The 57,671-nt window shown below is 39.0% G+C and carries 50 protein-coding genes and 2 tRNA genes (2 of these 52 cut by a window edge); 5 read left to right on the plus strand and 47 right to left on the minus strand.

The genetic code is table 11. The features are described 5' to 3' along the window. The 12 genes from MS2017_RS10250 to polA all read right to left on the minus strand — a co-directional run. Positions 1–2,429: the 5' portion of a UvrD-helicase domain-containing protein gene (locus MS2017_RS10250; protein ID WP_122952119.1), read on the minus strand. 700 nt of this gene lie to the left of the window's left edge; the window shows 2,429 of its 3,129 coding nt (coding positions 1–2,429); it begins with the start codon at positions 2,427–2,429; its stop codon lies beyond the left edge, outside the window. Then, the gene (locus MS2017_RS10255; RefSeq protein WP_122952120.1) at positions 2,426–3,016 is read right to left on the minus strand and encodes an RloB family protein; all 591 of its coding nucleotides are present in this window, start codon (positions 3,014–3,016) and stop codon (positions 2,426–2,428) included. Before MS2017_RS10255 ends, MS2017_RS10250 begins: the two co-directional genes overlap by 4 nt. Before the next feature lies 1 nt (position 3,017). Further along, positions 3,018–4,262, minus strand: coding sequence for an AAA family ATPase (locus MS2017_RS10260; protein ID WP_122952121.1), 1,245 nt, complete (start codon positions 4,260–4,262; stop codon positions 3,018–3,020). A gap of 225 nt (positions 4,263–4,487) precedes the next feature. Further along, entirely contained in the window at positions 4,488–5,102 is a 615-nt protein-coding gene (locus MS2017_RS10270; protein ID WP_241156934.1) for a DUF4276 family protein, read from the minus strand. Between the two features lie 5 nt (positions 5,103–5,107). Continuing rightward, complete coding sequence (locus MS2017_RS10275) at positions 5,108–6,199, minus strand: AAA family ATPase (protein ID WP_122952124.1); 1,092 nt, start codon at positions 6,197–6,199, stop codon at positions 5,108–5,110. Between the two features lie 3 nt (positions 6,200–6,202). Further along, positions 6,203–7,900 carry an arginine--tRNA ligase gene (gene argS, locus MS2017_RS10280; RefSeq protein ID WP_122952125.1) on the minus strand — a complete coding sequence of 566 codons (1,698 nt, stop codon included), beginning with the start codon at positions 7,898–7,900 and terminating at the stop codon, positions 6,203–6,205. Beyond that, the gene (locus tag MS2017_RS10285) at positions 7,897–9,162 is read right to left on the minus strand and encodes an McrC family protein (RefSeq protein ID WP_122952126.1); all 1,266 of its coding nucleotides are present in this window, start codon (positions 9,160–9,162) and stop codon (positions 7,897–7,899) included. Before MS2017_RS10285 ends, argS begins: the two co-directional genes overlap by 4 nt. A gap of 2 nt (positions 9,163–9,164) precedes the next feature. Beyond that, the gene (locus tag MS2017_RS11570) at positions 9,165–9,314 is read right to left on the minus strand and encodes a hypothetical protein (RefSeq protein WP_164707709.1); all 150 of its coding nucleotides are present in this window, start codon (positions 9,312–9,314) and stop codon (positions 9,165–9,167) included. After that, on the minus strand, positions 9,307–10,881 hold the full coding sequence (locus tag MS2017_RS10290) for an McrB family protein (protein WP_122952127.1): 1,575 nt from the start codon (positions 10,879–10,881) through the stop codon (positions 9,307–9,309). The genes MS2017_RS11570 and MS2017_RS10290 overlap by 8 nt, the downstream gene beginning before the upstream one ends. A 186-nt stretch (positions 10,882–11,067) precedes the next feature. Further along, positions 11,068–15,129, minus strand: a complete 4,062-nt coding sequence (locus MS2017_RS10295) for a beta strand repeat-containing protein (RefSeq protein WP_241156935.1) — start codon at positions 15,127–15,129, stop codon at positions 11,068–11,070. 412 nt (positions 15,130–15,541) lie between these two features. Beyond that, on the minus strand, positions 15,542–15,727 hold the full coding sequence (locus tag MS2017_RS10300) for a hypothetical protein (RefSeq protein WP_122952128.1): 186 nt from the start codon (positions 15,725–15,727) through the stop codon (positions 15,542–15,544). Between the two features lie 64 nt (positions 15,728–15,791). Next, entirely contained in the window at positions 15,792–18,533 is a 2,742-nt protein-coding gene (polA, locus tag MS2017_RS10305) for a DNA polymerase I (protein ID WP_122952266.1), read from the minus strand. A 150-nt stretch (positions 18,534–18,683) separates the two neighbouring features. Between polA and MS2017_RS10310 the strand changes: the two genes are divergently transcribed. Beyond that, complete coding sequence (locus MS2017_RS10310; protein ID WP_071563955.1) at positions 18,684–19,403, plus strand: ATP-binding cassette domain-containing protein; 720 nt, start codon at positions 18,684–18,686, stop codon at positions 19,401–19,403. A gap of 46 nt (positions 19,404–19,449) precedes the next feature. Beyond that, positions 19,450–20,265, plus strand: coding sequence for a 2,3,4,5-tetrahydropyridine-2,6-dicarboxylate N-succinyltransferase (gene dapD, locus MS2017_RS10315; RefSeq protein WP_071563954.1), 816 nt, complete (start codon positions 19,450–19,452; stop codon positions 20,263–20,265). A gap of 118 nt (positions 20,266–20,383) precedes the next feature. Here dapD and MS2017_RS10320 read toward each other — a convergent pair whose 3' ends face one another. From MS2017_RS10320 to MS2017_RS10435, 25 genes are all read right to left on the minus strand, one after another. Beyond that, positions 20,384–21,160 carry a lipase family protein gene (locus tag MS2017_RS10320; RefSeq protein WP_071563953.1) on the minus strand — a complete coding sequence of 259 codons (777 nt, stop codon included), beginning with the start codon at positions 21,158–21,160 and terminating at the stop codon, positions 20,384–20,386. Between the two features lie 37 nt (positions 21,161–21,197). Beyond that, complete coding sequence (locus tag MS2017_RS10325) at positions 21,198–22,424, minus strand: metallophosphoesterase (RefSeq protein ID WP_122952129.1); 1,227 nt, start codon at positions 22,422–22,424, stop codon at positions 21,198–21,200. A gap of 66 nt (positions 22,425–22,490) precedes the next feature. Continuing rightward, entirely contained in the window at positions 22,491–23,333 is an 843-nt protein-coding gene (ubiA, locus tag MS2017_RS10330) for a 4-hydroxybenzoate octaprenyltransferase (RefSeq protein ID WP_122952130.1), read from the minus strand. After that, positions 23,330–24,235 (minus strand): RluA family pseudouridine synthase, encoded by a 906-nt coding sequence (locus tag MS2017_RS10335; protein ID WP_122952131.1) that lies wholly within the window; start codon positions 24,233–24,235, stop codon positions 23,330–23,332. The genes ubiA and MS2017_RS10335 overlap by 4 nt, the downstream gene beginning before the upstream one ends. After that, positions 24,232–25,002: a TatD family hydrolase gene (locus tag MS2017_RS10340; RefSeq protein WP_071563949.1), complete on the minus strand. Its 771-nt coding sequence runs from the start codon at positions 25,000–25,002 to the stop codon at positions 24,232–24,234. Before MS2017_RS10340 ends, MS2017_RS10335 begins: the two co-directional genes overlap by 4 nt. Positions 25,003–25,004: 2 nt before the next feature. Then, complete coding sequence (locus tag MS2017_RS10345; RefSeq protein ID WP_122952132.1) at positions 25,005–26,963, minus strand: BbrUII/HgiDII family restriction enzyme; 1,959 nt, start codon at positions 26,961–26,963, stop codon at positions 25,005–25,007. Further along, positions 26,953–27,990: a DNA cytosine methyltransferase gene (locus tag MS2017_RS10350; RefSeq protein ID WP_122952133.1), complete on the minus strand. Its 1,038-nt coding sequence runs from the start codon at positions 27,988–27,990 to the stop codon at positions 26,953–26,955. Before MS2017_RS10350 ends, MS2017_RS10345 begins: the two co-directional genes overlap by 11 nt. Beyond that, entirely contained in the window at positions 27,987–28,778 is a 792-nt protein-coding gene (locus MS2017_RS10355) for an AsmA family protein (RefSeq protein WP_122952134.1), read from the minus strand. Before MS2017_RS10355 ends, MS2017_RS10350 begins: the two co-directional genes overlap by 4 nt. 69 nt (positions 28,779–28,847) lie before the next feature. Then, positions 28,848–29,462, minus strand: coding sequence for a 16S rRNA (guanine(527)-N(7))-methyltransferase RsmG (gene rsmG, locus MS2017_RS10360; protein WP_071563945.1), 615 nt, complete (start codon positions 29,460–29,462; stop codon positions 28,848–28,850). Beyond that, on the minus strand, positions 29,459–31,315 hold the full coding sequence (gene mnmG / locus MS2017_RS10365; protein ID WP_241156936.1) for a tRNA uridine-5-carboxymethylaminomethyl(34) synthesis enzyme MnmG: 1,857 nt from the start codon (positions 31,313–31,315) through the stop codon (positions 29,459–29,461). Before mnmG ends, rsmG begins: the two co-directional genes overlap by 4 nt. After that, positions 31,312–31,596: a PIN domain-containing protein gene (locus MS2017_RS10370; protein WP_257468797.1), complete on the minus strand. Its 285-nt coding sequence runs from the start codon at positions 31,594–31,596 to the stop codon at positions 31,312–31,314. The genes mnmG and MS2017_RS10370 overlap by 4 nt, the downstream gene beginning before the upstream one ends. A gap of 580 nt (positions 31,597–32,176) precedes the next feature. Further along, positions 32,177–32,530: a hypothetical protein gene (locus MS2017_RS10375; protein WP_122952137.1), complete on the minus strand. Its 354-nt coding sequence runs from the start codon at positions 32,528–32,530 to the stop codon at positions 32,177–32,179. Positions 32,531–32,539: 9 nt separating this feature from the next. Further along, positions 32,540–32,986, minus strand: a complete 447-nt coding sequence (locus tag MS2017_RS10380; protein WP_122952138.1) for a Panacea domain-containing protein — start codon at positions 32,984–32,986, stop codon at positions 32,540–32,542. A gap of 70 nt (positions 32,987–33,056) precedes the next feature. After that, positions 33,057–34,118: a class II fructose-bisphosphate aldolase gene (gene fba / locus MS2017_RS10385; protein ID WP_122952139.1), complete on the minus strand. Its 1,062-nt coding sequence runs from the start codon at positions 34,116–34,118 to the stop codon at positions 33,057–33,059. 92 nt (positions 34,119–34,210) lie between these two features. Beyond that, positions 34,211–35,659 carry a pyruvate kinase gene (pyk, locus tag MS2017_RS10390; protein WP_122952140.1) on the minus strand — a complete coding sequence of 483 codons (1,449 nt, stop codon included), beginning with the start codon at positions 35,657–35,659 and terminating at the stop codon, positions 34,211–34,213. Between the two features lie 3 nt (positions 35,660–35,662). Beyond that, complete coding sequence (locus MS2017_RS10395) at positions 35,663–36,823, minus strand: phosphoglycerate kinase (protein ID WP_071564146.1); 1,161 nt, start codon at positions 36,821–36,823, stop codon at positions 35,663–35,665. Further along, complete coding sequence (locus MS2017_RS10400; protein ID WP_084032320.1) at positions 36,820–37,629, minus strand: HNH endonuclease signature motif containing protein; 810 nt, start codon at positions 37,627–37,629, stop codon at positions 36,820–36,822. The genes MS2017_RS10395 and MS2017_RS10400 overlap by 4 nt, the downstream gene beginning before the upstream one ends. 5 nt (positions 37,630–37,634) lie before the next feature. Beyond that, positions 37,635–38,630 (minus strand): type I glyceraldehyde-3-phosphate dehydrogenase, encoded by a 996-nt coding sequence (gap, locus tag MS2017_RS10405; RefSeq protein ID WP_071564144.1) that lies wholly within the window; start codon positions 38,628–38,630, stop codon positions 37,635–37,637. A 27-nt stretch (positions 38,631–38,657) separates the two neighbouring features. Further along, positions 38,658–40,643, minus strand: coding sequence for a transketolase (gene tkt, locus MS2017_RS10410; RefSeq protein ID WP_122952141.1), 1,986 nt, complete (start codon positions 40,641–40,643; stop codon positions 38,658–38,660). Between the two features lie 222 nt (positions 40,644–40,865). Continuing rightward, positions 40,866–41,021 carry a hypothetical protein gene (locus MS2017_RS11575; protein WP_158009292.1) on the minus strand — a complete coding sequence of 52 codons (156 nt, stop codon included), beginning with the start codon at positions 41,019–41,021 and terminating at the stop codon, positions 40,866–40,868. A 76-nt stretch (positions 41,022–41,097) separates the two neighbouring features. Next, positions 41,098–41,643: an Lcl C-terminal domain-containing protein gene (locus tag MS2017_RS10415; protein WP_122952142.1), complete on the minus strand. Its 546-nt coding sequence runs from the start codon at positions 41,641–41,643 to the stop codon at positions 41,098–41,100. Positions 41,644–41,758: 115 nt separating this feature from the next. Further along, positions 41,759–42,079, minus strand: coding sequence for a hypothetical protein (locus MS2017_RS10420; RefSeq protein ID WP_122952143.1), 321 nt, complete (start codon positions 42,077–42,079; stop codon positions 41,759–41,761). A 37-nt stretch (positions 42,080–42,116) separates the two neighbouring features. Further along, positions 42,117–45,239, minus strand: coding sequence for an Lcl domain-containing protein (locus MS2017_RS10425; RefSeq protein ID WP_122952144.1), 3,123 nt, complete (start codon positions 45,237–45,239; stop codon positions 42,117–42,119). An 816-nt stretch (positions 45,240–46,055) separates the two neighbouring features. Continuing rightward, positions 46,056–46,131 (minus strand) — tRNA-Thr (locus tag MS2017_RS10430). Positions 46,132–46,213: 82 nt separating this feature from the next. Further along, positions 46,214–46,290 (minus strand) — tRNA-Met (locus MS2017_RS10435). 77 nt (positions 46,291–46,367) lie between these two features. Between MS2017_RS10435 and coaE the strand changes: the two genes are divergently transcribed. Then, complete coding sequence (gene coaE, locus MS2017_RS10440; RefSeq protein WP_084032322.1) at positions 46,368–46,970, plus strand: dephospho-CoA kinase; 603 nt, start codon at positions 46,368–46,370, stop codon at positions 46,968–46,970. 4 nt (positions 46,971–46,974) lie between these two features. Here coaE and MS2017_RS10445 read toward each other — a convergent pair whose 3' ends face one another. Both MS2017_RS10445 and rsmI read right to left on the minus strand, forming a co-directional pair. After that, complete coding sequence (locus MS2017_RS10445) at positions 46,975–47,292, minus strand: (2Fe-2S) ferredoxin domain-containing protein (RefSeq protein ID WP_071564136.1); 318 nt, start codon at positions 47,290–47,292, stop codon at positions 46,975–46,977. Further along, a complete protein-coding gene (gene rsmI, locus MS2017_RS10450; RefSeq protein ID WP_122952145.1) occupies positions 47,289–48,113 on the minus strand; it encodes a 16S rRNA (cytidine(1402)-2'-O)-methyltransferase in 825 nt (274 codons plus the stop codon). The genes MS2017_RS10445 and rsmI overlap by 4 nt, the downstream gene beginning before the upstream one ends. A 5-nt stretch (positions 48,114–48,118) precedes the next feature. On the opposite strand from rsmI, the gene MS2017_RS10455 reads away from it, so the two are divergent. Next, a complete protein-coding gene (locus MS2017_RS10455; RefSeq protein ID WP_071564134.1) occupies positions 48,119–48,493 on the plus strand; it encodes a YraN family protein in 375 nt (124 codons plus the stop codon). A 3-nt stretch (positions 48,494–48,496) separates the two neighbouring features. Further along, positions 48,497–49,189, plus strand: a complete 693-nt coding sequence (locus MS2017_RS10460) for a BON domain-containing protein (RefSeq protein ID WP_122952146.1) — start codon at positions 48,497–48,499, stop codon at positions 49,187–49,189. On the opposite strand, the gene rnhB is transcribed toward MS2017_RS10460, so the two are convergent. From rnhB to nusA, 8 genes are all read right to left on the minus strand, one after another. Then, a complete protein-coding gene (gene rnhB, locus MS2017_RS10465; RefSeq protein WP_122952147.1) occupies positions 49,160–49,714 on the minus strand; it encodes a ribonuclease HII in 555 nt (184 codons plus the stop codon). The two genes, MS2017_RS10460 and rnhB, sit on opposite strands and share 30 nt — an antisense overlap. Continuing rightward, positions 49,711–51,024: a Fic family protein gene (locus MS2017_RS10470; protein WP_122952148.1), complete on the minus strand. Its 1,314-nt coding sequence runs from the start codon at positions 51,022–51,024 to the stop codon at positions 49,711–49,713. Before MS2017_RS10470 ends, rnhB begins: the two co-directional genes overlap by 4 nt. Positions 51,025–51,182: 158 nt before the next feature. Beyond that, on the minus strand, positions 51,183–52,454 hold the full coding sequence (gene purD, locus MS2017_RS10475) for a phosphoribosylamine--glycine ligase (protein WP_122952149.1): 1,272 nt from the start codon (positions 52,452–52,454) through the stop codon (positions 51,183–51,185). A gap of 96 nt (positions 52,455–52,550) precedes the next feature. After that, complete coding sequence (locus MS2017_RS10480) at positions 52,551–53,177, minus strand: hypothetical protein (protein WP_122952150.1); 627 nt, start codon at positions 53,175–53,177, stop codon at positions 52,551–52,553. After that, positions 53,174–54,085: a tRNA pseudouridine(55) synthase TruB gene (truB, locus tag MS2017_RS10485; protein WP_122952151.1), complete on the minus strand. Its 912-nt coding sequence runs from the start codon at positions 54,083–54,085 to the stop codon at positions 53,174–53,176. The genes MS2017_RS10480 and truB overlap by 4 nt, the downstream gene beginning before the upstream one ends. 9 nt (positions 54,086–54,094) lie before the next feature. Continuing rightward, positions 54,095–54,475 (minus strand): 30S ribosome-binding factor RbfA, encoded by a 381-nt coding sequence (rbfA, locus tag MS2017_RS10490; RefSeq protein ID WP_241156937.1) that lies wholly within the window; start codon positions 54,473–54,475, stop codon positions 54,095–54,097. Further along, positions 54,444–56,975, minus strand: a complete 2,532-nt coding sequence (infB, locus tag MS2017_RS10495; RefSeq protein ID WP_122952152.1) for a translation initiation factor IF-2 — start codon at positions 56,973–56,975, stop codon at positions 54,444–54,446. The genes rbfA and infB overlap by 32 nt, the downstream gene beginning before the upstream one ends. Positions 56,976–57,020: 45 nt before the next feature. Further along, on the minus strand, positions 57,021–57,671 hold the 3' portion of the coding sequence (gene nusA, locus MS2017_RS10500; RefSeq protein WP_122952153.1) for a transcription termination factor NusA. It continues 825 nt past the right edge of the window; 651 of the gene's 1,476 nt are visible here — the last part of the coding sequence; the start codon falls outside the window, past its right edge; the stop codon is at positions 57,021–57,023.

Genomic DNA, 57,671 nt, shown 5'->3' on the forward strand with positions numbered 1-57,671 from the left:
AAATGTAAATTTGTTTTGGCACGCGTCATTGCTACATACAATAAACGCATCGTTTCAAATTTATTTTGTTGCGATTCGATAAATTTCAAATATTCATAAGTGTCACTTTCACGCATATCAAGGGCGGATTTAATCGGTGCTAACAACAAAGATTGCTGAGGAAATTCACGCAATTGAATAATCGGCGCACTGTCACTCCTAGGCTTTTTACCTAAACTGGGAATAATAACAGTATCAAACTCCAGCCCTTTTGATGCATGAATGGTCATTAACTTGACCTGTGCTTTATCGCTGGGCGCATATAGGCTTTCCATTGCACTGGTAATGGCGGATATGTTAAGATTGTTGTGCTGTTCACAATGATGAATAATTTGCAAAAATTCATCTTTAATCGCCAATTCGGTATTTGATAATGTGGCATTTTCTAACCCCAATTGGTTGATGGTATGGGTTAGTAATTCAACAAAATTAAAGCGCCCTTGATTATTGACGGCATCTTGTAAACAATGATGCAAATGTTTGGCGCGTTTTTGCCCATCTTGACTCAGTTTCTCCAGCATACTGGTATCAACAAGTTGTTGATAAATAACACAAGAATCATCAGCGGATAACACCAACAAATCATTCAAAACAAGCCCACACCAAGGCGCACGCAAAATACTTAACCACGCCAATTTATCGCCCAAATGCAACAATGCTTTGGTAAGTGAAAGCAAATCACGGGTTAATAAATGGTTCTGCAATTTGGTAATCTCAACCGACTCAAAAATAATATTGTCGTCTTTAAGTTGTTGAGAAATATATTCTAAATGTGTCCGAGTGCGCACCAAAACTGCAATTGTGCCAGACGCATCTTCTTCTAAAGAGGTTTTGACAATCTTACTCACTGTTTGCGCCTCCAATCCAAATTGGTCGTGAGCAAAAGGATGAAACACAATGGCTTGCGCCTGTTCATCGTCTGAGTTTGAGTGCGAATGTGAATAAGAAATTGCCCCTTGATACACATCATTATGCACTGGGAAAATGGCTTGGAAAAAGTGATTATTACCTTCAACAATGCTTTTTGAAGAACGAAAATTGGTGCTTAATATCAGCGATTTTGGCGCAATATCAGCAATCCCTTGATCTTGTACCTGTAAAAATAAACCCACCTGCGATTCTCTAAATCGGTAAATTGACTGCATCGGGTCACCCACTAAAAACAAGGTCTTGCCATCCCCTTCTTGCCATTCATTAATCAGTTTTTCAATGGTGTTAAACTGCGATGCCGAGGTGTCTTGAAACTCATCAATCAACAAATGCTGAACTTTGTAATCCAAAAATAAAGCAATATCACTCACGCCCACAGTCTCATCCAATGCCTGATTAGCATTCAATGCCACTTCGATAAAATCGTGCGCTTGTTCACATTCAAAATGCAAGTTTAATTGTGCCACACAAAGTTTTAACACCTTGGCAATCGTTGCCAAAATATCAGATTGTTCTTGCGAAAAAACCACATCAGGCAAAGTATGTAATTGCTTCAATTCCAGTCTTAACGCCTCATTAAACAATTCTGCTGGTAATTTCTTTTCCAGAGCCTTGCGCCAACCGCCTGTTTTGGTCAAACAAAATTCAGCAATCAATTTCCATTTTTCCAAATCCGCACAATCTGCATCAGGCAACGCCGTAACCGTATTAAAATGTAAGTTATTGCTAGACAACATAAGCGCAAAAAAATCCTCACGCAAATGCAATTCTGCCAAGTTACGCAACCCCTCAAGGCTTTTAATGACAATCGTTTTAGCCGTATTCTGCAACACCTCAGGATCAATCACACCGTCCCTATACAAACGCGTAAGCCACTGGTCTCGCTTAGACAACATTTGCACCACCAAACTTTCAAATCTCACAACATTATTGTCCAAATGCAACAACAAACTGGCAATTGCCTGCCCATATTCCTCATCATCAATCATCAACAATGTCTGCCCAGCCGCCTCTTTATAAGCATTCTCACGCACCCATTGATCTGCCATAATTTGGCGTGGAACCAACTGGTCTGGCAAGGGAAAACGATTGGTAATCAAACTATAAAGCCCATCAATCGTTGAAATTTTCAAACGCTTTGGATTTTGCAACAACTGCCAATCTAAATCCTCTGAACGCTGCATAACACGAAGTGCCAAATCATAAGTTATCTGCTTATGCGCCGCCTCTGGCCGTGGGTCAAAACTGGATTTCAATGCCAACAAAACCCGCTGCGTCATTTCTGCAACCGCCTTATTTGTAAAAGTCATTGCAATAATATTCTCAGGCACCTCACAACTCGTTAATAACTTCAAATATCGTTGCGTCAATAACTCCGTCTTCCCCGAACCCGCAGGTGCTTGAATGATAAAAGACTGGCTAATGTCTAAGGCTTGTTGGCGTTGGGTTAAATCGTTCATTTTATCTGTTTTAAGTAGTCTATTAATTCATCCACATTGGTATGCGGATTATGCTTTGCATTTTGACATGCGATTGATACTTTATCTTGTAAGTTGTTAAAAATATTTTCCGACTTGTCATAATTGGGAAAATGTTGTTTAAACTTTTTATCTTTTTTAAGATCGTCAAAATTACTAAATGGTTTATCGGTTTTTACAAAATGCAGTAGCAACCAAAACTCAAAACAAGGCTCTGAAAAAGCATAATAATAAGTATTCTTGGGTGTTGCTTGGTCAATATGGCTTTTTGTTTGTTGATATTTTGCATGCCCATCTTTGTCGAAAACACAATACACCCTGTCAAAGGGGTTTCCTTGTTTTTTAGACGCTCTATAAAGTTCTTTTGCTCTGTTAAATAAACTATCAGGCGTTGTTTGTTTAATGTCTAATATTTCAATATTAACCGTGCTTAATTTTAAATATCCAATCAATTCCTTAAAGTAATTAACTTCAGTTTTACCCTCACAAACAATCAAAACTCTATCATAATCTTCTTTTGTTGGGGGCTCCCTAAAGTTAAAACCAGTCTTGATTCTGCATTTTGCCATATTATTGTTTTAAATAGGGTACGGCACCATAACGACCAGAAAGATAAGCGCTTTCCAAATTGTCCACGCCCTTTCTAACCTTAAAATCAGCAAGTGAAAAAACTTTCGTTGCATTATTTTCCTTTTCACAAAACCACACTTGATCTTTTCTAAAGGTATCTTGATTAAGTAATGATGTCTCATGGGTAACAAAAATAAGTTGTGCAGCGTTTTTATTAATCTCTGGATTGTGAAACATGCTCACTAAATACGCCACCAACTTTGGGTGCAAACTGTTATGCAACTCGTCCATTACTAGACAATAACCATTTTCCAATACATCTAACCATGGCCCCACAAGCCTAAATAGTTTTTGTGTGCCATTTGATTCTTGATCTTCAAAATCAAAAGACACCATGCTGCCATCATTGGAAATATGTTGCGTCTCCACCTTAAAATTCTTAAATTTTGACGCATCCAAATTCTTTTCTTTTAAAATTTTCTTAAATTCATCAGGGATTGTTTCTTCATCTACTTTTTCCTCAAACACAGAGAAACCCTCAATATTAATATCAGCTGCCTGCATGAATTCTAAAATTCCTCGCTTATTTCCTTGACTTTCATTTGCCTTGAGGCAAGTAAAGTTAAAATTCAAGGGCTCTTTATACATATCTTTTAACTTGTTGATAGCAGAAAAAACAATTGACAATAATTCGCTATTGAATTGCACAGCAGTTGACAAAAACAAAGAGTTGTCTTTGGTGCTGTCTTGCCAAATTTTCTTCTTGCCTTTAAGTCCACTCATTACCCCCCATTGAGTGGTAGATTTCCTGTCAATTAAATTTTGTGGACTGCCTTTTGGATATTGATACAACCATTCATCAATAATCTTTTCTTGAGTAGCAGAAAAACCATACACATAACGGATTCCGCCATCAATCAAATCTAGTTCAAACTCTGTAGGTTGTCCAACACTTTCTTTGGAAAGTAAAAAAGGCTCAATATTTTTAACGCCTTGATTCGGCTGGTAACCAAAGGAATCATCAATAATATTCAACATAGCCCCCAAAGCCCATACCAAGTTAGATTTACCGCTAGCATTGGCACCATAAATCACAGCACTATTAAGCACTTCAAGGGTTTTACCTGTAGATAACTCAACCGTTGTAAAGTTGTTTTCCAGTTCGTTCTTTTTGGTTTTTAACAAGCTAAGCGTTTGCTTTTCTTTGATTGAGCGAAAGTTAGTAATGCTAAATTCAAGCAACATAATTGATAAAAATATAAAACAAAGTTTATATTTTGACAGTTTTTGTCAAAAAGTCAAGTTTATTTATATTTTATTAGGCACAAACACACTTAATAATCCCAAACCGTTTGCCAATATTTGGGCAATTATAAGCACTATGTTTGCAATTTCTATATTTGAATTAGAATATAACTGTGAAAATTACTGACTAAATCACGCAAACAATAGATAGCATCTAATTCGTAATCAAGGGCGTTTTTTGATAGCGTTGGATGAAATCGTTCCAAGGCTTTCTAGTTGCGTCAACCAAGCATCAAAACCTTGGCATTTTTTTCGTATTTCTGTTAGCCCAATTTTTTTAAGAATATTCGGTGCATGTGTTGTTTTAATATATGTACAATGCTCTCCAATTCTTTTAGAAGGTGCAGTTTCTTTTGAATTATTAATTGTTTCTATGTTGCCAAACTCATTTAGAATACTATCAATCCAATTTTTATATGTATTTAACCCATCTGCCATTTTTTCACTATCACTAAACAATAATGCCTCAAATTCATACATTTGGATATAGGGGATAATCTTATCTCTTTGTGTTTCTTTGATCTTGTTTTTAATCTTATCCTCTAAACTTTCTTTAGTTTCGTTACCCCCTAACCCTTTCTTCTTAAAACCATAAAAATCATAAAAAGTCGTTATGTGATCATACTTATAGATCAAATCATTAAGTTTTGTTTCAATCCTATCAAGCCCAATCTTGCCCTTCATATTCTGCACAAAAACAAAAATACCAAGGTCTGCCAAATGTGGGACAATAACTTCTTTTATAAATTTATATTCTGAATGACCTTCTACTGAAATCAACAACCTTACCATTTTGGCTCACCGCCCAACAAGCCTTCACTCCAAGCCTCCCCAACTTGATAAGTTTCAATCCAGTCTTTAAAATATTTTTCTTCCAACCTTTTAAGTTTGGACTCACCATTTTCATAATTCACTACAATAAAATCATCAGGTTCAAAATAATTGGCCAATTCAACAGATTGGGTAGAAATGATGACTTGCGCCCCATCATTGGCAATGGCTTGAATAATTTCTGACAACACCGCAATTGCTGTTGGGTGTAACCCAATTTCTGGCTCATCCAGCACAATGGTACTAGGGCGTAATCCTTTAGGTTGTAAAAATAGGGTTGCCATACAAATAAAACGGGCTGTGCCATCGGATAAGGTTTGGGCTGAAAACCCTAAATTGCTCAAATCATTTTTATGTTGCCAACGCAGCAAAACATTTTCATCTTGAATATTGAAATCAAAATCTTGAAAATAGGGGGCAACGGTTTGCACTGCCTGGACTATGTTTTTATAGTCTTGTGAAAAATTGTTTTTTAAAGAATATAAAAAAGGTGCTAGATTAGAGGCAAAACTGTCTAAAAATTTATTTTCCCCTATGTTTTGGAAGGATTTGAATTTGGCTGTAGAAGAGGTATCGTGAAAATGATATAACTTACATTGTTTTAAATATTCTCTTGAATATTCAACAATTGGCTGTCGATTATTTTTAATGTCACTCTCTAAAGCATTCTGACTTATCACCCTATATGGTTGAGTATATTTTTCGCTACCATTCCAATAACCCTCGTCATGCCAAATAAATAAAGTATCTTTTTCGTTGTCTTTTATCAAAGAAATACGGTATCCATTATCTCTTAACTCTAAATCAATTGTTATCTCATCAGTTATTTGATTACCAAAATGTAAAAATCTCTCAGAGCCGCCATTTTGTTTAATATAAGTTTGCAGTCTTTGGGTGTTAATGTTTTCAAGCAGCCTAAAAATAGAAATAAAATTACTCTTGCCTGCGCCATTCGCACCAATCAAAACATTAATCGGCTTCATCTCTAAATCCAATTCTTTAATAGACTTAAAGCCTGTAATTTTAATGTTTGATAAATTGCCCATAACTCACATTTTATCAGGCGCAGACACACCCAATAACCCTAAACCGTTTGCCAACACTTGTTTGGTGGCTTGGATAAGTTGTAAACGGCTGGCTTGTAAATTTTTATCTTCAATAAGAAAATCGCAATTGTTGTAATAACTGTGGAAATCGCTGGCGAGATCACGCAGATAGTAGGCAACAACATGCGGTTCGTAATTAAGGGCGGCATTTTTAATGGTGTCGGCGTAACGACTGAGTTGTTTGATGAGGGTTTGTTCGTATTTATCGTTTAGTAAGGCTAAATCTGCTTGGCCGCTGTCTTGGGCTTTGTCCATTACGGAGCAAATGCGGGCGTGGGCATATTGGACATAAAACACGGGGTTTTCGTTGCTTTTGGATTTGGCTAAATTTAGGTCAAAGTCCATACTTTGTTCTGATTTGCGCAAAATATAGAAAAAACGCGCTGCATCGTTGCCCACTTCCTCACACAATTCTTTCAAGGTAACAAACGAACCACTGCGTGTGGACATCGGTATTTTGACGCCGTCTCGATACAGGTGAGCGAATTGTACCAGCAAAATTTCCAGTTTATCAGGGTTGTGATTCAGGGCTTTAATGGATGCTTTTACCCGAGCGATATAGCCGTGATGGTCAGCGCCCCAGATGTTGATAATTTTGTCATAACCTCGTTCAAACTTCTCAAGATGATAGGCAATATCAGAGGCAAAATAAGTGTGCATACCGTTATCACGCACCACAACACGGTCTAAATCATCGCCAAAATCGGTGGTTTTAAACCAAAGTGCGCCTGCTTTTTCGTAAATCTGCCCTGAGTCTTGTAATTTTTTCACCGTTTTTTCACTCAAGCCACTGTCCACTAAAGATTGCTCACAAAACCATTGCTGATATTCGACGCCAAACTCCGCCAAATCGGTTTTAATGCCACTTAAAATATCATTAATTGCCAAATCAAAGATTTTTTTATAATCACCACCCAATTGCGATTTACAATTAGCAATCAAACCATCAATGTGTTTTTCTTTGTCCCCACCCTCTTTTTCATCCTGACAAACGCCAGCAAAAATATCCTTTTTTTCAACACCCCTAATTTTTTTAGCAATATCAAAAATATAATCCCCCTGATAGCCATTATCTGGAAATTTATCCGTCTCTACATAACGCAAATAAACCGAAGTCGCCAAAATATCCATCTGCCGACCCGCATCATTCACATAATATTCATTATCAACCGCAAACCCTATCGCCCGCAACAGATTGGCAACACTCGCTCCATACGCCGCCCCCCGACCATGCCCCACATGCAATGGACCTGTCGGATTAGCAGACACAAACTCCAGCAACACCCGCTGTCCCTCGCCCACATTTGACAAACCATAATCTGCCCCCTGCTCAATAATACGATTAACAACCGACGCATTAGACCCCTGCGACATAAAGAAATTAATAAACCCCGGCCCCGCAATTTCAATTTTATCCACTGCCGAAGTATCCGGAAAATTCGCCTTAATCTGCTCTGCCAACACGCGTGGCGTACATTGCGCCTGTTTCGACAACACCATGGCAATATTAGAAGCAAAATCCCCTTGCGTCTTGTCTTTAGAATGATCAAGCCGCACAGCCTCAGGCACACTTTCCAGCACGCCTTTATCCACCAATACGGTTAACGCTTGCTTTAACAGGGTTTGCAGTTCTTGTTTCATAATACTTTCTCTAAACTAAAGTCTGTTATTTTATCATCATCAATCGGAAAAGGCACCACACCTAATTGTAAAGTTTTATCAAATTTAAACCCAAAAGGTTGGCTAAATTTACGCCATTGTGGATAAATTAAGAATACTTTTGACACGCCATATTTTTTACCATAAGCAAACAATTGATACACATCACTTTGGCTAATGCCTTTTTTCTTATCTAGATTGCCATTTTTATAAACCTGATTTTCGTCAATCAGTTTCCATTTTGTATCAAGAATATATGCCAGATCGCCATTTTCAACAATGGCTATATCGGGTTTCAAATTAAATGCTTTTGGCGTTTCTGATAAAGATTTGCTTGATATTTGCACTTTTAAACTGTATTTTTTACGCAATATCTTAACCACATACCTTTCAAACAACACCTCCATCGGCAATAAAAACGAAATCCCAGCGTTGTTGTCTTTCAGCGTAAAAGGACTTTGCTGATTCAAAATCAACTTCAACCACGGCAAAACACTTTGATAATAATTCAGCGCCCGACTGTTTGACCATTTGAAAAAATCATCTTGATAATTTGCCGATAACGGCACTTCGTCAAAAAAGGTTAAAAACCGTTTGACTAATTTTTGATTTTGATTGTCGTTACTCCATTTTAAAACCTGCATTAATGCCGAATGAATAAGGCGATTTTCTGCCCTATCAGGCGAAAAAACATCATATTCAATAGAAAATAAATGTTGCTTGTGTGGCGGTTCGTTAAGTTGCTTATGCGTTTGCAATTGCCCTTTTAAAAACTTTTCTTGTGCCTGAATTCTAGAATAATCCTGACGCACCCCTTGTTTAACAATCCCATCCACACAATCCAAAAACCAACCGATTAAGACCTCTGACAAAGGCTGGTTCTTAATTTGTAAATCCGCTTCTGTGCTTTTTATAAAGGGTAAATTATGCACAACCTTTAACATTTTTGTTAAAGTTTTACGGCTTTTTTCCGCATCTGCATCCTCACTTGTTTTAGGTAAAATTTCAATTTGAGTGCCATCTGGCGTGGTGATAACGCCGACAAAATTTTGAACCTTTAAAACTTTTGAATTTTTAAACTTTAAAAACCTATCTTCTTTATTGTCCGAATCAGCAAATTTTTCTAAATTTTCCCAAGCGTCTTTATTGAGATAAATTCTATCAATATTTTCACACTTATTCACATCACCCAAATGAATTTCACCCCATTCACGAATAACCAGCAGTTTTTTGTCACTGCTCATCTTTATTGACATTCAGGCAAATTTTGCGCTTCAATTCTAACCACTTTTTTGGTTTCTTCGTCCCAAACCACTGCGTAATGCCCCAAGGCTTTTTTTAATGCCAAAACTTTATTAACGCCTGCAATAATAGTAAATTTTGGGCTGTCATTCATCTTTATTTTTATAAATTTGCTGAAAATCTTCCGCTGTTAATTCGTCAATATTGGCTTTTTTATAACTGTCTTTTTGAATATTTTCATCGTCAAAAAACAACGACTCGTCAACTTCTATTTTTTGATAAAACTTACCCTCTTTATCATTCAAAACTTTTCTAATATTCTCAAAATCATCATAAAAATATTCCTCTAAAAGTGGCAAAATTTTATTTTTAAAAACATTTCTTAACCCACGCAAATCATCAATACCCATCAAAAATGAATGCCCAATTAAATGCTCTCGGTCGTATAAAATCTCAATCCTTTGATTGATAAAATCTAAGATTTCACCAACCTTAATACCATCAAAATCACCTTTAACCAAACCAACATCAGGTGCCATTTCAATAAAATCAAACCGTCTTCTAAGCGCCGTATCCATCATCGTCAAACTCCTATCCGCCGTGTTCATCGTGCCAATAATATACAAATTATTTGGCACCGAAAAATCTTCTTTTGAATACGGTAATTTAACCGATATAACTTCACTTTCCCCTGCTCGCTTGCTCGGCTCAATCAAAGTTATCAACTCGCCAAAAATCCGTGAGATATTACCACGGTTGATTTCATCAATAATTAAAACATGGGGTTTTAATACAGATTCTTCCAAAGAATTTTTGTCTATTTTTTCAAAAATATACTTTGCAATCTTTGGTTGATAAGAATAATGTCCATGGGTCTCATGAAAATCTTGTCTTTTCAAATATTCCAATATTGAATTTCTTGATAAAGTATATTCTTTATCTTTAGAATTTTTTATTTTTATCTTGTCATCAATATTTACTATTTCAAACCCTTGCCCTGTAATTGTTATAAATTGTTGACCGACTGTCAAATAATCATTAAATTCCATATCATCTAACTTAAGCTTTATTTTTTGTTGCCCCTTTGAATTTTCACAAATTTCTTTAAAAATGCCGCTTTCAATTTCGTAAGACAAATCCCCATCATCAGTTTTTGCTTTCAGTCCTTCTACAAAATCCTCATAGCTGAAACTTTGATGAAAGGTTACAAATTCAACTTGTGAGCCAAATTTCTCTTTTAACTTGCCAATACTATTAATGTCAGAATTACGATTTTCGCCTAACAAAATATCAAGTGCCTTATTGACGGTTGAATAAGTTTTTCCTGTGCCAGGTGGTCCGTATAAAATTTGGTTTAGTGGAGAGGCACACATTTTCACACCAAGCGTGGAAATAATTTGATTGTCTTCGTAAGTAGATTCTTGCTTGATTTTGTTAATGGTGATATTGCCTCTGTTAGCGAAGAATTCAGAATATCTAGCAATGGCGCACCTCCATGTTCCATTCCCATTATTTCCAACATTTGCATAGTCCCCATTTAGGCTATATTTTTGAGATATTCCATTAATTTTGTCTTGCTCTTGGATTTCATAAACATTGATCTCTTCGCCAATCCTTTGAGAATAATCTTGTGATATGCCGTTAATGGCACTTCTATATGAATTAGCAGTATTAGGCCGCTTACCTATACTAATAAGATAATCGTAAAATTCTTGTTTCAATTCCTACCCCTATTCTATTTTGTGGTGCAACTATTATAAAGAAATATCTCTCTATTATGTTTGATATTGCCCACACTCCCACACTATTACCTATGTAGATTATCTAAACAGTATAAGAACAAGAATACTTTTTTCGTTTCAAGAAAAACAAAACGATAATCAAGAGCGATTAAAAGGCACTCTTCATTAAAACACTGTTAAGTCTTGTGCTATCCATAATTCTGCAGTGGGGGCGTTGATGTTGCTATAAATATCATAAGTGATATTACCCTCTGTTTGCATAGAATCCTTGACAAAGGCATAGACCATAACTTCTATATCGACTTTATCACCTGAATTGCCAACAACTTTGAGAGTGTTGGTTTCACTGGAAATATCCAGTAAGTCATTGAGATTAAGTTTCAAGATATTATCACCTGAGCCTGTCAAATCAATGATTTCAATGTCTTGAATGCGACCATTGTCTATTTGACTCAGGTCTAGGTTAAGGTTGCTGCCTGCTAATTTTAGTGTATCACTACCGCCACCGCCATCAACACGAGCGAGTAAATGACTACCAAGTATACTGCTGTAGAGTTTATCAAGGTTGTTACTATTAATAATAATGGTGTCATCACCTGCGCCTGCATTAAAGACATCGGTGCCACCGCCACCTATTAAGATGTTGTCGCCTAAGCCAGCAACAAACAACTCATCAGTAAAAGTGCCTATATATTCGCGCTTGTCTCCTTGGAAATCAATTGCATGGGCAACGGCACCTTCGTCCTTACTAATATCTGCTAAATTAACAGCCTTTGTATCGGTTTTTCCAAATACCACATAAGATTTACCTGCGTCGATTCCAGAAGTAACGCCTTCAATTACAGTGCCAACAATCAAATCATCCAAGCCGTCACCATTGACATCGCCTGCTGAGGAGACTGAGAAGCCACTTTTATTATTAGTACTCTCACTATTAATAACAAAGCCACCTGTACCGAAGTCTGAGGCTATAGCTGATAAATTAACGGCAGCTCCGTTGGTCTTGCCAAATACCACATAAGATTTACCCGTACCAGAGCCACCATCAGGATTATAGGCACCAACAATCAAATCATCCAAGCCGTCGCCATTGACATCGCCTGCTGAGGAGACTGAGAAGCCACTTTTATCATTAGCATTCTCACCATTGATAACAAAGCCACCCACGCCAGAGGCTATGGTAGATAAATTAACAGCAGCTGTGTTATCCTTCTTGCCAAATACCACATAAGATTTACCTGCGTTGGAGCCAGAAGCGGAATCTGCCTTATGAGCACCAACAATCAAATCATCCAAGCCGTCGCCATTGACATCGCCTGCTGAGGAGACTGAGTTACCGCTATAATCTTGAGCATTCTCGCCATTGATAACAAAGCCACCCATGCCAGAGACTATGGCAGATAAATTAACAGCAGTTGTGTTATCCATCTTGCCAAACACCACATAAGATTTACCTGTTAAGAGGGGACCAGCAGTAAGCCTTGCACCTTTAGCACCAATAATCAAATCATCCAAGCCGTCGCCATTGACATCGCCTGCTGAGGAGACTGAGGAGCCACTTAGATCAAAAGTATTCTCGCCATTGATAACAAAACCGCCCGTGCCAGAGGCTATGGCAGATAAATTAACAGCAGTTGTGCTACCCTTCTTGCCAAATACCACATAAGACTTACCTGCGTAGGCGGAAGTAACAGTAGATGCATTATCAGCACCAACAATCAAATCATCCAAGCCGTCGCCATTGACATCGCCTGCTGAGGAGACTGAGGAGCCACTTAGATCAAAAGTATTCTCGCCATTGATAACAAAGCCGCCCATACCAGAGGCTATAACTGATAAATTAACGACCGCTCCGTTGGCCTTGCCAAATACCACATAAGATTTACCTGCATTGGAGGCAATAGCACCTGCACTTGGAGAGCCAACAATCAAATCATCCAAGCCGTCGCCATTGACATCGCCTGCTGAGGAGACTGAGAAGCCATCTTTATCCACAGCAGCCTCACCATTCATAACAAAGCCACCCGCACTCGTACCTAAAGCTATAGCCAATAAACTAACAGTGGTTTTGTCAGTTCTTCCGAATACGACATAAGATTTACCTGCTGCGCCTTCAACCTCATCAACAACAATCAAATCATCCAAGCCGTCACCATTGACATCGCCTGCTGAGGAGACTGACCAACCATTCCAAGTGCCAACACTCTGACCAATACTCTGGCCATCAATAACAAAGCCTTGTGTAGCAGGAGGTCTCACCGATACAGTAACGGCTTGCTCTGTTGCGTTGCCTGCAATATCAGTGGCAATAATGGTAAATGTGTCATCATTATGCACTGTCGTTTGTATTGTTTTGTAAGTGACTATTCCAGTATCATCAGTAATTGAAAATTTACTGGTGTTTGCATTTTTTATACTATAAGTGATACGATCTGCATCGCCAACGCTTGCTTGGGCGTTATAAACAGTGGTCGTAATAGGGGCGTTAACAAAGATATCGACTGTAGTAGATTGTTGGGCAAATATTGGACTTGTAGTGTCCACAACAATAGGCGAAATAATTTTAACGATGTCTGAAGCATTACCAGCTATATCAGTTTGTTTAATCTGAATGGCATTAGCACCATAAGTGCCTTCAACCAGCGTAAAACTACTGCCTTCGCCATTGGTAAAGTTTGTGCCACCATCAACAGAATACTGCCAAGTTATACCTGACTCTAAATCACCAACAGTAATCACGCCATCTTTGGTAATATCATCATCCAATGAACCGGTATTTACAAAGGTAAGCTTTGGTGTTACTGGAGAGGTAGCATCCACAACAATAGGCGCAATATTAGAGGCGATTGAGACATTGCCAACTACATCAGTTTGCCTAACCTGAATGTCCTTCCTGACATAAGTGCCTTCAGCCAGAGTAAAACTACTGCCTTCGCCATTAGTAAAGCTAGTACCATGATTAATAGAATACTGCCAAGTTATACCTGACTGTAAATTACCAACAGTAATCACGCCATTTTTGGTAATACCATCACCCAATAAACCAGTATCTGTAAAGTCAAATGTTGGCATTGTTGGCGCAATTTTGTCAATCGTTACCGCCCTTACTATTTCTTGACCTGTAACATTGCCATCATTGCCAGATAATTTAACAGTAACAATGTAATTACCGTTTTCAAGTTGCGAAGTCCAAGTGTCGTTATTGACTAAAGTCCAAGTGTTGTCGTCATTAATACTCGGAAGAAGATTGGCGTCAAGCGTATAAGTAGTATCAGTACCCTCTCGTTTAAAGGTAATACTGGTAATAACAATACTGTTAATATTTATGCCAGTAACTGTACCACCCAAAGTAGCCATTGCCAATTCTTCAATATTGATACTATCATTACCACCAATATTATCCCAAGCAACTGTGGTGGATAAAACAAAATCTTTCACCGATATAGTAACGAGTTGCTTTGTTTCATTACCTGCAGTATCAGTAGCAATAATGGTAACTTTGTCGTCATCATGTATTGTTGTTTGTTTTTGCTTATATTTTAGTTCACCCCTCTCGCTAATCGTAAATTTGTCTTTTTGATTTCCATCTTCTAAAGCGTAAGTAACTATATTATTGTCTGTTGCTACTGCCTTATATATTACTTCTGATGCATCGGTGTTTGTTCTAACACCAACAGTAGTTGAACTGATAAATGAAGGGGCTGTGGTGTCCACAACAATAGGAGAAGTGTTTGTAATTTCTGAGACTTTGCCAGTTGCATCAGTTAGTTTAATCTTAATAGCATTGGCGGCATGAGTGCCTTCAACTAGCGTAAAACTATTACCTATACCATTGGTATAATAAGCGCCACCATCAATAGAATACTGCCAAGTTTCGCCTTCCTTCACGCCACTAACAGTAATCACAACACTGCTGGTAAAGCCACCTGTATCTGCAAAGGTAAATGTTAGCGGTGTATCATCGTCATTATTATCACTACCACTACTACTAACAACAGCCACAATGGCTGCAACCACAACCGCCGATACAATTCCTATATTCGAAGTAACGACATTAAAAAAACTTTGATTGCCACTTGTACGGACTGCACCAGATTCTGTAGAAACAATAGATTGTTCGCCATAAAAATACACCACTTGGGTGCCGTCTTCTAAAGTAAAGAAGGCATCAGCAACAATGTGATAAAGCCCACCGTCTTCGGTGGGCAGAGAAACCAAGCAAGACAAATCAGTCTTGCAAATAGTAAAATAGTTATCAAAGACAATAACGCCTTCTTTTAATGCTACTTCTAAATCATCATCAACCCTTTTGGCAATTAGGCTTGTCTTTTTAGGGTTGAAATCTTTGGGGTTTAATTGATAAGCGATACCGACTTGAGTCTGAATGTGTTGAATGTCTTTGGTAATAACAATGACTTCTTCATTAAGTTTATTGGAGGCTTTTTGTGCTTTATTTTGTAGCGTTACAACTTGTTTCTGTGTTAATGTTTGGATATTTTTCTCCCTGTTCCATTTCTTGCAACTCCATTATACCTTGATATAAGCGAGATGCTTATCCTTATTAACGCCTCACCTCTAGTAGCAAAAACCAGCCTTTGGCAAGAACGAGGCAAAGCTATTGCCCAAAAATTAGAAAAACTTAATAACACAACTCTGTCAAAGGTCTCATATTGTGCCAAGTGCGAATGAATAATATAGGGCTTATAATCGCCTCGGTATTAGCAGTAAAAATACCTGTGCTACTTATTGATAACATGGGTATTAAGGTGGTGTCAATTAACACGATTAACTTTTGTGCTTTCTTGTCGTATAAATCAACACTCATTTTGTGGTTTTTAAAGGTTGGCCATTTAAATCAATAAGCAGGCTGATGGTGGGAGGGTTGGTGTTTAGTGGGCTTCTTGCCAAGAGTTGCCGATGCCGATATCAACTTTAAGGGGGATGGTGAGGGGGTGGGTGACTTCCATTAGGTTTTGGATTTTGTGGGAAAATTCGGTGGCTTTGTTGGCGTTGACTTCGAATACCAGTTCGTCGTGGACTTGCATAATCATTTTGATATCAGGGTTGTTGGTGCCGATCCAGATGTGGATATCAAGCATAGCTTTTTTAATAATATCGGCTGAGGATCCTTGCATTGGGGCGTTGATGGCGGTACGGAGGGCGTGCTGTTGGAGCATTTTATTTTTGGCGTTGATTTGGGGGAGGTATAGGCGTCTGCCGAGGATTGTTTCGACATAGCCTTGGGTTTTGGCGATTTCTTTGGTGGTTTCCATGTATTTTGCGACGGCGGGGTAGTTGGCAAAATAGGCGTCAATATATTGTTTGGCTTCGGTGCGGGAGACTTCGATTTGCTTGGCAAGACCGAAGGCACTCATACCGTAGATTAGGCCGAAATTAATGGCTTTGGCTTTGCGGCGATGGTCGCTGGTAACTTGTTCGATGGGGATATTGAACATCATTGATGCGGTGGTGCGGTGGACATCCATATCGTTGTTAAATGCATCTAGGAGGTGTGCATCTTGGGAAATATGCGCCATAATGCGTAACTCAATTTGTGAGTAATCAGCGGCGATAATCACATTGCCTGTTTGGGCAATAAAGGCACCACGGATGCGGGCGCCTTGTTCGGTGCGGATGGGGATGTTTTGCAAATTTGGATTGGCGGAGGACAATCGACCTGTGGCGGTAACGGCTTGATGGTAGGAGGTGTGTAGGCGTTTGGTGGTTAAATCTAGTTGTTTGGGCAATGCTTCAAGGTAGGTGGAATTAAGTTTTGCCAGTGTGCGGTAGCTTAGAATCAAATCTACCAAGGGGTGATCTAAGAGTTTGAGGGCTTCTTCGTTGGTTGAGGGGGCGCCTTTAGGGGTTTTTTTCTTGGGTTCTAGCCCAAGACCTTCTGCGCTGAATAAAATTTGCTGAATTTGCTTGGGTGATTCTAGGTTAAAAGCATCGCCTGCGAGTTCAAATGCTTGGGTTTGAATGGCTGTCATTTGCTTGGCAACATCAATTTGCTGGGTGTTAAGTGCTTGGGAATCTAGGGCGACGCCGTTGCGCTCCATTGTTACCAGAACGGGGATGAGGGGCAATTCTACTTGTAGATAAAGTTTGTATAAATCTGGGTATTTCACCAATTCGTGTGCCAATGTTTCGTTAAGTTTGTGCGTTACAATCACATCTTCACAGGCGTAAGGGGCGGCAATGTCAATGTTTACTTGATTAAATGGGAGTTGTTTTTTGCCTTTGCCAGCCACATCGGCAAAATGGATGGTTTCGTGTTGTAGATAAAACACGCTCAAATCATCCATATTGTGCCGAGTGGCAACTGAGTTTAGGCAATAAGATTTCAGCATGGTGTCATCGATAATGCCATTTAACTCAAGGTGATAATTCGCCAAAACATGGGCATCGTATTTTAGATTCTGTCCGACTTTGCCGATGGCAGCGTTTTCCAAAATTGGTTTTAATTGATTAAGCACTGTGTGGCTATCTAATTGCTGTGGCGCATCTAAATAATCGTGTCCAACGGGAATGTAAAAACTGTCCTTGTCCACCAAAAATACCCAGCCAACAATGTGTGCATTCATATAATCAAGTGAGGTGGTTTCTAGGTCAAATACAAAACTTTTACACTGCTCTAACCGTGCTACTAAATGCTCAAAATCTCCTTGATTAAAGACAACTGTTTGCGTGTATTGATCCAGCCAATCGGCTTTAGGTTGGGCGACTTGGGGCGTTTCTGCTAATGGGGTTGTTGGGGCAAGTGTTTCAGGGGGGGCGCTGTGTCCCAATTGTTGAAACCAGACTTTAAATCCGTATTGTTGGTAAAGACTGGACAATTTTGCGTTATCAGCATCTGGCTCATCGTCCAAAATATCGCATGGCAAAGGCACATCAAATTTGAGTTGAACCAAGCGATAGGACAACGCCAATAAATCAAAATTCTCACGCAATTTTTCGCCCACTTTGCCCTTAATTTGCTCGGCATTGGCTTTAACGCCTTCAATTGAACCAAATTGTTCTAGCCATTTAACCGCCGTTTTTGGGCCAACGCTTGGCACGCCGGGGATATTGTCTGCACTATCGCCAGTAAGTGCCAACAAATCTAAGATTTGCTCAGGGAGAACGCCCATTTTTTCAACCACACCTTGGCGGTCGTACAAAGTGCCTTTCATGTCTAATTGAAAAACATTAGCACTCACCAACTGCATTAAATCCTTATCACTACTGGCAATCAATGTTTTGATATTTTGCTTATCTGCATAAGTTGCTAATGTTGCAATGACATCATCCGCTTCAACTTTGTCAACACAAATAAAATGCAGTCCCATGGCACGCACAATCTCATACAATGGCTCAGTTTGCATGATAAGTTCTTCATCAGCTGGTTTTCTGTGTGCTTTGTATTCTGGGTAAATATCATGGCGAAAATTCTTTCCCTTGGCATCAAAAATTGCAATTATCTTTGCTGCTGGGTGCTGATGTTGTAAGCGCTTAATGGCGTTTATCACACCAAACATAGCACCGGTTGGAAAGCCCTCGTCATTGCTTAAATTTTGTGCAAGGGTGGAGAAATACGCTCGGAATAAAAAGGCAGTTCCGTCTAATAAGATAAATTGATAAGGTTGTTGCATAATGGTTAAAGACCTTTGCAGTGCATAGGCTTTTTTTAAGGGTTGGAAAAATATAATAGATTTTATCCTTCTACGAGGGTTGTTAAAGATATTTTTAAAAAGTTTTTGGTATAAAATGCAGATTTTAACACCCAATTTTTCCAAAAAATCATGTCAAAAACGCTCATCAGTGCCAATCACATTAGCCTCAGTCACCACGGCAAAAAGGTACTAGATGATGTGAGTTTTGAGCTAAAAGCAGGTGAATTTATCACCTTAATTGGGCCCAATGGCGCTGGCAAGAGTTCGTTGATTAAAATCTTGCTTGGGCTGATTGCCTCTGACCATGGAAAGATTAAAAAATCTAAAGACATAAGATTGGGCTACACGCCACAAAAATTCATTGCCAATGAATTTATTCCAATTATAGTGGCTGATTTTCTCAAACTCAATCAAAAGATTGACACCCAGTTTTTAACCGATATCGCCACACTCACTGGCATTGAAACACGACTAAACTTACCCCTAAGCAGTTTATCTGGTGGCGAAATGCAACGCGTATTGCTCGCCCGTGCATTACTAGCAAAGCCCAATGTCCTTATCCTTGACGAGCCTGCACAAAACCTTGATATTGATGGACAAATGCAACTCTACAAACTCATTCAAGACATTCATCAACAACAAGATTGCGCCGTCTTAATGGTCTCTCACGACCTGCATCGAGTCATGAAAGAATCAACCCAAGTGCTGTGCCTATATCGCCATATTTGTTGTATGGGTCAACCTGAAACCCTTATTAAAAACCGTCAATTTAACGATTTATTTGCCGACCAAATGGATGAATTGATGGCAACTTACGAACATCATCACAATCATTGTCATAAAGATTAGTGGCTTGCCCTGATATAATGTTTATTTTTTGAACGATGGATAAATTATGAAGGATATTATTGAAGCAGCTTTTGAAAACAGAGCCAACCTTAACCCACAATCAGCCAGCACGGAAATCAAACAAGCCGTTGCCGAAGCCATTCACCTACTTGACTCAGGACAAGCACGCGTCGCCGAGCAAAAAGGGGTGGGTGATTGGGTGGTCAACGAATGGCTAAAAAAAGCGGTGTTATTGTCTTTTAGACTAGAGGACAATGTGCCTATGCAAGGCGGTTTTACCCAATATTATGACAAAGTTCCTTCAAAATTTGCCACTATGTCCGCAGACGAATTTGCAGCAGCAGGCGTTCGTGTCGTTCCCCCGGCAAGCGCACGCCGAGGTTCTTTTATCGCCAAAGACACCGTGCTAATGCCCAGTTATGTCAATATTGGCGCTTATGTGGATTCAGGCACTATGGTAGATACTTGGGCAACTGTTGGCTCATGCGCACAAATTGGTAAAAATGTTCACTTGTCTGGTGGCGTTGGTATTGGTGGCGTATTAGAGCCATTGCAGGCTAGCCCAACGATTATTGAAGACAACTGCTTTATCGGCGCTCGTTCAGAGGTTGTGGAAGGGGTGATTGTGGAAGAGGGTGCGGTGATTTCAATGGGTGTTTATATTGGACAATCTACCAAAATTTTCAATCGTGAAACAGGGGAAATTACTTATGGTCGTGTGCCAGCAGGATCGGTTGTTGTTTCGGGTAATTTGCCTTCAAAAGACGGCAGTTATTCACTTTACTGTGCAGTAATTGTTAAACAAGTTGATGCCAAAACTCGCTCTAAAGTAGGCATTAATGAGTTGTTAAGAGGTATTTAACTGCTGGACTGAGAGGTTTTTGTGTAAATATGAATATGCATCAATAATCCACTTTTTCGCCCACTGGGTCATTTGTTTAAACCGTAAAATCCACCAAGTTGGCAAAAAAAATTAAATATTATTCTTCATTCGTATTTGCACAAAGACCTTCTTTCATTTTTTCCAGCTGACTGATGTAGTTAGGTAATAAATGGTCCTCCGCCCAGTCTTCAATGCAGCCACTGCCAAAGGTTATACTAAATTCTTGATTTACATGCTGATAATAACAACCTAAGGTGTTTTTTAAAGGCAATTTTGGCACTTCGTCGTTTACATTAACCACTCGCCAAGAATTGAGGTTTGCATTGTTGTATATTGCAGCATATTCAGGAGAGCCTGTGCGAGGCGCTGCAAATGAGTAGAGAATAAGGTCTTGATATTCTGTATGCTTGACAATATCAAGTGCATTCAACACAGCAAGAGCGCCACCCAAACTGTGGCCAGTCAAATATATATTGCCTTTTATTTGCCTCTCTTTAAGAAAGTTCAAAACCTTGACCTGAGGGGAGAAAATTTTTTCTGCCAATGTATATACTTGATAAAACCCAGATTCAACTTTGCTGCCTTCTGTAAGGTAAGCACAATCTTCTTGCTCAAAGTCAATCGCTTCAAACCACTCTTCAATGGTAAGAACACCACGCCAACTAATATAAATATCCCCTCCTTTAGAGGCGATAAAGCCCAATGGATAAGGGTCACCTTCATGCGTTGTTTGGAATGTGATTTCTAATTTATAGCCCTCAGGTACTGTCCATTTTTTGCCTTTTATATAATCAACATATTGAGCATATGTCGCAGCGCTCAAATGAGCCAATTCTAAGGCTAGGTTTATATCAAATTTTTTTGATGAAGTCATTTTAATTGAATTGAGTGTTAATATCAGTCAAGCAAAACTATTGGCAAATCAATGAAGCACGCTTGTTGGGGAACCATATACATTTTCCAACATTACTTCCTTTTTGATTATAAAATCTAAAGACTTTATCCTTGTCGGTCAAAATTCCGTAGCCGAAACCTGAGCGAGAATAAACAAAATTAGCCTTATGTTTGTTAATATCAACGGATTTTTTCGTGGTGTTACCCACTTTGTATAATGCTGTGCCGCTATTGCCAACAATCAGTTGATCGTAATCGGTGTGCATATCTAACACTTGTAAATAATGTGCGTGCCCAGCAATAAATAGGGTGCGATTAGGCAGTAGGTTTTTGAAGGCCATTTGTTGGGTTAAATTGCCATAATAATATTTGGATTTAATCTTATTATAGGTCCACATAGGTCGGTGTGTCAGCACTATATTGGTCGAATCTTTGTCAAGTTTTAACTGCTCTATTGTCTTTTTATACAGTGCTAATTGTGTGTCGGAGGTACGGTCGTCCTGACCATAACTACTGTCAAACATAATATAATTAACATTTTTCAACTTAAACATATAGGGTTTTTCCATCTCGGCACAAGTTTGCCCAGTATATGCCCATGGCGATAAATAGCGGGACCAGCCATTTTTTGCCCTACTGCAATTTTCATGATTGCCCCTAGAAAAGGCAATGACTGCAGATTGAAACAACGAACTTGCAGGTGTAAACCAATCGGCATTCCAAGTGTCCCAATTGTATCCACTTGGCGAACCTTTGCAACCTTTATTGCCCTTAGGACAGGGGGTTTCCCGGTAAAAATAATCACCTACATGTAAAATTATGTCAGGGGTTTTTGAGGCAATACTGGCACTTAATTCACGAAACGGCCAAGCCTTAACATCGTTACAGTCTTGGACGCTAGTTTTCTTAATCCGACACCCTGTGTCGCCTAATATCGCAACACGATTTACTTCACTGGGTAAAGTAGGCAACACCCGCTGTTGAATTTTGATTGAATGGGTGTCACGGCTAACCAACAATTCACAGACTGCTGGAAAATTCGCCACCTTAGGCGCTCTTAATTTCATCACAGTAGGAACATTATTGATGTGTGCCACTGGACATTGTTTGTCATTTAATAAAATGGCTCTAACGCTAAGTTGATTATTTGCCGCCATTTGTACCCATCGATAAGGGGATTGTGCGTAAGTCAAAGATGACAATAATAACAACGAAATAGCAATAATAAACTTAGAAAAATTCATAAAAACTCCTTAGAGAGACCTTTGCATAAATATAAATAATCATCCATATTTACGCAAAGGTCTCAGTTAATAACTGACGCTAAAAATAACACCAAACAACACACTCATACCAATATATTGATTGTGCAAAAATGCCTTAAAATAGGCACTTTTTTCCCGTTTTTTAATTAAAAACTGATGGTAGATCATTAGCCCTAGCACCATAAAAAGCATAAAAAAATATTCTAATTTTAACGCAAATACCAACCCAATTATCAATAAAAGACTTATTAATATCAATTGTAATATGGCAATAATCAAACGGTCAAACTTTGCAAATAAAATAGCCGTGGATTTAACGCCAATCTTTAAGTCCTCTTCCCTATCTGCCATTGCATACATCGTATCGTAAATAACCGTCCAAACAACCGTTGCGAAGAAAACCCACCACGCCTCACTCGGCACACTGCCCTTTGTGGCAGCAAAAGCCATCGGTACACTCATCGCAAATGCACAGCCAAGCACGAATTGCGGCAGATGTGTCCAGCGTTTGGTAAATGGGTAAAGTGTCGCTAAAAAACCTGCAATTACTGCCAATTGAACGGTTAAAGCATTGGTCAACAACACCAAGCCAAAGGCAATCATCATCATTATAAAAAATAAAATCAGTGCCGACTTAGGATGAATTTCACCTGTTGTAATAGGGCGATTGTGTGTGCGTTCAATCAATTTATCGATTTTTCTATCGGCATAATCATTAATCACACAACCTGCTGAACGCATTAAAACCACGCCTAAAACAAAAATCAGGCATAACTTTAAATCAGGCAAACCCTCTGCCGCCAAAAACAATGCCCATAAAGCAGGATAAAGCAAAAGAGCAATGCCAATCGGCTTATCCAAACGCATCAGGCGAAAATAAGCATTCATAATGTTGCCAAAAATGCCTTTAATTCAGCTGACAACGGCGCTTTAACGGTTTGAATTTCTTCCGTACTTGGATTGGTAAAAGTTAATTGATGGGCATGTAAAAACAAACGCCTCAGACCTTGAGCATGTAATTTACGGTCAAATTCCCTGTCGCCATATTTATCATCACCCGCCAACGGATGCCCTGCATATTGCGCATGCACACGGATTTGATGCATTCGCCCAGTTTCAATTAACACTTCAACCAAAGCCGCATCAATACGGTCGAAATTTTTCAACGGTTGAAAATGACTCAACGCCTCTTTGCCTTTAACATCCACCACTGTGCAACGAGAATTTTGATGCAAAGGCGCATCAATCGTATGGCGTTTTTTTGACCAAGTGCCTTTAACTAAAGCGGTATAACGCTTTTCCATTTGATGCTGCACCAATTGTTCATGCAAATTTTTCAACACACTGCGTTTTTTGGCAATCAACAACACACCCGAAGTCGCTCTATCAATACGATGCACCAACTCCACAGGCGTGTTATACATATCTCTCAACGCCTCAATCACCCCCACATCAATCCCACTGCCACCATGGACTGCTAAACCACTCGGCTTATTGATGATCAACAACCCTTTGTCTTCATATAAAATACTCTCAGTCAATAATTTCTTAAGACCGTCAGAAGTTTTACCAGACTTTGGCTCGGCAACCCGAATAGGGGGAATGCGCACCACATCATCCATTTGTAATTTGTAATCCGCCTTTTTCCTGCCTTTATTAACCCGCACCTCGCCCTTACGAATTACCCGATAAATATGCGATTTTGGCACGCCCTTTAGATGTTTTAATAAATAATTATCCAAGCGTTGCCCCACAGCAAATTCATCAACTGTTTGAAAAATAACGCTCATAAGGCAAACAAGGTTTTAAAATTACTCGTGGTAGCACTGGCAATTGTCTCAATGCTTACGCCCCGAATTTCAGCTAATTTTTCAGCCGTATAATAAGTATAAGCAGGTGAATTAGGCTTACCACGATAAGGCACAGGGGTCAAATAAGGCGCATCCGTTTCCACCAAAATCCTATCCAACGGCACTTTTTTAGCAACCTCTCGCAAATCCCCCGCACTCTTAAAAGTAATAATGCCTGAAAATGAAATATAAAAACCCAAATCCAACGCCGCCTTAGCCGTCTCCCAATCCTCAGAAAAACAATGCATCACCCCTTTCTGTGCCTGCTCTTCACGCATAATCTCAATAGTATCCGCCCTAGCATTCCGAGTATGAATAATCATCGGCTTACCCGAACGATTTGAAGCCTGAATATGTCGCCTAAAACGCGCCCTCTGCCAGTCAGCAGTGTCTTTTTCCACATGAAAATAATCCAACCCCGTCTCCCCAATAGCAATAATATTATCATCCTGAGCCAACGCCAATAACGCCTCCACACTCGGATCCTGCCCCTCCATTTCACAAGGATGCACCCCCACCGACGCATAAATCTGCGGATACTTTTTCGCCAAAGCCAACACCTCATCAAAATGCTCCAAATCAATACAAACGCACAAAAATGTCTCCACCGATAGCGTCTTAGCATGCACCAACAAACTTTCCATACTACCGCCAAATGCGGATAAATCTACTCTGTCGAGATGGCAATGTGAGTCAATAATTTTCATCATTAAGAATCGTCAATTGACTGTAACAATTGTTGAATACGCCCCTTATCTTTTCCTTTGTCTAGATAAGATTTATAACTATTTTCTGCGTCCTTAATTAATTGCTGATAAGTAATAACGGTTATATTGTGTGCCATCAACGACTTTTCATCACTCTCTTTTTCAGATAGAACCTCCCATCCAGACAACCTATTGCCCACTAAACAAATTACTTCAATTTCACCTGTTTCGTTATGCTCATCAAGTTGTTTTTTTAACGCTCTTTTATACTTTTTAACCTGCTCTAAAATATTACCTGCTTTTGGCTTAACGCTAGATCTTTTTAATTCAATGATAATATGCTTCCCTGAAGTTTTTCTATACTTAATATCAACTCGACCATTTTTCTCTTCTGCGCTTAGTTCGTCAGAGACACGACTAAACTCTGAGGTAATTTTTTTTTCCATAATAGGGGGCTCAGTTGCTCTTTCCCATGAAGGATCTAATAACCAAAGATGTTCATAGATATATTCTTGAACTACTTTTTCTAAAGCATTGCCCTCTATGTGTGTTTGTAATTTTTGAATTACACTCAGCCTGCCTACTGTGATTTGATAATACCAAGAAGCCTCTATATCGTCAAGCTCTGAAAAGATTTCTAGTGTTTGTTCAAAATTTTCGTCATTTAAGTTATCAAGCTGGCTTAATTTTTCCTTATGATGAAGCGTTTCAAAAGCAATTACTCCTTGCTTGTACAAAGATTTTCTTTGTAAGTCATCATCCAAGCTAATAGCATTAATTTTTCCAAACATGCTTTTAGCAGATTTTTTAGCATCTCCTTGTAAACTATTGAACCATTCATTAATTGCCGGTATTTTTATCGCCATTTTTGTGCCATTTTCTTCTTTATATTTAACTCTTGCGTTACTAATGTATTTTAATTCATTCTCAATAAACTCTTTAATCCTGATAAACCTCTTGTCATCTTGAATAAAATCCTGCCTACTAGATGTCGCTATATCTTCATCGTCTGTGTCATCTAGAAAGTCTGCTCTAATTTCTCCTATTAAAAACTTTGTATAAAGCCCACCTTCTCTATATGAAACTAAAATATCCTCTAATGCAACCTTACCTCTAGACAATATAGAAATTTTATTTAAATTTACCCCATCCTCTTCTAAACTGCCAGACTCCTTAGATAATCCAATCCAACCACTAATTTTTAAACCATTTAGTTCGCTTGTTCTATCATGAACCATATCATCGTCAAGCTTGCCTAAATACTTACCATAATTACCCAATTCTCCGTATTTTGTAGCAAATTCTAACTTATGAAAATAACCTCTGTCCCCAATAGTGACACTATCTCCATTTACTATGACTTTGAATTTATCCGAAAAAATATCAAAACGGCGAGAGATGCGTTTTTTTAAATTATTATTAATTGATGATTGAACTCTTTTTTTAATGTCTCTTAAAATAATAACAGTGCCTGTTTCGCTTTCTATATTTATATGACCTATTTCATCTGGAAAATATTGCTCCTTAGATTCTATTTTTTCAATAATATCGCTGACATTCATTTTTATGCCAATTGTCTTGCCCTTTTTTTTTGTGTGTATTTCAATATCATTAGCAATAGAAAAAATTGACAACTTGCCGATCCCTTTTCTGCCCATTACTTGTCTACTAAATTTTGGAGTCAAGTCACCCCCCATATCCCTTCTTCTTTGGCGTCCTACCGTTAAAAACTTCTTATTCATTTCTTGGGTGGTCATGCCACAACCATCATCTACGATCTTAATTTCTTCGTTAGATGTAGTAATTTTAATATTTTCAGAGTCTGCATCCCAAGAATTAGCAATTATTTCTGATAAAACAGCAGGCACATTGCTATATAAATTAAGCCCTAAATGATTAAGTGCATTCAGATCAATGGTTAACTCATACTTGGATACAGAAGATATGTTGTTATTTGCCATAAAACTCCTTAATATGTTTATTAATTTGTTGTCCAACAACAAAACCTAGTTTTGGCGGAACTGCATTGCCAATATGACGACTTGTAGCAACAATTCCAATTCCATCACCAAAATCATAATCTTTAGGAAATGTTTGCAATAATGCACCTTCCCTTATTGAAATAGCTCTATCTTGTTCAGGATGTCCAAATCTACCTGAGCCGTAACTGGTAAATTGAGTTGTGATAGTTGGTGAGACTTTATTCCAATTCATGCGACCATAAACAGTTGCATAACTTTGTCCGCTTTCCTTTTTATAACAATCTAGCAATAATGTTTTATCCCAATCTTTCCATGTTCCACTGGGCCTTGACTGCCGTATTCTTTCTATATTTAATGCAGAAAGGTTTCTAGATTTATGCACTTTATCTTTTTTACAAGTCTCGCCACTTTTTAGTGTTGGCAGGGTTTTAATAATTTTATTAATTGGAATATGGTTATCTTTTGTGTGGGTTTTTTGTGGCACAGATATATCGCCTAATTTAGAAGCTAAAAAAATTAATCGTTTTCTATTTTGTGGTATGCCGTAATCAGCACAATTGACAACTTCGTAAGAAACCTTGTATTTCATTTTTTCTATTTGTTTAACAAAATTAGAAAATACTTGAGTTTTAGTTATCCCTCGTACATTTTCCATGGAGATAATATCTGGCTCTATTACTTTAATTCCTCGCAAAAAATGATCAATCATATTCCATCTTACATCTTTTTCTCTGTCTTTCACTTTAAAGGTGTGAGATGAGAATGTTTGACAAGGTGCGCAACCTGCTAAGACCTTAATACTGTCTTTAGAATACATCTCTTTCATAGCTTTAAAGCCATATTTGGAAACATCTTCACAAATAAAATTAACACCATTATTTTTTTTGTACGAATATTCACATGATTTGTCATTATCAAGGCCAACAAGCACTTTTATCTTTGCCTGTTGCAGGCCGTATGTCAGACCACCGATACCGCAGAATAAATCAATTGCCTCTATTTTCATAACCCTAACCCCTTAAATAATTTCTTGGCTTTATTTTTAATATCATCAGTATCAAATTGCTTTTCAATGTCATCTAAACTACCCTTGATGCCGAGTTTTTGTTCAATCTGGCGGCGTAAGTTGGCTTCAATTTCTTTTTTACCTGTTATTATCCCTTTTTTTTCTAAGGCGTTTTTTAGATTGTGCAGGATTTCTTTCGCCACTTCCTTGCCAATTTTATCAACTGGAATGCCAGAACTGCCACCAAAATTGCGTGCTGAGATATTGGGTACTTTAAGGGTGGTTTTGAGCCATTTGGTGTTAATTTTAAGGCTAATGTTGCGGACTTCAAGGTGTTTTATTTGAATGCGTTTTGTTTGGGATTTTTGGGATTTTTGGGTTGTGGGTTTGGCGCTGGTTAGGGTGTTGTTGTCGGGTTTGTCTAAATTGGTTAATAATTGGGTTAAATTGACTTGGTTGGCATTTTGTTCTAGGGCAAATTGCAAGCCATCCAGTTTGATTTCGTCAATAACGATTAAATGGCTATTTATGGGACCGATTTTGAGTAAAAAGTGATCCAGAGAAAGGGCGTCTTTATGCTTGAAATTAAAGGGGTTCTGCACTTTGATGAAGTCAATATTAAGGCTTTTTTCAAACAAATGGAGACTAAATTGGCTGATTTCAACGGGTGATTTGAACAAGGTTTGGGCGTATTTTTGAGTGTAATGTTTGCCAATTGGGTTGATAAAAAAAGCGATGGCTAGGGCTAGAATGGCAAGTAAAGCTAATATTTTGTAGAGTATTTTCATTGTGTTTTCCTTATTTTTTGAGACCTTGGTATAAATATGAATGGTGGGTAAACAGTGGATTTTTGATAATTATTCATACTTGTGCAAAGGTTTCATTTTAATTAAAAATCGTTGGTCTGAAACCCAAGGGACAGACAGTTGATAAATTTCAGCCTCTTTGGGCGGTGTTTCTTGTTTGGCATTTGCGCCTTTCATTAGCAAATAATGTCCATTATCGCATAACAAATGTTGGGTTAAGTTTAAAGTTTTGTCCACTTCTGCAAATGCTCTGGAGGTGATTTGACCAAAACATTGTTGTGGGTTAAATGCTTCAACTCGTGCATTTATCACAGACAAATTTTTGAGCGCCAACTGGCTTTTTACAAATTGCATAAATCGGCATTTCTTGCCTACTGTATCCAGCACACTCACGGCAAGGTCGGGCTTCATAATGCTGAGTACAATCCCTGGTAATCCTGCGCCTGAGCCTACATCAAGCAATGGCGATTGGTCGATAAATGGCACGATGGATAAACTGTCTAGCAAGTGTTTTTTAACGCCGACTTCCATCGTGCGAATTGCGCTTAGGTTGTAAGTTTTGTTCCATTTTATAATCAATTCTAGATAATGAATGAGTGCGCTTGCTTGAGCATCGTTAAGTGCGATGTGCATCTCTTTTGCACCTTGTATGAGGAGTTCTTTCATCGTTTATAGGTTTTTAAATACACCAATAAAATAGAAATAGAGGCGGGGGTAATGCCTTGAAGTCGGCTGGCTTGGCCAATGGTTTCTGGTTGATGGTCGTTAAGTTTTTGTATGACTTCGGCAGACAATGCTTTGATGGCGCTATAATCCATGGTTTCTGGCAAAAGGGTGTTTTCGTTTTTGCGATATTTTTCAATTTCTTCTAATTGGCGTTTGATGTAACCGGCGTATTTGATTTGATTTTCTACCACGGCAATCAAAGTTGTGTCATGCAAAAAAGGCTTTCCTGATGCAATTTGACTTAAAATTTGATAATCTACTTTTGGTCGTTTTAACAATTCCAACAAAGAGTATTCGTGGTTCAATTTCCCCAGTATTTCGCTTGCTTGCGTATCGTTGGCTTGAATCCAAGTGGTTTTTAGGCGTTGTTTTTCTGCTGCAACTGCTACATATTTAGCCTCAAAGGCTGTCCATTGTTCATCATCTACGAGCCCCAACGCTCTGCCTTTGGGAGTGAGGCGTTCATCGGCGTTATCTTCTCTTAATAACAAGCGGTATTCGGCACGAGAGGTAAACATTCGATACGGTTCGTTTGTGCCTTTGGTGATCAAATCATCTACCATTACGCCAATATAAGATTCATCACGTTTTGGGTGCCAAGGGGCTTTTTCCTGCACGGCACAGGCGGCATTAACACCTGCCAACAGACCTTGTGCTGCTGCTTCTTCATAACCTGTTGTGCCGTTAATTTGCCCTGCAAAATACAGGCCTGATATTTTCTTTACTTCCAGCGTTTGCTTTAATCCTCTAGGGTCGAAGAAGTCGTATTCAATGGCATAGCCGGGGCGTATAATTTGTGCATTTTCAAAGCCTTTGATTGATTGTATAAAATTGCATTGTACTTCGTAAGGCAAGGAAGTGGAAACCCCGTTTGGATAGACTTCATGGGTCGTTAGCCCTTCCGGTTCAACGAAGATTTGATGCGAATCTCGCTGGGCAAAACGCACCACTTTGTCTTCGATTGATGGGCAATACCTTGGGCCAATGCCTTCAATATTGCCTGTATACATGGGTGAATCTTTTAAACCATCGCGAATAAAATCGTGCGCTTTTTCGTTGGTATGGGTGATATAGCAAGGGATTTGCTGTGGATGGTCGCTCGCTTTTCCCATAAAAGAAAAAGTGGGTAACGGGGTGTCGCCGGGTTGTTCTTGTAGCACGCTAAAATCAATAGTGCGGCCGTCAAGCCTGGGCGGTGTGCCTGTTTTTAATCGACCCACGCCTAAATCATAAGCACGAAGAGTTTTGGACAATGGATTAGAAGGCGCATCGCCTGCTCGTCCACCTTGAAAATTGCTTTGCCCAATGTGGATAATGCCCCCCAAAAAAGTGCCTGTCGTCAGCACCACTTTATCAGCAAGAAAATTCAAGCCCATCTGGGTTTTAATGCCCTTAATCACATTATTTTCAATGATTAAATCATCAACTGCCTGTTGAAATAATGATAAATTCTCCTGATTTTCTAAAGCATAACGAATGGCTGCTTTATACAGCACCCTATCTGCTTGCGCCCTAGTGGCACGCACCGCAGGCCCTTTGGAAGCATTCAGCGTGCGGAACTGTATCCCAGCCTTATCAATGGCACGAGCCATCACCCCACCCATGGCATCAATCTCCTTGACCAAATGCCCTTTGCCAATCCCACCAATTGCAGGATTACAACTCATTTGCCCCAAGGTTTCAATGTTGTGAGAAATCAACAAAGTCTTCACCCCCATACGAGCAGACGCAAGTGCCGCTTCGGTGCCTGCGTGTCCACCGCCAATGATAATGACGGAATAATTTTTATTCATGCTTCCACCCATTGAAATAATTTATGTTTAGCGACTTTGTTGTCAAATGTTAATACCGATTGAATGCCAAACTTTTCAGCAGAATGGGCAATTAGTAAGTCTGATAAATCAAACTTTGTGCTTTGTGCATCCTGAATGCAGGCCTGAATGACTGATAAATTTTCAAACTTAAAAATAGGCATTAGCGTCAAATCCGACAAGGTTTGTAAAATCTCAGTGCGTTCAAATTTGTAAACAGATTCAAACACCCAAATTAACTCAATAATAACCAACATTGGCACATATAATTCCGCTCTTTCATTTCTTCCACAGAAAGAAACTACTTAAAACGCTTTAACTTGCAAAGCATCTTATCAACGGTCTTGAAATAGGACACATAATTGCCTCGCCATTTTTTGGCAAAACTTCAATTTTATTACCAAAATTTAAACGAAAAAGATCGCAAATACTTTTGATTATAGTAATCTGTCCTTCACTACTAATAGTGGCTAATGACATAACAACACTTCCTACTTAAAAACAGTTCCTTACATTATAGTAAGGTTTTTAAATAATGGGTAACTCAATCTAAGCCCCCCTAGAAAAGCGCTTGTTGAAACGGCGATAAACTTTCTGATTTTCTAAGACACAATGAATGGCTTCCTTGACAATGCTCATCACAGGCTTATTGGAGATATTTAGCGTGCAAAACTGTATCAATTGCTCAATCCATCTTTGACCAAATGCCCTTTACCAATGCTCATTTACGCTAGGATTTCAATGTTATGAGAAATCAACAAAGTCTTTACCCATGTAAGCAAAAGCAAGCGTCACCTCGGTACCTGCGCGTGCCCATCGTCAATTATGACAACTGAGAACTACTTATTCATTTGTTTCATAAAGCCACTTAGAGGCTATATAAAACACACCCAAAATATTTGCAGTAGTTGTGCTTAATAAAGCAATTAATACTGAGCCCTTAAGTTGAAAATAATGTTCATTCCCAGTGAGCAAGAAAAATACTAAAAGAATATAAACACAAATAGCCCAAAACAGTTTTTTGTATATTTCAACTGCGAGTTCGTGTTTGTTATTTTTGTGCTTTAACTCTTGTCTTTCTTTTTTAGAACTTAAAGATTCAGAAAGATCTTGCTCTGACCCTTGGGCTTCACTTTGGGGCTCTATGTTCTGCGACTTTTCTATTCTTTCTTGTATAAGTTTATAATAATCAACCATAATTATCAATTAAACACGATTATTCTTATAAGACTCATATATATCGTCAGCAGGAATTACGCCATATTTATTGTTTTTCCAAGATTTACTCCAAGGAGTATTCTCTTTATGTGTTAAATTTGATAATTGCATGCCACTATATTGCTTATAATTTTCATACACAGCTTTGACAATCTCCAAACTATCTTCATCAAGCTCTTCTGCATTATCAGAACCTATACTTTTTGTCACCTCATTAGAGCCATACTGTCGCAACTGTTCATAAAGTTCTGGCACGACAGGCCCAAAATTCCAAGCCCTAGTATCTTCATAGTACAGTTTAGTACCTCTAAGCGCTAAATTATATCCATGTGCAATATAAACCATCTTTTGTAATTGCATATTAGTTAAATACTTACCCTTATCTTTGGCTAAATCAATAAATTTATTAGCAATAGTTATCGCCGAATAAACCATATAACTCTCCCATTAAAATGCATCCACATTGCAAGTACAATCTATACTTGCAACAAACTTCTTAATCAAACTATTTGATTTTTGCATCCAACTCACCAGATAAATATCTTTGGCTCATTGTGTCTAATGAAGATACTTTGATTTTATCGGCATTGCCTGCTGAACCAAAAGCCTCAAAGCGAGCAGCACAAATATCACTCATCGCATTGGTTGCTTCTTTTAAGAATTTGCGTGGATCAAAGTTTGCGGTGTTTTCAATCAAGTGCTTGCGAACTGCACCTGTAGAAGCCATGCGTAAATCAGTGTCAATATTTACTTTGCGCACGCCGTTTTTAATGCCTTCTTGAATTTCGCTTACTGGCACGCCATAAGTTTGCCCCATATCGCCACCGTGTGAGTTGATGATTTCTAACCACTCTTGTGGCACTGAAGAAGAACCGTGCATAACTAAGTGTGTATTTGGTAAACGCTGGTGAATTTCTTTAATGCGGTCAATACGCAAGATTTCGCCATCTGGCTCTTTGGTAAATTTGTAAGCACCGTGCGAAGTTCCAATGGCAATTGCCAATGCGTCAACATTCGTTTCTCTCACAAAATCAGCGGCTTCTTCAACTGAAGTTAGTAACAAATCAAGGTCTAGTTTGCCTTCAGCACCATGTCCGTCTTCTTCGCCCATTTCACCTGTTTCTAATGAACCTAAACAACCTAACTCGCCTTCAACAGAAACACCACCAGCGTGTGCCATTTTGACCACTTCTTTAGTTACTGCGACATTGTATTCAAATGAGGCTGGTGTCTTGCAATCTGCTTCTAAAGAACCGTCCATCATAACTGATGAAAAACCTGATTGAATTGAACGCAAACATACTGCTGGCTCGCTACCATGGTCTTGGTGCATTACCACGGGAATATGTGGATACATCTCAGTTGCTGCAATGATTAAATGACGCAAAAATGGTTCGCCTGCATAGCCTCTTGCACCAGCAGAACCTTGCATAATAACGGGGCTATTGGTTTTGTCTGCTGCTTGCATAATGGCATGGACTTGCTCCATATTGTTCACATTAAACGCTGGCATACCGTAATTGTTTTCTGCTGCGTGGTCTAATAATTCTCTTAATGAAATTAACATATTTCTTTCTCCTTGTTTTTTTACTTAAATCAAATGTTGAATGTTACTTGTTTACTTACCAACAATAACACACTTTTTATACTGCTTTACCCTTATAAATCATCATCACCAACGCGTAAGATCTTCATCAGATTAGTGCCGCCCGATTGATTAACATGCATTCCTTTGGTTAATATTATCATATCGCCTTCTTCGACAATATTCTTCTCTTCCAATATGCTAACCACCCTGCCGTTAACCTTTTCCCATTCTGCGTCATTCATCTTGTCAATACCACAAGGATAAACGCCACGATAAAGTGTTGTTTTGCGCAAAGTGGCAACGCTATCACTCATGGCATAAATTGAAATATTAGAACTCATGCGTGACATCCATAACGGTGTTTTTCCACTGTCAGTAAGTGCCACTACAACTTTAACGCCTAAATGATTGGCGGCATACATTGAACTCATGGCAATGGTTTCATCAATATGATCGAAACACTCATGTAGGCGATGATGTGAAACTTTTGCAGTTGGGCTTTTCTCAGTTTCTACGCAAACATCATGCATCGTTCTTACTGCATTCTCTGGGTAATCGCCTGCTGCTGTTTCAGCAGATAACATAACTGCATCGGTGCCATCTAACACAGCATTTGCCACATCAAACACTTCTGCACGCGTTGGAATTGGACTGTGAATCATTGATTCTAACATTTGAGTTGCGGTAATGACAATGCGGTCATTTGATCTGGCTAATTTAATCAAGCGTTTTTGTTGTGCGGGTAATTGTGGGTCACCAATTTCGACTCCTAAATCGCCGCGTGCAACCATGATGCCTGCTGATTCTTGAATAATATCGTTAATGACTTCTTCCACCAAAGACTCAGCACGCTCAATTTTTGAAATCACGCCTGCATCAGAGCCTGCCGCTTTCAATAACTTTTTAGTAAGGCGCACATCGTCACCACTGACTGGGAAGGACAAAGCTACATAATCTGCTTTTGCTTTAGCGGCTGTTACAATGTCTTTTTTGTCTTTTTCAGTTAATGCATCAGCGGACAAGCCACCACCACGAAGGTTAAGCCCTTTCTTGTCCGAAAGTATGCCACCTTGCGTAACCACAGTATTGATTTTATTGCCATTGATGTTGGTCACTTCTAGCACAATTTTGCCATCGTCTAGCAATAAAATATTGCCTTCTTTGACTTCTTGTGGCAAGGTTTTATAAGCAATACCAACGGCATCTTGGTTGCCAGAAGTGTTGTCCATATCTGCATCAAGTGCAAACTTATCGCCAACATTTAATGTGATTTTTATACCGTCTTTAAAGCTGGCAATGCGAATTTTTGGCCCTTGTAAGTCCATCAAAATTCCCACATAAGTATTATTCACATGCGCCCAATTGCGCACCGCTTTAACACGGGCTAAATGCTCTTCTTCTGAGCCATGGGAAAAATTAATGCGCACAACATTAGCACCTGCTGCTAAAACGCTCTCTAAGACACCAGGCTTATCCGTTGCTGGACCAAGCGTTGCTAGTATTTTGGTTCTTCTTAGCAAGGGCTACTCCGATGCTCTTTGTTCTAAAATTTCTACTGCTGGCAGTTTTTTACCTTCTAGAAATTCTAAAAAAGCACCGCCACCCGTTGAAATATAGCTGATTTTGTCTTCAATACCGTATTTGTCAACTGCTGCCAAAGTGTCGCCACCGCCAGCAATTGAAAATGCATCAGATTCAGCAATTGCCATACCTAATGTTTTGGTACCGCCAGCAAATTGGTCAAATTCAAACACGCCTACTGGGCCATTCCAAACGATTGTTCCTGCATTTTTCATAATCTCAGCCAATTGCTGAGCAGAATCAGGGCCAATATCAAAAATCATATCGTCATCAACAACGGCAACTGATGCTTTGGTTTCAGCCTTAGCGGTCTCTGAAAACTCCTTGCCACAAACCACATCAGTGGGTACTGGAATTTCACAATCTTCCATCAATTTTTTTGCTGTTGGAATTAAATCGTTTTCACACAATGATTTACCAATATTATGGCCTTGTGCTGCAATAAAAGTATTGGCAATACCGCCACCAACAACCAATTGATCAACGATTTTAGACAAAGATTCTAAGACTGTTAACTTGGTTGACACCTTAGAGCCACCAACAATTGCTACCATTGGACGCTTTGGATTGTCTAATGCCTTACCAAGTGCTTCTAATTCACCTGACAACAATGGACCCGAACAAGCAATTGGCGCATATTTAGCCACGCCATGTGTTGAAGCTTGCGCACGGTGTGCGGTGCCAAATGCATCCATTGCAAAAATATCGCACATCGCTGCCATTCGTTTAGACAATGCCTCATCATTTGACATTTCACCCACATTAAAACGCACATTTTCACACAGTACGACTTCGCCATCTTGCATTTCAATACCGTCTAGCCAATCTTTCTCTAGGCGCACAGTAATATTTAACAACTGACTGAGGCGCTCAGCCACTGGTTGCAAAGTAAATTCATCACTTGATTTGCCTTCTGTGGGGCGACCACGATGTGACATTAACATTACTTTGGCACCTTGTTTGATTGCCATTTCAATGGTTGGTAATGACGCTTTGATGCGTTTATCGCTTGTTACTACGCCATCTTTAATAGGTACATTTAAATCCTGACGAATCAGTACTTTTTTACCGCTTAATTCCAACTCTTCTAAATTTATAATCATAAATTATCCTTCCATATTTTTTTAACCAATCCAGGACTCATAATAAAAGGGTTGTAATTTCCTTGTATTGCCATAATCTGCTTATTGCGTTTTATTTCTTTATCACTCACTGGATCTTGCTTGTGCCATTTAAGCAATATCTTTTGTGCCCACGGCGTAAAGTTATTCCCTTTTAATATAGGCGAGGACCAATTTTGAACTTTGTCATAATAAGCAGTAAGTAAGTAAAAATATCCTCTAGCAAGATCTCCTTTGAACTCATTAACTGGCTCAAAAAATATGCCTTTTAAGTGTTTATTTTTTGCCTTTCCTACCAAAGACCCACTCAGAGAGCGCTTTGCATTTTTTGGATCAACTTCTGCATAAGGATAAGCGGCACGCATATTATTCACAAACCCATCTGTCGGGTATATGTGAAATAAATCCGTAGCCATTGGCTTGTGTAAACTACCGCCCCACCAAGTTTTTGGAAAAGAATGTTCTCTGTTATAACAGTCGCCTTCTTTTTTATAATGACCACATTGATCAGTAAAGAGCTTATAAACATACGGTAACTTACCCTTCTTATACGAATAAATATCAAACACTTTATCTGGCTGATTGGGCAATGGATCAGTTTTTTTAAATGCCTTCCATAACTCTTTATAACTTAAAACCTTGTGTTTGCCTATTATTTCATACAATTTCTTCCTTAATGGTTCCCCCTGTAGTTGACTACTTACTTTGCTCTCAGTAGTAGAAGTGGATAAATAGCCGTATGAGTTTAGGCTTATTAGTACAATGCTAAAAAGAAAAAGTTTTTTCATGAGCGTTAAGCGATATGTTGAACTAAACGCAACATATTGCAAGTGTAACCATATTCATTGTCATACCAAGAAACCAACTTCACAAAAGTATCATCAAGTGCAATACCCGCATTCGCATCAAAAATTGAAGAAGCACTAACACCACGGAAATCACTAGATACAACCATGTCTTCTGTGTATTGTAGCGTGCCTTTCATAGTAGTTTCTGACGCTGTTTTAATGGTTGCGCAAATTTCTTCATAAGAAACGCTCTTGTCTAATTCACAAGTTAAATCAACCACGGAAACATCAACTGAAGGGATACGGAAAGCCATGCCTGTTAGTTTGCCATTTAATTCCGGCAATACAATACCAACCGCTTTAGCAGCACCTGTTGATGAAGGAATAATGTTCTCAAATACCGCACGACCTCCTCTCCAATCTTTCATTGAAGGGCCGTCAACGGTTTTTTGTGTTGCTGTTGAAGCATGAACTGTTGTCATTAATCCACGCTTAAGACCCCAATTATCATTGATAATCTTAGCAATTGGCGCCAAGCAGTTAGTGGTGCAAGAAGCTGCTGAAACAATAGATTGACCGTCATAAGCATCATGGTTAACGCCATACACAAACATAGGTGTACTGTCTTTAGCAGGTGCTGATTGAACCACTTTTTTAGCGCCAGCATCAATGTGTGCTTGACAAGACTCTTCAGTTAAGAAAAAACCTGTACAGTCAATAGCAACATCTACATCAATATCGCCCCATTTAAGATCCGCTGGGTTGCGCTCAGCAGAAAGACGAATTTTCTTGCCATCAATAACAAAATTATCACCCTCAACTTCAACAGTGCCATCAAAACGACCTTGTGCCGTATCATACTTAAGCATATACGCTAAATAATCATTGTCTAATAAGTCGTTAATACCGACTACTTCTAATTCTGGAAAATCCTTTTTAATTGCACGAAAAACCATGCGACCAATACGACCAAAACCATTAATACCTACTTTAATTGCCATTTTACTTACTCCTATATAATATATAAATTACGCCAAAACTTCATTCACAGTTTTAACAACATTGTCCACTGTAAAGCCAAATTCTTTAAATAACTGTCCTGCTGGTGCGCTTTCGCCGAATGTTGTCATGCAAACCAACCCACCTTCTAAGCCAACATATTTATACCATGCATCGCCAACGCCTGCTTCAATGGCAACCCGTTTAACACCTACCGTTAATACAGAATCTCGGTACGCTTTGTCTTGTGCATCAAATGCATCTGTTGAAGGCATGGAAACAATACGCACCTTCTTATCGGTCATTGCTTTTGCACTTTCAACTGCTAACGATACTTCAGAACCTGTTGAAATTAGAATAATATCTGCTGTGCCATCACAGTCTTGCAATACATAGCCTCCTTTTTCAATGTTCTTCACTTGTTCAGCCGTTCTTTCCATGGGCGTTAACGCTTGTCTTGAGAAGATTAACGCCGTTGGTGCATCACCTCTCATCATTGCAACTTTCCAAGAAACTGCGGATTCAATTGCATCGCAACCTCTCCAAGTTTGAAAACCCGGAATCATTCTAATGGTTGCCAACTGTTCAACGGGTTGGTGTGTGGGTCCATCTTCACCTAAGCCAATAGAATCATGTGTATAAACATAAATTGTACCGATTTTCATAAGGGATGACATACGCAAGGCGTTACGCATAAATTCCATAAACATAAAGAAAGTTGCGCCGTAAACTTTAAAACCACCGTGCAAAACCATGCCATTCATCATATGTGCCATGCCAAATTCACGCACACCCCATGAAAGATAATTGCCATTTGCATTCTCTTTGTTGACTTTCACAGTACCTGACCAGTTCGTCAAGTTTGAACCTGTTAAGTCTGCAGATCCACCGAACATCTCTGGTAACAATGGACCCATTGCCTCAATCGCTCTTTGTGAGGCTTGTCTAGAAGCGATATTTGGCATTTCTTCTTGTGTTGCAGCAATAAACTTATCCATTTCAACTTCAAAGTTAGCTGGCAAATCACCCGCCATACGCCGCTCAAACTCAGCCGCTTCTGCTGGAAACTCAGCCTGATAAGCGGCAAATTTGTCATTCCAAACACTTTCATCTATCGCACCCTGTGCCTTATGATCCCAACCTGCATAAACATCAGCAGGAATTTCAAACGGTGCATGCTCCCAACCTAATTGCTTGCGCGTTGCTGCGATTTCTTCATCACCTAAAGGTGCACCATGACAATCATGTGTGCCTGCAAGGTTTGGCGAGCCAAAACCAATGGTTGTTTTACAACAAATCAAACTTGGCTTATCAGTCACTGCTTTCGCCTCTTCAATCGCTTTATTAATTGCATCTGCATCATGGCCATCAACGGCAACCACATGCCAATCATAAGATTTAAAACGACCTGGAACGCCTTTTTCCATCCAATCGCCAATGTGGCCATCAATTGAAATATCATTATCATCCCAAAATGCCATCAATTTACCCAAGCCTAATGTTCCTGCCATTGCACAAGATTCGTGCGATAGGCCTTCCATCAAACAACCATCACCCATAAAGACATAAGTATTATGGTTAACAATTTCATGACCTGGCTTGTTAAATTGTGCCGCTAAAGTGCGCTCTGCAATTGCCATGCCAACCGCATTGGTAACACCTTGCCCTAAGGGGCCTGTCGTTGTCTCAATGCCATCAGCATAACCATATTCAGGATGTCCTGCTGTCTTTGAATGTAACTGACGAAAATCTTTAATATCGTCTATACTCAATTCAAAACCCGTAAGATGCAACAATGAATAAATCAACATTGACCCATGTCCATTTGATAATACAAAACGGTCGCGATCTGCCCAACTAGAATTTGTGGGATTGTATTTTAGATGATCATTCCAAAGCACTTCGGCAATATCTGCCATACCCATTGGGGCACCTGGATGACCTGAATTGGCTTTTTGAACTGCATCCATGCTTAAAGCACGAATTGCATTTGCTAAATTTCTGCGTGACGACATATTAAACTTCCTTTTAGAACAAAATTGAATGATTATACGCAAAACTTTTCAAATTATCAACCCAACCCTAAAATCCTAAATTTCTACCTTGTTAATCGTTTGCTATTTTTGGATTGAAACGCCACTGCACAAAAAAAACTCCATTTTAAAAGATAATTTTTTTTCATTTGCTGGTCTCATTTTTCTAAAATTTTTATCTAAAAATCACCCGCTCTTTATTTGTTAAAACCAATAGAGACCTTTGCATAAATATGGATGATTAGCAAAATTCAATTTTTGCCCAATTGGTAATTTCCTTAAACCTTGTCCTAGCAGGGCTAAGGCTGGGTTTAAAAAATTACCAAATGGGTGAAAAGTGGATTCTTGATGATCATCCATATTTATACAAAGGTCTCTAATAAAATAAATAGCGTTATTCGTATTTATACAAAAGTCTCAGAATAAAAGAAAAAAATCACTGTACAAAGCGCACTAAACGAACATAACCTTTTGAACTTACAGCAGTACGATGGCCTGATGTATCGTTAGCACTATTAAAATTTACCTGCCATGATCTTGAACCCGAACCAGGAGAGGATGACCAAAAGACATTGGAAGGTGTACTTGGAAAAATAGTCTCATTAATACTAGGATTAAAGCAGCGATTCGAAACTAAAGAGCCCAGTTCCTTTATATTTGGCAAGCGCCAATCGTTATGATTTGCAAAATTACTATTGTTCGTACTATTGATTACCTTTTTGCTTGTTTCTAATGCTTCTTTCCAAGTGAATGGTAGGGCTGCGCTCCTACAGTCATTACTTCTTGCTAGAAAGAATAAGCCTTCGGAACATTTTTTCCACATTAAATTGGTTTGTTTATCAGTAATCGTTCCATCTTTATTATCGGTGTACCTGCTATCTTTCCACCTGTCGAAAGTATAATTCGTGCAGGTTTGAGCCAACACATAACTGGTGGTTAAAAATATAATGTTGATTGTTAAAAATAAAATTGTTTTTTTCATATTGTGTCCTTAGTTATAGGTGAATAATAAACGGAGTTTTCGATTTTTAAGTCGATTATGCCGATAATCTTGCTCATTAATAAAGTGCATATACAATTGCATAAAACCATTTTGACTACTCTTTATTAATTGCTGTAAATATTGTAAAAACTTGTGCAAACTGTCTTTTTAAAACAAAGCAAATAACGAAATTTTTAACCCCACCTTCTATCTCAACTAAGCGTGTTATATCACGATCAGTAGTAAATATTTTTTGATGAGTCATCATCAGACCTTTGCATAAATATGGATTAACAAAATTCAATGTCTGCCAAATTGGTAATTTTCTTAACCCTTGTCTCAACAGAACCAAGGCTAGGTTTACCTTAGGGGATTGCTGGGGATCGTTGGAATAATTGCCAAATGGAAGAAAAGCGGTTTTTTGATGATTATTCATAATTTATGCAAAGGTCTCATAAGATTAAAATAAAAAATCACTGCTTAAAATACACCAAACGAACACTTCTTAACTTATTGCGAACATCGACAGAATTCCTACCATAGGTAAAACCTAAGAGCCACGCCCTCTCAGAGTTCTGAGCATTAGGCACAGATGACCAAAAGAAGCTAGAGGCAATATTTGGGAAATGATGATCGTTGGCATTTGCTACTTCAGTTGATAAATTAGCAATTGAGCGTAATTCCCCTACAGTCGGCACACGCCAATTATTACCACCACAGAGATTTTCAGTATTTGTACCATCAACTAAGCCCGTCCAATCATCATAATAAAGACCTTCTCTGTTGGCACGAATTTTACCAAGTGCGGTTTTTCCACCCCAACGATATAGATTATCTTTATGGTGAATGTTGGTATGAGTACCATCAGTAGTATCGCTGTCTTTACTGCCATTACTCGTTTTTATCTCCCAAATCAATCCTGTTACATTGTCTCGCACACAAGACCATTTAGTGCCAGCACTTTCTGTGCCATCTGCTGTCCATGTTGCATCTTGAACGCTTAACACATTGCCTGTACTGCCGAGCTTGGTGAAATCAAATCCTGCTTCACCACCACCCACTTTTGTCAAGGTGCCAGCGACTGCCTGAGCATCTCGTCCATGTGAACAGTCTTGTGCCGATATTTCTACACCCGTGCAGGCGTTATTGTTACCTGATAACTCGTTCCCACCCCAAGTTATGCCTGTATCGTTGAGCGCCCCAGTTGATGTCGCTTCTATTTTGGGGGTAGCGGTTACCTCATTAGATTTGCCACTTTCAAAAGCGTCTTTAACGGCTGTAACAACAAAATAGTATTTTGTACTGCTTAGACCATCAATGGTTTTACTATGGTTGGTAATATTTTGCAATAATGAACCACCGTTTAAAGAAGCGTAATTAGACAGACTAATACCGCTAAAACTTTCCTCAGCGTGATATATTTGGTACCCTGTCGCCCCTTCAACTGCACTCCAAGTTAAAGTAACAAAATCTTCACCTTTGGCGGCTGTCAGGTTTTTTGGTGTGTCTAAAATAACGCTGATGCTTACCGTGGCTGTATGATCACCCATTGCATTAGTGGCTTTAATGGTGTAAATTGTAGCGTTTTGTAATGCAGTTGGTGCACCAGAGATTTCGCAACTACCACTAACAAGCTTTATTGTTAAACCACTTGGAAGACTGGGCTCACTACGACAACTACTAGCGCTACCACCTGTGTTACTAAATGCAAAGGTTGCATTGCTATTAAGAATTAACTGTTTGTCTGATAAATTAACGAATGACGGCTCGCTCGTAGGTGTGGTAGCGACCATAGCACTTGGAGAACCTTCAAAGCCATCTTTTATTGCAGTAATGACAAAATAATATAAAGTGTCATTAGTTAAGTTGTCAACGGCTCCACTAATACCAGAAGATACTTGTACTGACGAGACGCCAGCACTGCCTAAGTTAGATGCGTTAATTGCATTTTGGGAGTAATATATTTTATAGCCTGTTGCTCCGTTAACTTCACTCCAAGCTAAGGCAACAGTGGCATTACCTTGAATGGCTGTAAAGTTTTTTGGTGTATCTAAATTAACGCTGATACTGACCGTGGCAGTGCTATAACCTGTTGAATTGATGGCTTTAATAATGTAAATTGCAACACCTTGTAATGCAGTTGGTGTGCCAGAAATTTGACATCTGCCACTAACAGAGGTTACTGTTAAGCCATTTGGAAGGCTAGGATTGCTGCTACAACTACTAGCGGCACCACTATTTTCCTCGCCAAATGCAAAGGCCGTGATAACGCTATTAAGAATTAAATGTTTGTCTTGTAAATTAGCAAGTGACGGATTGATCACAGGGGTGGCAGTTATCATGCTACTTAGAGAACTTTCAGCGTTACCTTTTATTGCAGTAATAACAAAATAATATAAAGTGTCGTTAGTTAAGTTGTCAACAACTCCACTAATGCCATATGATATTTGCACTGACGAGACATCATTACTCTCTAAATTGGATGCATTAATTTCATTTTGGGAATAATATATTTTATACCCTGTTGCTCCGTGAACTGCATCCCAAGCCACAGTAACAGCACTATCACTTGTGGCGGCTACAAGGTTTTTTGATGTGTCTAAAATAACGCCAATATCAATCGTGGCTGTGCTATTACCTGTTAAATTAGTGGCTTTAATGGTGTAAGTTGTAACATCTTGTAATACAATTGGTGTGCCAGAGATTTCACAACTGTTATTAACAAGTGCTATTGTTAAACCACTGGGAAGACTAGGATCAGCGCCACAACCATTGATACCACCACCTGTGTTACCAAACGCAAAAGTTACCGCTCTGCCACTAATCAAACTTTTGCCCAATAAGTTAGTAAGAACTGGCGTGCCAATTATATTTGCTTTAATTTTATTAGCATTAATATTTTTAAACTTGTCATCTAAGCCATCAAGTGCTGCCACTAATTTTTTTGCAGTTGTTTGCTCTAATGTTTTATCAATTAAATCAACTTTGAGTGAATCCATAACTTTACTAAGGCTATCGTTCCCGTTTACGCCTTGTCTTTCAAGTTCTGAAAGCATTGCTAAAATCATTGCATAATCTCCAGCGCTGTCATCGGCTAAAACAGTTCTACTAGTTTTGTAAATATCTGTAGGAAGAATTGAAGCGATACTTTTTCCTGACAAACCAAAAGCCATGGAAACTGCGCCATTATAAACATTAATAACATTACTAAGATTAATGTCAGCTTGTACGGCAATTTCAGTCAATGGCGTAATGGCAAATTTCTCACCCTCGACAAAATCAAGTGCCACTCGCAACATTGGCGATTGTTTTTCTGCGTTTGTCGCTTCATCAATATAACTTCCAGCAGAACATTCAATTAAAGCTTCGCCAGAATAGCCAACATCGCTAAATTCAACAAAACCCTTGTCGCTAATCGCAGAGGCTAGTTTATCGCCTTTTGCACCCGCTACAGTGATTTTATGAATAGCGCAACTTGCCTTATCAATTGGAGCGGCAGAGAGGAAACCAGAAGAAATATTTGGCGATGATTCACCACCACAAGATTGCAATACTAAAGCTACCAAAACTAATAAATACCTTAACAAACTAAACATCTACACCTCCAATTACGAAAATTATATCGTTTTTACATTATCAAAAAAAAGATGATACTCCAAGGTGTCTCGGAATATCTTCCTTCTATACCTATCCATTAGCGCACTTAGATGATCTGAATTGGCTGTTTAAAGGCCACACCTAATTAAAAGCCGCGAACTGCGTCACTAAATCTCCGTGTGATGACATATCAAACTTCCTTTAGAGCAAGCAATTGAATGATTATACGCAAAACATTTCAAATTATCAACCAGCCTCAGTCAATCAATTACTGTTCTTGGACTAAATCCGCTACACAACAACAAAAAACACCCTAATTTAAAAAATAATTTTTTTTCATTCATCTAAAACCTTAGTCTAAAAAATTCCTCTCTGGCGATTACACAGCACACACCGAATATATGAGTTAGATCTGAGGATGTGGCAAAGTGCCAGTGCCCTATTGACACAAGACAAGGGCGATCAAAAATGAGAAGAGGAATTTAGGAAATAATTACGATCACTGACCAGCAATGCAGGGGGGCTCAATTGATAAATCAGCAATGCGCCCCAACGATAGCAAGGCATTCAACTAAAGCCTTGCCAGAATAGCCGACATTACTAAATATGACGACAGCCTTATTGCTAATCGCAGAGGCTAATTTATGCCTATTGGTATTGTTAATTGGAATGGCGTAGCAAAACTAGAAGAAATCTTTGGTAATGGGCGCGCCATCACCACAAGACTACCATGCAAAAACTACTACAACTAACTAAAACATTGGGCGTGCAATAAAACGAAAAATTATATTGCTTAAAAACCCTCTGTATAAATATGGTGCCGAAGGCCGGACTCGAACTGGCGACCTACTGATTACAAATCAGTTGCACTACCAACTGTGCTACTTCGGCGTAATTAAAAAGTAAGAATTATACAATCTTATTTAAAAAATAACTCATGTTTTTTATTATAAATTGTATAAATTCTTAAATATGGTGGTTATAGGTGGACTTGAACCACCGACCCCAGCATTATGAATGCTGTGCTCTAACCAGCTGAGCTACATAACCGTAAAGAGAGCGTATTATCCAAACTTTTATTGAAAAAGTCAATAGTTTGCCCTTAATATTATTTAAAATCAATGATTATGACAGTTCTTAAAATTGCACTCACGGGTGGCATTGCCTGTGGAAAATCACAATTGGCTCAAATTTTTGCTAAGTTTGGCGTTGATGTTATTCAACTTGATAACATCAGCAAAGAGATAACAGCGCCTAAATCAGCTGGAATAAAAGAGTTGATTGATGCCTTTGGTAAGAAAATTGTCCATCCAAATGGTGGCTTAAATCGAGCAGTTTTGCGAGAGATATTATTAGCAAGCAAGAGTAATCAAGCAACTATTGAGCGCATTCTACACCCAAAAATATTGACAAAAATGCAAGAAAAGATAGAAACGCTGGAAAAACCATTGGTTATTATCGAAATTCCGTTACTCATAGAAGGGTTTAAATATTTTTTTGATAGGGCTATTGTCGTAACCTGCCATAATAAAAACCAACTAGAAAGGCTAATAAATCGTACAAATATTGACGAAAAACTAGCGAAAAAAATGATTGCCGCACAAATTAATCAAGAAGAGAGATTAAAAATAACCGAATTATTACCAAGTGATATTGTAGAAAACAATAATACTGTCTCTGATTTGGAACAGCGTGCCGAACAATTGTATCAAAAATTAATCAATTTGTAGGTGCTTATGCAAAGTTCGTTTGCAGGCGTTTGACTGGTTTGCCATTGATTAAATGCTCGGTGATAATTTCATCAATATCCTCTTCGTCAATATATTGATACCAAATATTATCAGGATACACCACAGCCACTGGACCCAACTCACACCTCCCCAAACAACGAGATACACTTACACCGATTTTCCCTTTACCAAGTTTGCCTTGGTCTCGGCATTTGTCTTTGGCGTAACGATACATTTGTTGAGCGCCAAACTGCGAACAGCATGTCTTGGCGTCTTGGCGAATGTTATTGCAAAAGAAAATGTGTCGTGTGTAGTAACTCATAATTTGATAGCCCGTTGATAGCAATGTTTTTTATCAATACCCGTTATTTTTGCCGCCAATTTTGCGGCTTTTGAGGCGCCCATTTCAACGAGTAAAATCGGTAAAATTTTATCCAATTGCGCCTCGCCTGCAACCAAATTACGCTTATCAATGCTGGAAACAATAATAACAAACTCGCCTTTTTGGTGTGCCTTATCTTCAATTAAATATTCAATTAATTGTGGCAAAGTGCTGGTTTTGATGGTTTCAAAAGATTTGGTAATTTCCTTGGCAAAACAAACAATGCGCTCCTCACCCAACACACCTAACAGGTCGTTTGCACAGGCTAAAATGCGTTTAGGTGACTCGTAAAATACAGCCGTTTCATGGCAGTGAGAAATTGCTTGAATGGCTTTGATACGAGCGCTGGATTTGGCGGGCAAAAAACCAAAAAAACTAAAACTATCACTGGCAATACCACAACTGCTTAAGGCACTAATCAACGCTGATGCACCGGGAATAGGGCAGACTGTTATACCCACTTTTTTGGCCTCGCTAACCAAAACAAAACCTGGGTCACTAATCAGCGGCGTGCCTGCATCGCTAATGAGTGCGATATTTTTCCCTGCCAATAATTCTACCACCACGGCAGCGGTTTTGGCAGATTCGTTATGCTCGTGAAAAGCTTGAACAGGGGTATTAATGTCATAATGATTAAGCAACTTTTTACTGTGGCGAGTATCTTCTGCTAAAATCAAGTCAACCGTTTTGAGCGTTTCTATCGCTCTAAACGATATATCTTCAAGGTTTCCAATAGGGGTGGCTACTATATATAAGGACATAAAAGATGTTTAGTTTAAAGCGACAAGTAGGCAATACAGCGGAAAAATTAGCACTTCAATATTTAACAAAAAAGGGGCTAAAACTTGTCGAGCAAAACTATTTAACTAAGTTTGGTGAAATAGACATCATTATGCTTGATAAATTGGAACAAATATTAGTTTTTGTTGAAGTTCGTTATCGTAAAAATGTATGCTTTGGATCTGCAACTAGTACGATTAACAGCACTAAACAAGCAAAAATCATCTGTGCTGCCAACCATTTTTTACAAAAAACCTCTCAATATGACGATTTTATTTGCCGGTTTGATGTTGTTGGGCTAGAATCTGATTTAAAATATCCTGAAATAAATTGGATAAAAAATGCTTTTGAAGCTATATAACTGATGAAAAAAATTATTCTATCCACCATGCTAATGGCAAGCACGCTGTTCTTAACTGGCTGTTTTATAACAACGGCAATTAGCACCACCTTTTTGCTTTCTAACGACAGGCGCAGTAGTGGTGAAATTATTGATGATAAGGGCATTCAATTTGTTTTACTGAGCTGGACAAGTGAAGATAAAATCTTACAAGATGCCCATTTAAATTTCCTAATTTATAATAAAACCGTGCTGGTAACAGGCGAAGTTCCTACTGCTGCTGCACTTGATCACCTTACTGCACAAGCGCCTTCCCAAGATTTTAAAATTAAAAAAGTTATTAACGAAGCGCGCGTTGCAGAAAATAGCAGCCTATTTAATCGCATAAAAGATTCAGCCATTACCGCTCAAATTGAAACATTATTCCTTGATCAAGAAGTGTTTAACCCAATACATGTGAAAATTACCACAGAAAATCGCACCGTCTATCTAATGGGGTCTGTTACTCAACGCGAAGCGAATTTTGCCACAAAGATTGTATCTTCAGCACAAGGTGTAAAGCGCGTGGTTAAATTATTCCATTATCTAAAAGACCGTCCTGCGGCTGAAATTAAACGCGATAAACAAAGAAAAATTGAGGCAGAAAACGAAGCCAAAGAAGCAGAACGACAACGCCAAGAAGAACTGTTAAGCCCGGCCTTTAACTGGGGAAAATGAATAACGGTGCTGGTCTTTAAGCGCACCAAATCTCTCCAGTGCTATTAAATGTTGTTTGGTGCCATAACCTTTGTGCTGTGCAAAGCCATATTCAGGGTGGTAAGCGTCTAATTCAATCATCTGCCTATCGCGTGTTACTTTGGCAATAATGGATGCAGCTGAAATGGCTGGTTCGCTCAAATCACCTTTAATAATAGCTGTGCAATTTTCCAATTTCGGGCAACGATTGCCATCTACCAAAACCCTGTCATATTGCATATTCAAACTTTCTACCGCACGCCTCATCGCTAACATCGTGGATTGTAGAATGTTAATATCATCAATTTCATTTGCACTTGATTCACCCACTGCCCACTGGCATTGGTTAGTAATCAGAGTATATAAAACCTCACGCTTTTTCTCGCTAAGTTTCTTAGAATCGGTTAATTCAGGCAAATCAAAATCATCCGGCAAAATAACCGCACCTGCCACCACATTACCCACCAAACAGCCTCTGCCAACCTCATCAACACCAACAATAATCATTTGTAAGCCTTGATGCGTTGCTCCAAGTCATTTGGGGCAATAAAAACAAAGGCTCGCCCTTGTTTAGAGTGTTGCAGTAAATTGAGTTTTGACAAGCCCACCAAGTCAGTTTTTGCAGTTTGATAACTAATCGATTGTGAAATTTTATGTCCTGCAATGGTATAAACCGAACCGGGGTGTTTTAGTGCATTTTGAATGAGCATGGCTTGGCGTGAATTGACCTTGCCATTACTTAGATAATTGCCCAATAAATTAAGCGCTTGTTGCTGTTGCTGCTGTTTTTCATCAACATAATCAAACAACCCAGTAATGGCTTGGGTAATAAACTTAAGTTGACTGTTAATAAAATAAGTCAAATCAAAATCATCACTTTCAACCATTAAAAACGATTCTCCATATTGAACTTGCGCTTTCTTAATATACCTTGACAAAGTAATGTATTGAAACAACCAATAATTATTTTTCAAAATCACCCAATAAAACAAAGCCCTTGTCGTCCGCCCATTGCCATCAGCAAAAGGGTGGTCATACGCCAAAATAAAATGCACAACAATCGCTCGAATAATGGGATGCACAAAATAATCAGGCGAGTTGCCATTCGCAAAATCACATAAAACTGTTAGCCTGCTAGGCAATTCTTGAAAATCAGGCGGATGATGCAAAATAGTCTGTGTGCTATTATCAACCACATTTACTTCATTGTCCCGCCTAAGTTTGCCAACTTCCGAATCATCCATCGTTCCCTTGGTAACAATAGCATGTAGTTGCAAAATCAAACTTGGGGTTAATTCATCTTGCTTGTGCTCATTAATAAATTTAATGGCATGGTAATTATTGTCAATCATTTTCTGCGAATGGTCGTTAGGCGTTTTGTCGTGTTTCAACATTTCCCGTGCGACTTTTCTGGTGGTTGTTGCACCTTCAAGTTGGGAGGAACTAATCGCCTCATCTATTAACGCACGCACAATATACCTGTCGCTATTACTGTCAATATTTTTGGCTTCAAGTGAGCCCCGCATTTTTGAATCTATCTCATGAATATTTTTCTGAATATCATCCGTCAAAACAAAAGAGAAATTCTCAGAAAAAGGTAGATTTTTTTGTTGTTGCAAGCGTGAATATTTAAGGAAATGCCAATATTGCTCAATATCATCAAACTTATCGGGTGTTTTTAGATGGCGTATTTTATCCCAGTGTGAATAGCGTTTTTTCTCATCAACAATAGTAGGCACAAGTCCTTGTTGTATTTTTTTAAATACCGACGCAAACAATTCTTCCCGAGAAATTTTAGGTGGTGGAACGATTTTCATACAAACAATGACAACTGAAAAAATTGCTATTATATCACTAATTACTAATTTTCATTAAATTAGTAATTAAATAAAAATTTCATAATATTCTTTGTTTTGACAGGGGTAATTCGAAATAAAAACTTATGAATTAACATCTAAAACCCACCAATATAACACTAACTACTAATCGCCTTAAAACCAATATCAGTTCGATAATAAGCATTTTCCCAGTCAATTTTTTGTAATAACGCATACGCATTTGCCTGTGCATCCTGAGTATCCACACCAAGTGCCGTGGCACATAAAACACGCCCACCATTACTGACAACATTATCACCTTCCATCTTAGTGCCAGCATGAAACACCTTAGCCGAAGCACTGTCCTCTGGCAATCCAATCACTTCGCCCGAAGGATAAGCGTTAGGATAACCATTCGCCGCCAACACCACGCCCATTGATGAGCGCTCATCCCATTCAATACTGGCTTGGTCTAATTTTTGTTGTGTTGCCAACAAGCATAATTGTGCTAAATTAGAGTGCAAACGCATCATAATCGGCTGCGTTTCTGGGTCGCCAAAACGGCAATTGTATTCCAAAACCTTAGAATTTCCTTGCTGGTCAATCATCAACCCCGCATACAAAAAACCCGTATAAGGCCTACCTTCAACCGCCATACCCTCAACCGTTGGACGGATAACCGTGTCCATAACATCTTGAAAAATCTCATCAGTAACAATCGGTGCTGGCGAATAAGCACCCATGCCACCAGTATTCGGGCCTTTATCGCCATTGTCTCGTGCCTTATGATCTTGTGAAGTTGCCATTGGCAAGATATTTTTGCCATCAACCATCACAATAAAACTCGCCTCTTCACCCCTTAAAAATTCCTCAATCACCACACGAGAACCCGCTTCACCAAAGCGATTACCTTCCAACATATCGTTAATCGCATCACTCGCTTCTTGTTGCGTATTGGCAATAATCACCCCTTTGCCCGCCGCCAAACCATCCGCTTTAATCACAATCGGCGTGCCCTTTTCTCGCACATACTTCACCGCAGGCTCAACCTCAGTAAAAACCTCATAAAATGCAGTCGGAATATTATTCCTATCAAGAAAATCTTTACAAAACGCCTTCGACCCCTCCAATTGCGAAGCCGCCTGAGTAGGTCCAAAAATCGCCAACCCCTCCGCCTGAAATGCATCCACCACTCCAATCACCAACGGTGCTTCAGGTCCCACAATAGTAATATCAATCCCATTATTTTTAGCAAACTCAATCAAAGCGCTAGTATCCTCCACGCCAATATCAACATTCGTCAATTTGTCCTCCAACTGCGTCCCCGCATTACCCGGCGCCACAAAAACCGCCTCAACACTATCAAACTTAGCACACTGCCAAGAAATAGCATGCTCACGCCCACCACTGCCTATTACTAATACTTTCATTGTTTTATCCTATATGAGACTTTTGCATAAATATGGATGATTAGCAAAATTCAATTTTTGCCCACTTGATGATTATTCATATTTATGCAAAGGTCTCTATATATATTGTTCTATAAATTCTCTAAAATTTTTATGTGACATAATCTGTGTGCCGTCGCAATTAAATGACATTGATACGGTTGAATTAAATAGATTGATGGTAATTGTGCGTAAATAATAACCTTCTAAATGACGCAATTTAGGAATATTTTCCAGAATAAAGCGCAAGTCGTTGATGTTGGTTAATTGCCCCATTTTTTGGTTGCGCTCGAGTAAAGATTGTTGCCATTGTGGGGAGAGGATTTCAAATGAGTCGTCTTGTTCGAGCAATTTGTAAATGCGCTTAATCAACTGGCTTTTTTCTTTTAACGCAATTTTATTAAAATGAAAATCTATATACTCGGGACTTAGCAAATCTTCTGCTAAATGCACCTCGGTATTAAGTGGGTCAAAAACGCTGGATAACCGAACTTCGGTATTATTCAAGCCAATTACCAAACGATAAGCGCCTGTTTCAAGTAGCAAATACAGCCAAACCCTCGCAAGTTCGTCAATGTTTTCATCTACAACATTAAAAGCCCGTTCACGGTTATAAACACTTTCACGCAGGCTTTTATCACCTTTGATGGAGTGCATTAAGTTGTTATTAAAATAATAGCCAACGAGGGCGTCTTTTTTCTTCATATAAATAATCGCTTGGGTTGTAAGTAGCCATTTTCTATTTGTCCAATACCTAGAAAAATGGCGTTTTCGTCAAACATTTTAACCAAATTATCAACTTGGTTTGCAATTTTAATTTGCCTGCCATAACGAATGTCTATGCCTTGTTGTTTGTCAATGGTAACGCTGTGAATACTAGGTAGCATTTCTTCACTTGGAAAAATCTTGGCATCCAATTGTTCAAAATCACCTGTATCGCCTGTTAAAGCTTCCAAATCAGCAAACTTAAGCGCCTGAGTGATGTCAATGTGGGCAAATCCTGTACGGCGTAATTCAATAACATGTGCGCCACAACCCAATTTATCGCCAATATCAGCAATCAATGAGCGAATATAAGTACCTTTAGAGCACGACACCTCTAAACTGACTACACCATTTTCATAGCCTAAAAAATCAAGTTTATGAATGGTAACTGAGCGGGCTTTGCGTTCAATCTCAATCCCTTGTCTAGCAAGTTTGTATAAAGGTTGTCCGTCTTTTTTAAGCGCTGAATACATCGGTGGCACTTGCTCAATATCACCTTGAAAACTCAATGCGGCATCCAGCACTTGCGCTTCACTGATTTGCCCAAAGTCTTTTATTACAGTAACTTCACCTTCGCAATCCAGCGTATCTGTCGTTTGTCCAAGTTGCCCACGCACAAAATATCGTTTGTCATCATTAAGCAAAAATCCTGCAACTTTTGTAGCCTGCCCCAAACAAATTGGCAATATGCCACTTGCCAAAGGATCCAATGCGCCGGTATGCCCTGCTTTTTTGGCAAAAAATAAGCGTTTAACTTTTTGTAAAGCGGCGTTAGAACTCAATCCTGTGTCTTTATCCAACAGAATGATGCCATTAATATCCCTGCCTTTTGCGTTGCGTCGTGACACCAGTCGAATTTAAAGTTTGGCTAATAATTTATCAATTCTAGCACCTGTGTTTGGCGCTGAATCGTAAATAAACTTGAGGGCTGGCGTATGGCGTAAGTCTAGGGTTTTTGATAGGCGAGAACGGAAAAAACCACTGGCTTTATAAAGTAAGGGTGCCACAGTGTTTTGCTGATCTTCTGGTACGGTGTAAAAAACCTTCGCACTGCTTAAATCACGACTGCTTAAAACATCGGTGATGCTAACCATTTGCAATCTAGGGTCTTTGGTTTCGTTTCTTAACAGCATTACTAATTCTCGATGAATCAATTCATTAACTCTTTCAACTCTATAAGAAGCTTGCTCTGCCATTTGTAAGTGCTTAAAGCGTACGCGCCCTTTCAATGCGCTCAAAGACTTCAATTTGGTCGCCTGCTACAACATCATAACCTGCAACACCAATGCCACATTCGGTACCTGATTTAACTTCTTTAACATCGTCTTTAAAGCGTCTCAGTGATTCTAACTCACCTTCAAACACTACTATGCTATCACGCAATACACGAATTGGGCTGTCTTTTCTAACCACGCCTTCTTCAACCATACAACCAGCAATATCACCCAGTTTTTGTGATTTAAACACTTCTTTCACATTGGCAATACCAATAATATTTTCACTTAATTCAGGACTAAGCAGTCCGCTCATAATCGCCCTTACATCATCAATTAAATTGTAGATGATTGAATAGTATTCAATTCGCACACCTTCATTATCAGCGGTCTTGCGTGCCATCGCATCAGCACGCACATTAAAACCAAGTACCAATGCACCTGAGGTGGCCGCTAAGTTAATGTCGGTATTGTTAATACCACCCACGCCACTTAAAACAACTTTCACACGGACTTCATCAGTTGACAATTCTTCAAGTGCTTCAACCAATGCTTGTGCCGAGCCTCGCACATCAGATTTAAGCAACACATTGACGGTAGAAACATCGCCTTCTTCCATCTTTTGTAAAAAATTCTCCATCTTTAATGCTTGTTGCTTTTGTAGCACAGCCTCACGGTCACGCGCTTTTCTAAAATCGGCCACTTCTCGTGCTTTGCGTTCCGTTTCTACTACCAAAACTTCATCACCTGAATCTGGCACACCTGACAAACCAAGCACTTCAACTGGCATTGATGGTCCAGCTTCTTGTAAAACTTTGCCTTGGTCATTCACAATTTGTTTAACCTTGCCGTATTCTAAACCAGCAATCATAATGTCGCCTTTCTTTAAAGTGCCTGATTGCACAAGAATTGTGGTTACTTTGCCACGCCCTTTTTCAAGGCGTGCTTCTAATACGGTGCCTTGTGCTGGACCTTCAACAACTGCTGAGAATTCTGAGACTTCGGAAGTCAAGATAATGGCCTCTAAAAGCGCATCTACACCTTCGCCTGTGTGTGCTGATACACCTACCATTATCACATCGCCACCCCAATCTTCTGAGATAACTTCATGCAAAGAGAGTTCTTGTCTAACTTTATCAAGGTCTGCGCCTTCTTTGTCAATTTTGTTCACGGCAACAATAATTGGCACGCCTGCTTTTTTTGCATGCTTAATTGACTCAATCGTTTGTGGCATCACGCCATCATCAGCTGCCACTACAAGAATAATAATATCGGTTGTACTTGCGCCACGAGAGCGCATTTTTGAAAACGCCGCATGTCCTGGGGTGTCAATGAAAACAATATCATTGCCATTTGAATGCACTTGGTAAGCACCAATGTGTTGAGTAATACCACCGGCCTCTCCGTCAACAACTTTTGCCTTGCGAATGTAGTCTAATAACGATGTTTTGCCGTGGTCAACATGACCCATAATCGTGACTACTGGTGGCCTAGGTGTCTCGTTACCAGTTGCTTTTGCTTTTTCAATAACAGCATCTTCAATGGTCTCTTCTTTACTGGCAACACCTGTATGTCCCATTTCTTCAACCACTAAAAGTGCGGTGTCTTGATCAATAACATCGTTCAGCGTGACCATTACACCCATGCCCATCAATACTTTGAGGATTTCTCCAGCCTTGGTGGTCATTTTTTGCGCCAAGTCAATGACTTTAATATTATCGGGCACAGCCACTTCACGAATCACCTTTTCAATCGGTTTTTGGAAGCCGTGTTGGGCTTGCTCTTCTTGAATTTTTTGACTAAGGCGAGTTCTGTCTTTCTTTTTTAATTTTCTGTTTGTTTTCTTGGCAACATGCAATTGTGTGCGTCCTGCTCCTGCTGTTGAACTTGCATTGCGTAGTCGTTTTGGCTTCTTGGCGTCTTTTGAGGTGTCGCTTGCGGGTGTATTGGCAACTTTTTCGGTGCTTTTTTCCTTTTTCTCAGTAACTTTTTCGGTGTTTTCTGTTTTTTTCTCAGTAACTTTTTCGGCGTTGTCTTCTTTTTTCTCGACAACTGCTTCAGGGTTGTTTGCTTTTTGCTTTGCTTGTATTTGCTGTTGCTTTAAGTCTTCTGCTTCTTGCCTTTGTTTTTGAATCATTTCTTTGCGCTTGGCATCTTGTTCTGCTAGTTTTGCATCTGCATCACGCCCAGCTTCTAATGCTGCTTTTGCTGCTTGCACTGCTTGCATTTCTTCATTGCTATCTTGGGCGCTTTCAGAGGTCAATTTTTTAGCACGGGTTGCCTTAACTCGAATCTTAATACTGCCATCCGTACTTGCACTTGTCTTTGCACTTGGTTGACGAGAAACAGATATACTAGATTTACTTGAACGCTTTGACAAATTGCTCATTAAAACTTTGCGCTCATCTCCTGAAATATCAGAAGATGCGGTTTTACCTTCAATGCCAGCATTTGCTAAAATTGTAATAACTTCTTCTTCAGTCTTTTTCAGTAACTTAGAGAGTGATTGAACTGTATGTGCCATAGCGTTTGCCTTTATTTTATTTATTAAGAATTAGCGTTTAAAGAGTTACTTAAACCATCCTTCGTTTTCCCTTGCGGTCATAATCATAGCTGATGCCGCTTCTTTGTCCATCGTTTGAATGTCCAATAACTCATCAACTGATAACTCCGCCAAATCTTCTACTGTAGTAATTTCTGCTTCAATTAATGCCTGCACCAAATCCTCGCTAACGCCTTTAACGCTCATTAACAAGTCAGAAGATTCTGAATCACCTAAAGCTTGCACAAGTTGCGCATCAGAAGCACGCTCTTGTAACTCTTCAACCATGGAAGCATCAAACTCTTCAATGTTTTCTAAACTACCGGTATCAGCATCAGCAATATCATCAATGTTGACAAAGCCTTCGTCAATTAATACGCCTGCCACTTCAGAATCAACGCCTAATTGTTCGGCTAACTTATCGCTAATTTTTTGATTCTCTTCCACTTGTTTATCGTTAGATTCACTCGTGGACATTACATTTAACTTCCAGCCAGTAAGGCGTGATGCCAATTTAATATTTTGACCACCACGACCAATTGCTAATGCCAATTGATCTTCTTCAACGGCAATGTCCATTGAATTTTTATCTTCATCAATCACAATAGAGCTGACTTCTGCTGGCGCCATGGCGTTAATCACATATTGCGCAGGATCTTCATCCCATAAAATAACATC

Origin of the sequence: Bathymodiolus thermophilus thioautotrophic gill symbiont (genome assembly GCF_003711265.1) — a bacterium.
Taxonomy (GTDB): Bacteria; Pseudomonadota; Gammaproteobacteria; order PS1; family Pseudothioglobaceae; genus Thiodubiliella.

What these genes read in the sequence shown, in the direction of transcription:
- MS2017_RS10255 (WP_122952120.1), bottom strand. Translation starts at nt 3,016, where the DNA reads ATGGCAAAATGCAGAATCAAGACTGGTTTTAACTTTAGGGAGCCCCCA.
- MS2017_RS10260 (WP_122952121.1), bottom strand. Translation starts at nt 4,262, where the DNA reads ATGTTGCTTGAATTTAGCATTACTAACTTTCGCTCAATCAAAGAAAAG.
- MS2017_RS10275 (WP_122952124.1), bottom strand. Translation starts at nt 6,199, where the DNA reads ATGGGCAATTTATCAAACATTAAAATTACAGGCTTTAAGTCTATTAAA.
- argS (WP_122952125.1), bottom strand. Translation starts at nt 7,900, where the DNA reads ATGAAACAAGAACTGCAAACCCTGTTAAAGCAAGCGTTAACCGTATTG.
- MS2017_RS10285 (WP_122952126.1), bottom strand. Translation starts at nt 9,162, where the DNA reads ATGAGCAGTGACAAAAAACTGCTGGTTATTCGTGAATGGGGTGAAATT.
- MS2017_RS11570 (WP_164707709.1), bottom strand. Translation starts at nt 9,314, where the DNA reads ATGAATGACAGCCCAAAATTTACTATTATTGCAGGCGTTAATAAAGTT.
- MS2017_RS10300 (WP_122952128.1), bottom strand. Translation starts at nt 15,727, where the DNA reads ATGAGTGTTGATTTATACGACAAGAAAGCACAAAAGTTAATCGTGTTA.
- polA (WP_122952266.1), bottom strand. Translation starts at nt 18,533, where the DNA reads ATGCAACAACCTTATCAATTTATCTTATTAGACGGAACTGCCTTTTTA.
- MS2017_RS10310 (WP_071563955.1), top strand. Translation starts at nt 18,684, where the DNA reads ATGTCAAAAACGCTCATCAGTGCCAATCACATTAGCCTCAGTCACCAC.
- dapD (WP_071563954.1), top strand. Translation starts at nt 19,450, where the DNA reads ATGAAGGATATTATTGAAGCAGCTTTTGAAAACAGAGCCAACCTTAAC.
- MS2017_RS10320 (WP_071563953.1), bottom strand. Translation starts at nt 21,160, where the DNA reads ATGACTTCATCAAAAAAATTTGATATAAACCTAGCCTTAGAATTGGCT.
- MS2017_RS10325 (WP_122952129.1), bottom strand. Translation starts at nt 22,424, where the DNA reads ATGAATTTTTCTAAGTTTATTATTGCTATTTCGTTGTTATTATTGTCA.
- ubiA (WP_122952130.1), bottom strand. Translation starts at nt 23,333, where the DNA reads ATGAATGCTTATTTTCGCCTGATGCGTTTGGATAAGCCGATTGGCATT.
- MS2017_RS10335 (WP_122952131.1), bottom strand. Translation starts at nt 24,235, where the DNA reads ATGAGCGTTATTTTTCAAACAGTTGATGAATTTGCTGTGGGGCAACGC.
- MS2017_RS10340 (WP_071563949.1), bottom strand. Translation starts at nt 25,002, where the DNA reads ATGAAAATTATTGACTCACATTGCCATCTCGACAGAGTAGATTTATCC.
- MS2017_RS10345 (WP_122952132.1), bottom strand. Translation starts at nt 26,963, where the DNA reads ATGGCAAATAACAACATATCTTCTGTATCCAAGTATGAGTTAACCATT.
- MS2017_RS10350 (WP_122952133.1), bottom strand. Translation starts at nt 27,990, where the DNA reads ATGAAAATAGAGGCAATTGATTTATTCTGCGGTATCGGTGGTCTGACA.
- MS2017_RS10355 (WP_122952134.1), bottom strand. Translation starts at nt 28,778, where the DNA reads ATGAAAATACTCTACAAAATATTAGCTTTACTTGCCATTCTAGCCCTA.
- rsmG (WP_071563945.1), bottom strand. Translation starts at nt 29,462, where the DNA reads ATGAAAGAACTCCTCATACAAGGTGCAAAAGAGATGCACATCGCACTT.
- mnmG (WP_241156936.1), bottom strand. Translation starts at nt 31,315, where the DNA reads ATGAATAAAAATTATTCCGTCATTATCATTGGCGGTGGACACGCAGGC.
- MS2017_RS10375 (WP_122952137.1), bottom strand. Translation starts at nt 32,530, where the DNA reads ATGGTTGATTATTATAAACTTATACAAGAAAGAATAGAAAAGTCGCAG.
- MS2017_RS10380 (WP_122952138.1), bottom strand. Translation starts at nt 32,986, where the DNA reads ATGGTTTATTCGGCGATAACTATTGCTAATAAATTTATTGATTTAGCC.
- fba (WP_122952139.1), bottom strand. Translation starts at nt 34,118, where the DNA reads ATGTTAATTTCATTAAGAGAATTATTAGACCACGCAGCAGAAAACAAT.
- MS2017_RS10395 (WP_071564146.1), bottom strand. Translation starts at nt 36,823, where the DNA reads ATGATTATAAATTTAGAAGAGTTGGAATTAAGCGGTAAAAAAGTACTG.
- MS2017_RS10400 (WP_084032320.1), bottom strand. Translation starts at nt 37,629, where the DNA reads ATGAAAAAACTTTTTCTTTTTAGCATTGTACTAATAAGCCTAAACTCA.
- gap (WP_071564144.1), bottom strand. Translation starts at nt 38,630, where the DNA reads ATGGCAATTAAAGTAGGTATTAATGGTTTTGGTCGTATTGGTCGCATG.
- tkt (WP_122952141.1), bottom strand. Translation starts at nt 40,643, where the DNA reads ATGTCGTCACGCAGAAATTTAGCAAATGCAATTCGTGCTTTAAGCATG.
- MS2017_RS11575 (WP_158009292.1), bottom strand. Translation starts at nt 41,021, where the DNA reads ATGGATGATCATCAAGAATCCACTTTTCACCCATTTGGTAATTTTTTA.
- MS2017_RS10415 (WP_122952142.1), bottom strand. Translation starts at nt 41,643, where the DNA reads ATGAAAAAAACAATTTTATTTTTAACAATCAACATTATATTTTTAACC.
- MS2017_RS10420 (WP_122952143.1), bottom strand. Translation starts at nt 42,079, where the DNA reads ATGAATAATCATCAAAAAACCGCTTTTCTTCCATTTGGCAATTATTCC.
- MS2017_RS10425 (WP_122952144.1), bottom strand. Translation starts at nt 45,239, where the DNA reads ATGTTTAGTTTGTTAAGGTATTTATTAGTTTTGGTAGCTTTAGTATTG.
- coaE (WP_084032322.1), top strand. Translation starts at nt 46,368, where the DNA reads ATGACAGTTCTTAAAATTGCACTCACGGGTGGCATTGCCTGTGGAAAA.
- MS2017_RS10445 (WP_071564136.1), bottom strand. Translation starts at nt 47,292, where the DNA reads ATGAGTTACTACACACGACACATTTTCTTTTGCAATAACATTCGCCAA.
- rsmI (WP_122952145.1), bottom strand. Translation starts at nt 48,113, where the DNA reads ATGTCCTTATATATAGTAGCCACCCCTATTGGAAACCTTGAAGATATA.
- MS2017_RS10455 (WP_071564134.1), top strand. Translation starts at nt 48,119, where the DNA reads ATGTTTAGTTTAAAGCGACAAGTAGGCAATACAGCGGAAAAATTAGCA.
- MS2017_RS10460 (WP_122952146.1), top strand. Translation starts at nt 48,497, where the DNA reads ATGAAAAAAATTATTCTATCCACCATGCTAATGGCAAGCACGCTGTTC.
- rnhB (WP_122952147.1), bottom strand. Translation starts at nt 49,714, where the DNA reads ATGATTATTGTTGGTGTTGATGAGGTTGGCAGAGGCTGTTTGGTGGGT.
- MS2017_RS10470 (WP_122952148.1), bottom strand. Translation starts at nt 51,024, where the DNA reads ATGAAAATCGTTCCACCACCTAAAATTTCTCGGGAAGAATTGTTTGCG.
- purD (WP_122952149.1), bottom strand. Translation starts at nt 52,454, where the DNA reads ATGAAAGTATTAGTAATAGGCAGTGGTGGGCGTGAGCATGCTATTTCT.
- MS2017_RS10480 (WP_122952150.1), bottom strand. Translation starts at nt 53,177, where the DNA reads ATGAAGAAAAAAGACGCCCTCGTTGGCTATTATTTTAATAACAACTTA.
- infB (WP_122952152.1), bottom strand. Translation starts at nt 56,975, where the DNA reads ATGGCACATACAGTTCAATCACTCTCTAAGTTACTGAAAAAGACTGAA.